Origin of the sequence: Flavobacterium hydatis (assembly GCF_000737695.1) — a bacterium.
In the GTDB taxonomy this organism is placed as follows: domain Bacteria; phylum Bacteroidota; class Bacteroidia; order Flavobacteriales; family Flavobacteriaceae; genus Flavobacterium; species Flavobacterium hydatis.
This window is the reverse complement of record NZ_JPRM01000001.1, coordinates 230687-288357: the sequence shown is the minus strand read 5'-3', so window position 1 is coordinate 288357 and position 57671 is coordinate 230687. Positions and strand designations below refer to the sequence as shown.

At 32.2% G+C, this 57671-nt stretch carries 58 protein-coding genes (2 of these 58 running past the window's edge); 24 read left to right on the top strand and 34 right to left on the bottom strand.

Annotation, left to right across the window (positions count from 1 at the left end; genetic code table 11):
- From IW20_RS01310 to IW20_RS01295, 4 genes are all read left to right on the top strand, one after another.
- Positions 1 to 730 carry the 3' portion of a LytR/AlgR family response regulator transcription factor gene (locus IW20_RS01310; protein ID WP_035617752.1) on the top strand. 86 nt of this gene lie to the left of the window's left edge, so only the last 730 of its 816 coding nucleotides appear in the window; its start codon lies off the left edge, out of view; the stop codon is at positions 728 to 730.
- Between the two features lie 175 nt (positions 731 to 905).
- On the top strand, positions 906 to 1145 hold the full coding sequence (locus tag IW20_RS01305; protein WP_035617750.1) for a hypothetical protein: 240 nt from the start codon (positions 906 to 908) through the stop codon (positions 1143 to 1145).
- A gap of 101 nt (positions 1146 to 1246) precedes the next feature.
- Complete coding sequence (locus IW20_RS01300) at positions 1247 to 3304, top strand: tetratricopeptide repeat-containing sensor histidine kinase (RefSeq protein ID WP_035617748.1); 2058 nt, start codon at positions 1247 to 1249, stop codon at positions 3302 to 3304.
- Positions 3294 to 3986: a response regulator gene (locus IW20_RS01295; protein WP_035617745.1), complete on the top strand. Its 693-nt coding sequence runs from the start codon at positions 3294 to 3296 to the stop codon at positions 3984 to 3986. The genes IW20_RS01300 and IW20_RS01295 overlap by 11 nt, the downstream gene beginning before the upstream one ends.
- A gap of 50 nt (positions 3987 to 4036) precedes the next feature.
- On the opposite strand, the gene thiL is transcribed toward IW20_RS01295, so the two are convergent.
- Positions 4037 to 5083, bottom strand: a complete 1047-nt coding sequence (gene thiL / locus IW20_RS01290; protein ID WP_035617743.1) for a thiamine-phosphate kinase — start codon at positions 5081 to 5083, stop codon at positions 4037 to 4039.
- Between the two features lie 294 nt (positions 5084 to 5377).
- Between thiL and IW20_RS01285 the strand changes: the two genes are divergently transcribed.
- Complete coding sequence (locus IW20_RS01285) at positions 5378 to 5857, top strand: DinB family protein (RefSeq protein WP_035617801.1); 480 nt, start codon at positions 5378 to 5380, stop codon at positions 5855 to 5857.
- Positions 5858 to 5941: 84 nt separating this feature from the next.
- Positions 5942 to 6442, top strand: coding sequence for a DinB family protein (locus tag IW20_RS01280; protein ID WP_035617741.1), 501 nt, complete (start codon positions 5942 to 5944; stop codon positions 6440 to 6442).
- A gap of 64 nt (positions 6443 to 6506) precedes the next feature.
- Here IW20_RS01280 and IW20_RS01275 read toward each other — a convergent pair whose 3' ends face one another.
- The 4 genes from IW20_RS01275 to IW20_RS01260 all read right to left on the bottom strand — a co-directional run bounded on the left by IW20_RS01275 (position 6507) and on the right by IW20_RS01260 (position 11182).
- Positions 6507 to 7466 carry a helix-turn-helix transcriptional regulator gene (locus IW20_RS01275; protein ID WP_035617739.1) on the bottom strand — a complete coding sequence of 320 codons (960 nt, stop codon included), beginning with the start codon at positions 7464 to 7466 and terminating at the stop codon, positions 6507 to 6509.
- A 262-nt stretch (positions 7467 to 7728) separates the two neighbouring features.
- On the bottom strand, positions 7729 to 8355 hold the full coding sequence (locus IW20_RS01270; RefSeq protein WP_035617799.1) for an outer membrane beta-barrel protein: 627 nt from the start codon (positions 8353 to 8355) through the stop codon (positions 7729 to 7731).
- A gap of 243 nt (positions 8356 to 8598) precedes the next feature.
- Positions 8599 to 10395 (bottom strand): translation elongation factor 4, encoded by a 1797-nt coding sequence (gene lepA, locus IW20_RS01265; protein WP_035617737.1) that lies wholly within the window; start codon positions 10393 to 10395, stop codon positions 8599 to 8601.
- Between the two features lie 250 nt (positions 10396 to 10645).
- The gene (locus tag IW20_RS01260; RefSeq protein ID WP_035617735.1) at positions 10646 to 11182 is read right to left on the bottom strand and encodes a CvpA family protein; all 537 of its coding nucleotides are present in this window, start codon (positions 11180 to 11182) and stop codon (positions 10646 to 10648) included.
- A gap of 324 nt (positions 11183 to 11506) precedes the next feature.
- Between IW20_RS01260 and IW20_RS01255 the strand changes: the two genes are divergently transcribed.
- From IW20_RS01255 to IW20_RS01240, 4 genes are all read left to right on the top strand, one after another.
- A complete protein-coding gene (locus IW20_RS01255; protein ID WP_035617732.1) occupies positions 11507 to 11863 on the top strand; it encodes a hypothetical protein in 357 nt (118 codons plus the stop codon).
- Positions 11864 to 12037: 174 nt separating this feature from the next.
- Positions 12038 to 12487 (top strand): hypothetical protein, encoded by a 450-nt coding sequence (locus tag IW20_RS01250; RefSeq protein ID WP_240478444.1) that lies wholly within the window; start codon positions 12038 to 12040, stop codon positions 12485 to 12487.
- A gap of 201 nt (positions 12488 to 12688) precedes the next feature.
- Complete coding sequence (locus tag IW20_RS01245) at positions 12689 to 13708, top strand: phenylalanine--tRNA ligase subunit alpha (protein WP_035617797.1); 1020 nt, start codon at positions 12689 to 12691, stop codon at positions 13706 to 13708.
- 80 nt (positions 13709 to 13788) lie between these two features.
- Entirely contained in the window at positions 13789 to 14196 is a 408-nt protein-coding gene (locus IW20_RS01240) for a hypothetical protein (protein WP_035617728.1), read from the top strand.
- A gap of 168 nt (positions 14197 to 14364) precedes the next feature.
- Here IW20_RS01240 and IW20_RS01235 read toward each other — a convergent pair whose 3' ends face one another.
- The 3 genes from IW20_RS01235 to IW20_RS01225 form a co-directional block, all read right to left on the bottom strand.
- Positions 14365 to 15360: an NAD(P)H-dependent glycerol-3-phosphate dehydrogenase gene (locus tag IW20_RS01235; RefSeq protein WP_035617726.1), complete on the bottom strand. Its 996-nt coding sequence runs from the start codon at positions 15358 to 15360 to the stop codon at positions 14365 to 14367.
- Between the two features lie 331 nt (positions 15361 to 15691).
- Positions 15692 to 16849, bottom strand: coding sequence for an iron-containing alcohol dehydrogenase (locus IW20_RS01230; RefSeq protein WP_035617724.1), 1158 nt, complete (start codon positions 16847 to 16849; stop codon positions 15692 to 15694).
- Between the two features lie 161 nt (positions 16850 to 17010).
- Positions 17011 to 17775 (bottom strand): type 1 glutamine amidotransferase domain-containing protein, encoded by a 765-nt coding sequence (locus IW20_RS01225; protein ID WP_035617722.1) that lies wholly within the window; start codon positions 17773 to 17775, stop codon positions 17011 to 17013.
- Positions 17776 to 17862: 87 nt separating this feature from the next.
- Between IW20_RS01225 and IW20_RS01220 the strand changes: the two genes are divergently transcribed.
- The 11 genes from IW20_RS01220 (at position 17863) to IW20_RS01170 (ending at position 26668) form a co-directional block, all read left to right on the top strand.
- The gene (locus tag IW20_RS01220; protein WP_035617721.1) at positions 17863 to 18759 is read left to right on the top strand and encodes a LysR family transcriptional regulator; all 897 of its coding nucleotides are present in this window, start codon (positions 17863 to 17865) and stop codon (positions 18757 to 18759) included.
- Between the two features lie 89 nt (positions 18760 to 18848).
- The gene (locus tag IW20_RS01215) at positions 18849 to 19541 is read left to right on the top strand and encodes an NUDIX hydrolase (protein WP_035617719.1); all 693 of its coding nucleotides are present in this window, start codon (positions 18849 to 18851) and stop codon (positions 19539 to 19541) included.
- Between the two features lie 73 nt (positions 19542 to 19614).
- Positions 19615 to 20442: a ribose-phosphate diphosphokinase gene (gene prs / locus IW20_RS01210; protein WP_035617717.1), complete on the top strand. Its 828-nt coding sequence runs from the start codon at positions 19615 to 19617 to the stop codon at positions 20440 to 20442.
- Positions 20439 to 21260 (top strand): TIGR02452 family protein, encoded by an 822-nt coding sequence (locus IW20_RS01205; RefSeq protein WP_035617715.1) that lies wholly within the window; start codon positions 20439 to 20441, stop codon positions 21258 to 21260. Before prs ends, IW20_RS01205 begins: the two co-directional genes overlap by 4 nt.
- Positions 21261 to 21263: 3 nt before the next feature.
- Positions 21264 to 21791: an NADAR family protein gene (locus IW20_RS01200; RefSeq protein ID WP_035617713.1), complete on the top strand. Its 528-nt coding sequence runs from the start codon at positions 21264 to 21266 to the stop codon at positions 21789 to 21791.
- Positions 21792 to 21798: 7 nt separating this feature from the next.
- Entirely contained in the window at positions 21799 to 22269 is a 471-nt protein-coding gene (locus tag IW20_RS01195) for a macro domain-containing protein (RefSeq protein WP_035617711.1), read from the top strand.
- 65 nt (positions 22270 to 22334) lie between these two features.
- The gene (locus IW20_RS01190; RefSeq protein WP_035617709.1) at positions 22335 to 22970 is read left to right on the top strand and encodes a DUF4291 domain-containing protein; all 636 of its coding nucleotides are present in this window, start codon (positions 22335 to 22337) and stop codon (positions 22968 to 22970) included.
- A 5-nt stretch (positions 22971 to 22975) separates the two neighbouring features.
- Positions 22976 to 23518: an RNA 2'-phosphotransferase gene (locus IW20_RS01185; RefSeq protein ID WP_035617706.1), complete on the top strand. Its 543-nt coding sequence runs from the start codon at positions 22976 to 22978 to the stop codon at positions 23516 to 23518.
- 2 nt (positions 23519 to 23520) lie between these two features.
- Complete coding sequence (locus IW20_RS01180; RefSeq protein WP_035617704.1) at positions 23521 to 24252, top strand: metallophosphoesterase family protein; 732 nt, start codon at positions 23521 to 23523, stop codon at positions 24250 to 24252.
- Positions 24253 to 24255: 3 nt separating this feature from the next.
- Entirely contained in the window at positions 24256 to 25194 is a 939-nt protein-coding gene (locus IW20_RS01175) for an ADP-ribosylglycohydrolase family protein (RefSeq protein WP_035617702.1), read from the top strand.
- A gap of 4 nt (positions 25195 to 25198) precedes the next feature.
- On the top strand, positions 25199 to 26668 hold the full coding sequence (locus tag IW20_RS01170) for a nicotinate phosphoribosyltransferase (RefSeq protein WP_035617699.1): 1470 nt from the start codon (positions 25199 to 25201) through the stop codon (positions 26666 to 26668).
- A 260-nt stretch (positions 26669 to 26928) separates the two neighbouring features.
- Here IW20_RS01170 and nadD read toward each other — a convergent pair whose 3' ends face one another.
- From nadD to IW20_RS01145, 5 genes are all read right to left on the bottom strand, one after another.
- A complete protein-coding gene (gene nadD / locus IW20_RS01165; RefSeq protein ID WP_035617697.1) occupies positions 26929 to 27510 on the bottom strand; it encodes a nicotinate (nicotinamide) nucleotide adenylyltransferase in 582 nt (193 codons plus the stop codon).
- Positions 27511 to 27619: 109 nt separating this feature from the next.
- Positions 27620 to 28042 (bottom strand): DoxX family protein, encoded by a 423-nt coding sequence (locus IW20_RS01160; protein ID WP_035617695.1) that lies wholly within the window; start codon positions 28040 to 28042, stop codon positions 27620 to 27622.
- Positions 28043 to 28105: 63 nt separating this feature from the next.
- Entirely contained in the window at positions 28106 to 28678 is a 573-nt protein-coding gene (gene gmk, locus IW20_RS01155) for a guanylate kinase (protein ID WP_035617693.1), read from the bottom strand.
- Positions 28679 to 28749: 71 nt separating this feature from the next.
- On the bottom strand, positions 28750 to 29610 hold the full coding sequence (locus IW20_RS01150; RefSeq protein ID WP_035617691.1) for a YicC/YloC family endoribonuclease: 861 nt from the start codon (positions 29608 to 29610) through the stop codon (positions 28750 to 28752).
- Positions 29611 to 29667: 57 nt separating this feature from the next.
- Entirely contained in the window at positions 29668 to 30021 is a 354-nt protein-coding gene (locus IW20_RS01145; RefSeq protein WP_035617689.1) for an arsenate reductase family protein, read from the bottom strand.
- 57 nt (positions 30022 to 30078) lie between these two features.
- Between IW20_RS01145 and IW20_RS01140 the strand changes: the two genes are divergently transcribed.
- Entirely contained in the window at positions 30079 to 30552 is a 474-nt protein-coding gene (locus IW20_RS01140; protein WP_240478443.1) for a DinB family protein, read from the top strand.
- Here the strand turns inward: IW20_RS01140 and IW20_RS01135 are convergent.
- The 15 genes from IW20_RS01135 to IW20_RS25210 form a co-directional block, all read right to left on the bottom strand.
- On the bottom strand, positions 30545 to 31054 hold the full coding sequence (locus IW20_RS01135) for a septal ring lytic transglycosylase RlpA family protein (protein ID WP_035617686.1): 510 nt from the start codon (positions 31052 to 31054) through the stop codon (positions 30545 to 30547). The two genes, IW20_RS01140 and IW20_RS01135, sit on opposite strands and share 8 nt — an antisense overlap.
- An 86-nt stretch (positions 31055 to 31140) precedes the next feature.
- Positions 31141 to 31563: a hypothetical protein gene (locus tag IW20_RS01130; protein ID WP_035617684.1), complete on the bottom strand. Its 423-nt coding sequence runs from the start codon at positions 31561 to 31563 to the stop codon at positions 31141 to 31143.
- A gap of 105 nt (positions 31564 to 31668) precedes the next feature.
- A complete protein-coding gene (locus IW20_RS01125; protein WP_035617682.1) occupies positions 31669 to 34485 on the bottom strand; it encodes a TonB-dependent receptor in 2817 nt (938 codons plus the stop codon).
- 320 nt (positions 34486 to 34805) lie between these two features.
- Positions 34806 to 36449: a glucose-6-phosphate isomerase gene (pgi, locus tag IW20_RS01120; RefSeq protein ID WP_035617680.1), complete on the bottom strand. Its 1644-nt coding sequence runs from the start codon at positions 36447 to 36449 to the stop codon at positions 34806 to 34808.
- A 115-nt stretch (positions 36450 to 36564) separates the two neighbouring features.
- A complete protein-coding gene (locus IW20_RS01115; protein ID WP_035617678.1) occupies positions 36565 to 36900 on the bottom strand; it encodes a hypothetical protein in 336 nt (111 codons plus the stop codon).
- 45 nt (positions 36901 to 36945) lie between these two features.
- Entirely contained in the window at positions 36946 to 37566 is a 621-nt protein-coding gene (locus IW20_RS01110; protein WP_035617676.1) for a hypothetical protein, read from the bottom strand.
- Between the two features lie 37 nt (positions 37567 to 37603).
- On the bottom strand, positions 37604 to 38797 hold the full coding sequence (locus IW20_RS01105) for a peptidoglycan DD-metalloendopeptidase family protein (RefSeq protein ID WP_394363649.1): 1194 nt from the start codon (positions 38795 to 38797) through the stop codon (positions 37604 to 37606).
- A 45-nt stretch (positions 38798 to 38842) separates the two neighbouring features.
- On the bottom strand, positions 38843 to 39784 hold the full coding sequence (locus IW20_RS01100; protein WP_035617674.1) for a tryptophan 2,3-dioxygenase family protein: 942 nt from the start codon (positions 39782 to 39784) through the stop codon (positions 38843 to 38845).
- Positions 39784 to 40551 (bottom strand): DUF3108 domain-containing protein, encoded by a 768-nt coding sequence (locus tag IW20_RS01095; RefSeq protein WP_035617672.1) that lies wholly within the window; start codon positions 40549 to 40551, stop codon positions 39784 to 39786. Before IW20_RS01095 ends, IW20_RS01100 begins: the two co-directional genes overlap by 1 nt.
- A gap of 293 nt (positions 40552 to 40844) precedes the next feature.
- On the bottom strand, positions 40845 to 42005 hold the full coding sequence (hppD, locus tag IW20_RS01090) for a 4-hydroxyphenylpyruvate dioxygenase (protein WP_035617669.1): 1161 nt from the start codon (positions 42003 to 42005) through the stop codon (positions 40845 to 40847).
- A 233-nt stretch (positions 42006 to 42238) separates the two neighbouring features.
- Positions 42239 to 43396, bottom strand: a complete 1158-nt coding sequence (locus tag IW20_RS01085) for a homogentisate 1,2-dioxygenase (RefSeq protein WP_035617667.1) — start codon at positions 43394 to 43396, stop codon at positions 42239 to 42241.
- A 256-nt stretch (positions 43397 to 43652) separates the two neighbouring features.
- A complete protein-coding gene (locus IW20_RS01080) occupies positions 43653 to 46022 on the bottom strand; it encodes a patatin-like phospholipase family protein (RefSeq protein ID WP_081912419.1) in 2370 nt (789 codons plus the stop codon).
- A 73-nt stretch (positions 46023 to 46095) separates the two neighbouring features.
- Positions 46096 to 46596, bottom strand: a complete 501-nt coding sequence (locus IW20_RS25215; RefSeq protein ID WP_051885484.1) for an XAC2610-related protein — start codon at positions 46594 to 46596, stop codon at positions 46096 to 46098.
- Between the two features lie 4 nt (positions 46597 to 46600).
- Positions 46601 to 48400 carry an excinuclease ABC subunit UvrC gene (uvrC, locus tag IW20_RS01070; RefSeq protein ID WP_035617665.1) on the bottom strand — a complete coding sequence of 600 codons (1800 nt, stop codon included), beginning with the start codon at positions 48398 to 48400 and terminating at the stop codon, positions 46601 to 46603.
- 107 nt (positions 48401 to 48507) lie between these two features.
- Positions 48508 to 49035, bottom strand: a complete 528-nt coding sequence (locus IW20_RS25210; protein ID WP_051885483.1) for a hypothetical protein — start codon at positions 49033 to 49035, stop codon at positions 48508 to 48510.
- A gap of 101 nt (positions 49036 to 49136) precedes the next feature.
- Between IW20_RS25210 and IW20_RS01060 the strand changes: the two genes are divergently transcribed.
- Complete coding sequence (locus tag IW20_RS01060) at positions 49137 to 50117, top strand: succinylglutamate desuccinylase/aspartoacylase family protein (RefSeq protein ID WP_035617662.1); 981 nt, start codon at positions 49137 to 49139, stop codon at positions 50115 to 50117.
- Complete coding sequence (locus IW20_RS01055; protein WP_035617660.1) at positions 50107 to 50673, top strand: 5-formyltetrahydrofolate cyclo-ligase; 567 nt, start codon at positions 50107 to 50109, stop codon at positions 50671 to 50673. The genes IW20_RS01060 and IW20_RS01055 overlap by 11 nt, the downstream gene beginning before the upstream one ends.
- Positions 50674 to 51387: 714 nt before the next feature.
- On the opposite strand, the gene IW20_RS01050 is transcribed toward IW20_RS01055, so the two are convergent.
- The 6 genes from IW20_RS01050 to IW20_RS01025 all read right to left on the bottom strand — a co-directional run.
- Entirely contained in the window at positions 51388 to 52137 is a 750-nt protein-coding gene (locus tag IW20_RS01050; RefSeq protein WP_035617657.1) for a tetratricopeptide repeat protein, read from the bottom strand.
- Positions 52138 to 52233: 96 nt separating this feature from the next.
- Complete coding sequence (locus IW20_RS01045) at positions 52234 to 53988, bottom strand: BatD family protein (protein WP_035617655.1); 1755 nt, start codon at positions 53986 to 53988, stop codon at positions 52234 to 52236.
- Between the two features lie 103 nt (positions 53989 to 54091).
- The gene (locus tag IW20_RS01040; protein ID WP_035617652.1) at positions 54092 to 54880 is read right to left on the bottom strand and encodes a tetratricopeptide repeat protein; all 789 of its coding nucleotides are present in this window, start codon (positions 54878 to 54880) and stop codon (positions 54092 to 54094) included.
- Between the two features lie 48 nt (positions 54881 to 54928).
- Entirely contained in the window at positions 54929 to 55963 is a 1035-nt protein-coding gene (locus IW20_RS01035; RefSeq protein ID WP_035617650.1) for a VWA domain-containing protein, read from the bottom strand.
- Positions 55964 to 56037: 74 nt separating this feature from the next.
- Positions 56038 to 57039 (bottom strand): vWA domain-containing protein, encoded by a 1002-nt coding sequence (locus tag IW20_RS01030; RefSeq protein WP_035617647.1) that lies wholly within the window; start codon positions 57037 to 57039, stop codon positions 56038 to 56040.
- Positions 57039 to 57671: the 3' portion of a hypothetical protein gene (locus IW20_RS01025; protein ID WP_035617645.1), read on the bottom strand. The gene runs 999 nt beyond the window's last position; the window shows 633 of its 1632 coding nt (coding positions 1000-1632); the start codon falls outside the window, past its right edge — the gene reads right to left on this strand; it ends in the stop codon at positions 57039 to 57041. The genes IW20_RS01030 and IW20_RS01025 overlap by 1 nt, the downstream gene beginning before the upstream one ends.

Genomic DNA, 57671 nt, shown 5'->3' with positions numbered 1-57671 from the left:
CATTTTCGTTGCTATTGCAAATACATATCAGCAAGGATTAAATTTAGTTTTAGAACATAATCCAAATATTATATTTCTCGAAATAGACCCAAATGATATTACGAGTAATCTTTCGCTATCGTTTATAAATGAGCTTTATCATTATTTGCGTATAGTTCCTAAAGTTATTATTACAACAACCAAAAAAGATTTTGCTTTTGATGCGATTAAGTTTGGCGTAATGGATTATTTGATAAAACCACTTAAACGAGCAGATTTACTCAAAACCATTTTAAAACTAGAGTGGCCAAGTCATGAAGTAAATTTAATTAGCAATCAAACCGTTCAGGATTTTAAAGCTTCACTCAAAGGAGATGCAATTGAGGTACAAAAAATAAATCAATCCTTAGTATTATGTGTTAAGTCGTATGGTGATTATCGTTACATTCAGGCTAGAGATATTACCTATATCCAAGCAGATAATAATTCGACCGATATTTATTTGAACACTGGAGAAATGATCACAGCTTTTAAAACATTAAAATATTTTGAAGCTATTTTATTACACCCTTTTATACGCATACATAACAGTTATATCATCAATAGAAATCATATTGCCAGGATACATACTGGAAACTCAGTGTGTTACATAAAAAACTCTACAAAAAAACTACCATTTTCTAAGACCTACAAAAGAAATGTAGAGATAATAATTGCCGAATTTGCTAATGGAAACTATATAGAAGTCTAGCAACTAAGTATTTACACGTATTTGGCCTACGTACACTACCATTTGGTAGCATTCCACCATATAAGCCTTTTTAGAGAGTTGAAAAGGGGATTACAGTACTAATTTTACACCATGATTTAGCAATAAGCGGTCATTAAAAACGTAAAAAAATACTAACAATAAAAATCCCCAGATCATGAAAAAGTCATTCACAACAATCGCATTATTTTCTTTAGTATTAGTAGCAACTTCTTTTACTACAACAGAAACAACAACAATTTCAACAGACACAGTACATAGTGCAATATTGCCTATCGACGGAGGTGGACAAAAAGTAGGTCAGGATAAGAAAGTAGACATTTATTCTGTAGGTACTAATTTAGGTGGATTTGGTTCTGATAGCCAATCAATTAGTAATAATAAGAAAATTGACTAAAATAAAATAGTTTAAATAAGAGTAAAAAGGCTGTCAAAAAAATGACAGCCTTTTTTTGTATCTATAGTTTTAGTATTTTTGATTAAAACCCAAAAAGACTATTGAAAAAAACCTACGCTATATTACTCTTATTATTTGTTGTTTTTTTTGGTTGTACCAAAAAAGACATAGAAGATAAAAACGAAACTTCCACTTTGGATAGTCTTTCTACTTATCTAAGATTAGCAAATGATGACAGTCTATCATTTAAGGATAAACAAGAGTATAATAAAAAAGCATTTTTTATCATTATAAACGAAAAAGATGATTCGCTTAATAAAGTAAATCTATTTAAGGTTGCCAATCGCTATTATAATATGAGTGATTGGGATGCGTACAAAGAAACCACAAAGTTAATATTAGAACGGTCAAGAAATAGCAATGATTCTGTTCATATGGCAAAAGCCTATACTTATTTAGGCGATTATTATAGTTCAAAATCAATTTCGGATAGTGCTTTTATGAATTATTATAAGGCTGAGAAAGTATATCTTCGAATTAATGATGAAAACAATCTTGCTAAAACTTTTTTAAGTAAAGCAAATCTTCAATACAATGAAGGTGATCTTTTTGAAAGTGAAATAACAGTTTTTAAAGTTCTAAGGATTTTAAAGCAGCAGAAGAATGTAAATGATTTATTTTATAACTCCTATAACCTTTTAGGTATATTATATAATGAACGAGAAGAATATAACAAAGCTTTAGAGTTTCATAATAAAGCATTATTGACAATTGATGATAAAACTGTTCCATCTGGACTTCAGCTAAGAGCTACTTCTTTAAACAATGTTGGATTTGTTTATCTAAAGATGCGTAATTATAAACAAGCAAAAGTTTATTTTCAAAAAGGATTGGATCAAAAGAGATTGTTTAAAGATAGTGCAACCTTATATGCAATGTTGCTAGATAATTTGGCATATTCTAAATTTAAGCTAAATGAAACTGAGGGAATGCCAGAACAATTTTATCAGGCTTTAAAAATTAGAGATAGTTTAAATTTGACATCTGGAATTATATTAAATAAAATTCATTTATCCGAATACTACGCTTACAAGAAAGATACCTTAAAAGCGATAGATTATTCAGAGCAGGCACTTAAGTTATCCAGAAGCTCTAATAAGCCAAGAAATACACTCGAAGTTCTTAAGCAAATTGCACTTGTAGATCCAGAAAAAGCATCGGCTTACTCTAAAGAATATATTCAGATAAACGAGAGAGTTCAAAAGGCAGAAAGAAAAATGGGAGAAAAATTTTCTCGAATTGAATACGAAACAAATGAAATAAAAGATGAAAATACGAGTTTAAATATCCAGAACAGAACATTGATGTATGTTTTTAGTATATGTACTTTATTAGCGCTCTTTTTTTATGTTTATATGACACAAAAGGCCAAAAATAGAGAACTACTTTTTAAACAACAGCAACAGGTTGCCAATGAGGATATATATAACCTAATGATTTCGCAACAAAACGTAATTGAGGGGATACGAATTAAAGAGAAAAAAAAGGTAGCTCAAGACTTGCACGACGGTGTTTTAGGAAGAATGTTTGGAGTTAGGATAAGTTTAGACAGTTTGGATAAAGTAGATGATCCGACAGCTGCTGTAAAACGCAAAAAATATTTATCAGATTTAAAAGAAATTGAGCAAGATATTCGCGAAATTTCGCATGATTTAAATAAAGAGAAATCGGAATTGATTAATAATTTTGTCGTAATTATCGATAAGTTGTTAGAAAACCAAAGAGCTACTTTTAAATCAAAATTAATATCGGCAATCGATTCAAGTATTAGATGGGATTTGGTGAGTAACTCGATTAAAATTAATCTGTATAGAATAATTCAGGAAGCATTGCAAAATTGTAATAAATATGCCCATGCCGAAACAATAAAAATAGAGCTTAAAAATGAGGTAAATCATTTATCGTTATTGATAAGTGATGATGGAGTAGGATTTAATGTAAATAGAACCAAAAAAGGGATAGGTTTGCAAAATATTTTCTATCGAGTAAAAGAATGCGATGGAACCGTAGATATAAAATCGAATAAAGCGGATGGAACAGTTATAACAATTAAAATTCCAATTGATCAAAAAATAAACCTTCAGCATAATGACAACTGATAAAACTCCAGTGGAAATAATCAAGAATAACATATTAATAGTAGATGATCATCCTTTTATAATCGAAGGGTATAAAAATGCGATTACGAGATATAACCCCAAAGAGTACGAATTTTTAATTACGCAAGCCAAAGATTGTAAATCGGGTTACGAGGTTATTATGGATCCTACAATAGCAAGTTTTGATATTGCATTTTTAGATATAAGTATGCCTGCTTATGAAGAAAAGGAAATATATTCGGGAGAAGATTTAGCAAAGCTAATTATGGAGCACATGCCAAATTGTAAAATAATTTTGCTAACGATGTACACTGAATTACTTAAAATAAAAACAATCATTAGAACAATAAATCCGAGAGGACTAATCATAAAAAATGATCTAACATTTGATGAATTGTTATTTGCATTTGATAAAGTGATGAAAAAAAGTACTTATTACAGTCAGTCGGTTATCGAAATGTTAGATAAATCACCTAAAGACTCCATAGAAATTGATCAGATTGATGAACAGATTCTTTTTCATTTATCCAAAGGAACTAAGACAGACGAAATGCCACATTACATTCCTATTTCTTTGAAGGCAACGATAAGAAGAATAGAAAATTTAAAAGGATTACTAAATGTAAAAGATGGTACAGATGATGATTTAGTACACGAAGCTAGAAACAAAGACCTTCTATAAAATAAAAAAGACATCTAATTAGATGTCTTTTTTTATGGATATATACGTCATTATTCGCTTAAAGCGTCCCATCCGCGGGCTTTTAAAGCGATTTTTGTATTAGCACGAGTTACTAAGTGAATCCCTTCACTTTCTTGCGTCATATGACCAATAATCGAGAAGTTTGGATTTGCTTTTATCTTTTCAAAATCTTCCATCGCAATAGTAAAAAGTAATTCGTAATCCTCACCACCATTAATAGCTACAGTTGTACTATCGATATTAAATTCTTCGCAAACACTTATAAATTGTGGATCTAATGGTAATTTATCTTCGTATAAGTTACAACCTACTTTTGATTGTTTACATAAATGAATAATCTCAGATGATAATCCGTCTGAAATATCAATCATAGATGTTGGTTTAATCTCTAAGGCATGTAATAAAGTACGAACATCTTTGCGAGCTTCAGGCTTTAATTGGCGTTCTATTAAATAAGTATAAGCATCTAAATCTGGTTGCGAATTAGGATTTACCTGAAAAACTTGTTTTTCTCTCTCTAAAACCTGTAATCCCATATAAGCAGCTCCAATGTCACCAGTTACAACCAATAAATCAGTTTGTTTGGCACCATTACGATATACAATTTCGTTTTCGTCTGCTTCACCAATAGCAGTAATGCTAATAATTAATCCTTTTTGAGATGAAGTAGTGTCACCACCAATAACGTCTACATTATATTCTTTGGCAGCATGAGTAATCCCTGCAAATAATTCTTCTAAAGCCTCTAAAGGAAAACGATTAGAAACAGCCACAGAAATAGTTATTTGTGTAGGTTTTGCATTCATGGCACAAATATCTGAAATATTTACCACTACAGCTTTGTATCCCAAATGCTTTAACGGCATATATGCCAAATCAAAATGGACACCTTCGATTAATAAATCGGTAGAAACAACAACTTTCTTGTCCTTAAAATCTAATACAGCAGCATCATCGCCAATACTTTTTAAAGTAGATTCTTGAGTAACATCAAAGTTTCGTGTTAAGTGCTCAATTAGACCAAATTCGCCTAGTTGTGCTATACTGGTACGTTGTGGGTTTTTATCTTCAATCATTTTGTTACGATACTAAATTTCTTAGGTGCAAAGGTACAAAGATGTAAAGGTTTTGACTAATTAAAAAGAAACCCATTTATAAGAGCGATTTGTTCAGGGTGAAATACACTCTGTTATTCTGTTTTTTATGTAAATGTAAAGCCCGTTTAAATAAATTAAATGTGTATTTTATTGAAATACAGTAGTTTGTTTTTGTTTTTTAAAATATTTTCGAAAAATAAAAATACTACTGACAAACTGTTGTCACCAACTCAATTTACTTTTGAAGTAATAAAAAATCAAACCTTTAAAATTATGAAAACACTAGCGGCACAAGTTATTACTCAAGAAGATTTATTAAAACATTGGCAAGGGCATCGTGCATTGACACGTCACGTAATTGAAGCGTTTCCTGAAAAAGATTTTTTTGAATTTTCTATCGGAGGGATGCGTACTTTTTCTCAATTAGCAGATGAACTTTTGGCTATTGCAGCACCAGCTCTAAAAAGTATTGTAAATCGAGATAGTCAACCTTATAAAGAAGGAGAAGAAAAATTGATTTTTAAAGCGCAATATCTTGAAAAATGGGATGAATCTACAAAAGAGATTAATCAATATTGGGAGAAACTAACGATTGAAGATTTTAATGAAAACTTTAATTTATTTGGGCAATATGAATTTCCGATTATTCAGAATATCTTATATTTTATAGATAATGAAGTACATCACAGAGGTCAAGGGTACGTTTATTTGCGTGCTTTGGGTATTGAACCGCCTTTTTTCTGGGAAAGATAATTAGAAGTAAATAATCCTTTCAATCATCAATCAAATTATATTTTCAAAATCAATTCTTATTCAGAAAAACTAAAACAAATTATCATGAGCTTAAAAAAAATAATGACAAATTATGCTGACTACAATTTATGGGTAAATAAAGAATTTGTTAATTGGCTTTCGGCAAAATCAGATGAGCTGCTTCATAAACAAGTGCCATCGAGTTATTCAAGCATTATTAAAACACTTAATCATATTTGGGCAACTGAAGAATATTGGTATTCGATAATAGCGGAGACTTCTGAATTTGATAAAAGAGAAAATAAAGAATTGATAACTAATGAAATATTGGAAGGATTAGTAAACAGATCGGCTCGTTTGTCTGAATACATTAAGTCATTATCAGAAGAAGAATTATCCAGGAAAATTAAAATTGAAAATCCTTGGTTTCAATGTGAACTACCGATATGCGATTATTTATTACAAGTTGTAAATCATGGTACATATCATCGAGGGCAGATAGTTACAATTGGTCGTGATATTGGTATTACAGATGCATCAAACACAGATTATAATTTTTATAATGTTGTTAAGACTCAGCAATAAGAATTGTTAATATTGGATATAAAAATTAAAACTCCTAAAATGAAATTTCATTTTAGGAGTTTTTTTATAAAAGCCTTTGTCTATTAATTTCCAGTAACTCTAAAGTTCGCTTTTTTAATCTTTCGGGTTCCAGGATTGTGGCATAATCACCAAACATTAAAAACCAACGCGGAAAACTACTTTCAATATCTCGACACATAAAAGTCATTTCAATATTCCCATCAATTTCTTTTTCGGAGATAAAACCATGATATTTTCGTTCATGCGATAAATATCTCGCTATCTTTTTATCAATCAAGATGCGTACTTTGATAGTTGGGATCGTTTCATTTTTATTCAGATAAGTTTCAAGAGAATCATGCTCTAATGTAAAATCTTCATCTGTTTTTTTTATGCAATGTACACGATCAGTTCTAAACTGTCTGTAATCCCTACGCAAATGGCAATAACCTATAACATACCAATTGTTGTGGTCATGAAAAATACCAACAGGCTCAATATTTCTTTCCGTAATTCCATCAGATGTAAAAGCTTGGTAAGAAAGGATAACTTGTTTTTTTTCGGCAATACTTTCAAAAAGTAATGCTAGCGTATTTGGAGATTTATCATTAAAAAGCTTTTCGGTAGATTGCATTAAAACACTCGATTCAATTGTAGAAACCCAATCTTTATCATCGCTCTTAAGTACAGCTTTTAATTTATACATTGCCGAAGCATAATGATTTCCTAAAGTTGTATCGGTAAATTTTTGCATGAGTTTTTCGGCAGCGATAAAACTACTAGCTTCTTCTCGAGTAAACATAACAGGAGGTAATCTATAACCATCCATTAAAGCATAACCTACACCAGCTTCACTATAAATAGGAACGCCAGATGCTTCGAGAGTACGAATGTCACGGTAAATTGTTCTTAAACTGACTTCGAAACGATTGGCTAATTCTTGCGCTTTTACAATCTTTTTGGATTGTAGCTGAATAAGAATTGCAACAATTCGGTCAAATCGTTTTGGGGATTCATCGAGCATTTTTCTTTTGAGTTTTTATAGATACAGAGGTTCAAAGATAAAGATTTAGAGTGTAAAGAAATAAAAAGGCTATCCCTAATTAGGACAGATTTATCGGTTAAAATATTATCCGCAATTTGAATTTGTAGAGGCGCACCGCAGTGAGTCTAACACAATCCATATAGTATTAAAATAAAACAACTATAAATGATTCGATACTATGTCAAAACAAAAAAGGCAACTTTTTAAGGTTGCCTTTCGTTTTGTAAATCTAGTTGCTTATTTAAAACTTGTATAATAATCCAAATTTAGGTTGTGCAAAAATGTTATTAAATAAGTTGATGTTTAAGTTAAAACTACTAGTTGTTGGTCTGTTTTCAGGATTTGCATTATTGTACGTTAAGATGTCAGCAAGAGCAAATGTAGCTGCCCATTTCTTGGTAAAGAAATAGTTTAGTCCTACTGTTATGTTCGCCTTAATTCCATTTGTTGTGTCTTCTACATTTAAAACTTCTGTTTTAACATGGCTATAACCTAATCCTGCTTCTCCATATACTTTAAGACGTCTGGAATCTAATTCTAAGAAATAGTATCTGGCAAATGCTCCAACACCAAATCCATTGTTTTTTCTTTCAGCGGGAGTTCCTTTACCTGTTGTAGATCCAGATACGTCCAAGTCTAGCCCGATAGCAATATTGTCGGCAATAAGATATCCGAATTGAGGGTTTATAGCATATGCGTCTGAGTTATCTTTTACAGTGCTAACCGAAACCCCACCTTCAATAAACATGCTTCCTTTTTCGAACCGTACTCCTTTGGCAGTACTAACTTCTTCTTCTACTTCTTTCTGTTGTGCGTTTGCAAAGCAAAATGTAAATAATGCTACAAGTGTTGTAATTTTTGTTTTCATAATCATTGCTTTTAAATTGTTTAAATAAAATCTGATTAATTCGTTATATGTAAAAATAAACAAAAACTTACAAATAAACAGTTAAGAAGGTGAGATTTTCTCCACAAACTAATAAACAATATGTTGATATGTAGTGGCTTAGTTAGGTTTTATAGGCATTGAGTGTTAAAAAAGATCATAAAAAAACCTGATAATTTTCATCATCAGGTTCTTTCTATATTCTAATTTTTTTTCTAAAAAAACTTAATCATTAAGTTTCAAAACGGCCATAAAAGCTTCTTGAGGAATCTCTACGTTTCCTACTTGTCTCATACGTTTTTTACCTTTTTTCTGTTTTTCAAGAAGTTTACGCTTACGCGAAATATCTCCACCATAACATTTTGCAGTAACATCTTTACGTAATGCTTTTATAGTTTCACGAGCAATAATTTTAGCTCCAATTGCAGCTTGAATCGGAATGTCAAATTGTTGTCTTGGGATTAGCTCACGTAGTTTTTCACACATTTTTTTACCAATATTGTATGCGTTATCTTCGTGAATTAATGCCGAAAGTGCATCTACAGATTGAGCGTTTAATAATACATCAAGACGAACTAGTTTAGAAGTGCGCATTCCGATTGGTGTATAATCAAAAGAAGCATAACCTTTAGAAACTGTTTTAAGACGATCATAAAAATCGAATACAATTTCGGCAAGAGGCATATCAAAATTTAATTCAACACGCTCAGTCGTTAAATATGTTTGGTTAGTAATTAAACCACGTTTTTCTATACATAAGCTCATTACGTTACCAACATAATCTGATTTGGTAATAATTGTAGCTTTAATGTAAGGTTCTTCAACTCTATCAAGTTTTGAAGGTTCTGGTAAATCAGACGGATTATTTACAATAAAAGCTGTTTGAGGATCTTTTTTAGTATAAGCAAAATACGAAACGTTAGGAACTGTTGTAATAACAGTCATGTCGAACTCACGCTCTAAACGTTCCTGGATAATTTCCATGTGAAGCATTCCTAAGAATCCGCAACGGAAACCAAAACCTAATGCTGCAGAACTCTCAGGAGTAAAAACCAAAGAAGCATCATTTAATTGTAATTTCTCCATCGAAGCTCTTAAGTCTTCATAGTCTTCCGTATCAACTGGGTAAATTCCAGCAAATACCATTGGTTTTACATCCTCAAAACCAGTAATCATATTTGTAGTTGGAGTTTTGGCATCGGTAACAGTATCACCAACTTTAACCTCTTTGGCTTCTTTAATACCAGAAATTAAATAACCAACATCTCCTGTAGAAACTACATTTTTAGGAACTTGATTTAGTTTTAGAGTTCCAATTTCGTCAGCATAATATTCATTGCCAGTAGCCATGAATTTAATTTTTTGACCTTTACGAATTTCTCCGTTTACAACTCTAAAGATAACTTCGATTCCACGAAATGGATTGTAATGAGAGTCAAAAATCAAAGCTTGTAAAGGTTCGTCTTTACTTCCTTTAGGAGCAGGAACTTTTTCGATAATAGCAGCTAGAATATTTTCGACACCAAAACCAGTTTTACCTGAGGCGTGTATAATATCTTCTAGTTTACAACCTAATAAATCGATGATATCATCACTAACTTCTTCAGGATTGGCACTTGGTAAATCAACTTTATTTAAAATTGGAATAATTTCTAAGTCATTTTCCAGAGCCAAATATAAATTTGAGATTGTTTGAGCTTGGATACTTTGAGCAGCATCAACAATTAAAAGCGCACCTTCGCAAGCCGCAATTGATCGAGAAACTTCGTATGAAAAGTCAACGTGTCCTGGAGTATCAATTAAATTAAGGATATATTCTTCTCCTTTATAAGTGTATTCCATCTGGATGGCGTGACTTTTTATGGTAATTCCACGTTCACGTTCCAAGTCCATATTATCAAGCAATTGCGCTTTTTCTTCACGGGCAGTAACAGTTTGTGTTGCGCCTAGTAAGCGGTCGGCAAGAGTACTTTTTCCGTGATCGATGTGTGCAATAATGCAAAAGTTACGTATATTTTTCATTTTCTTTTATATCAATTCTCTATACGAGTTTTAAGTATTTTTTTTGTGATTTTAGAGCATAGCAATGCTATACTGGCGCGTCATTAATCGGCAAAGATAATGCAAAGTTTTGGATTGTAGAATCTTGATGTATTATTGTTGAGTCTTTAAGAAATAAAAGATGGATTCGGCTATTTTTTATGCACTTGAATGCTTATTTTGAAATTAAAATCTAATAAACATAATGTGTTTTTTGGTGTAAAAATAACCGCTATTTATTAGCAGTAGAAGGCTCTTTTTCGCTTTCACTTTTCTTTAGCGTATCATACCAGTTTTCTATCGAAGGATAAATAAAACCGGCTATTTTTTGTATCGGATTATAAAATATCGATTTATCTAATGTTTCTTTTTTTGCAAAAGTATGATTGAAGTTTATTTTTTCGAAAAGGCTAAAAACAATACTCAAAATCAGAATCGTTTTTAGAATTCTAAAAAGACCTCCACCTAATTTATTAAGCCATCCCAATTGAGCAAAATCGGCAATTCCTGTTAAAAATTTAGCTAGTAAATATACCGCGATGACTACTAGAATAAAAGTCAGGATAAAAGCTGTAATCTGAATTGTATTTGGGTTCCATGAAACATGTTTCATGATAATTTCTTTCATTAAAGACGAAAATTTTATCGCAAGATATATCCCCAGCAATAAAGAGATAAAAGAAGCTACTTCTACAAAAAGCCCATTTTTAATACCTTGGTATAAACCGTAAGCCAATAAAACACCCAAAATCATATCGAAAAAACTCATATTCTTATTTTTGTTTAATAAAGGCGCAAATATAAAAGAATTATCTGTTTTTTAGGTTCAGAGATTCAGAGATGCAAAGGTTCGGAGGTCTTAAATGTTGATGTTTTTGATTTTTCGGAATCAATAAGTAAAAGTATTGTATTAAATGCCCTTTTCATAACGTTAAATCTAAGGATCTATACGTTTAATTTTTTAAGGCGTTTGGATTTGAAGTTCTTATCTTTGTGAAAATAATTTTAGAATTCAGATTAAAATATTCGGATTAAGAATCAGGATAATTACTAAAATCTTAGAATCTAAAATATCTAAAAATCCAAATTATTTATGTCAAGAGACACACAACTTAAAGAACGCTGGGAACAGCTTGTAAATATACTTTCCGATCAATTTTCACAAGGAGAAAACCTAGATTTAGATTCCATAATTTATTTAATAGGCGTACAGGAACTAGGAAAATTACACCGTGAATTTAAAAAAGACGAAAAATTAAACCTTATGCATATCGCTATTTGTAGGTTATTAGAACCTTATGGTTTTTATGAATTTGAGTTTTTTGATGAAGAAGGTTGGCCACATTATAAAGTAAAAGAAGAATTACCGCCATTAAAAGCGGGAGAACAATCGGTTTTAATGAAAGAAGCAATTGTGAATTATTTTTTAGAAAGAAAACTTATAGAGTAGTTTTATTAGTGTTCAGTCGCAGTCGCAGTTTTCAGCGTGTGCTAAACTGTAAACCGCGACAGAACACTGAACATTGCTACTGAAAACTAGAAAGGAATGTGTAGATATGCTATGGTTTCCTATAAACCGCACTTCGCTTGTTTTAATTGTCGTAAGACATTTAAAAGAAGATTGATGTACGATATAGAAAGAGGGGAGAAATCTGTTAAGGAAGCAAAGTGTCCAGAATGTGGAGAATTAATGGCTAATATGGGACTTGATTTTGAATCACCTAAAAAAGATGATGTAAAAAAATGGGAACATATTAAAAGTTTATATTCTGTTGGGGTTACATTTCATTCTTGTGGTTGTAGCGGACCGGGTTATATTCCTAATTCTAAAGATAAGATAATCGAATATTTTGAAAACTTAAGAGATACCTATCTTAAGAATATTGATTTTTGGCGTTCAAGAATAGAGCCAATTAATAAGGTAGAAAGAGAGAAAGATTATCAAAAAAATTGGTATGAATTAGGCAAAGTTTCATCTAAGTCTAAAAAAGAAATTATTAAAAATCAGGAAGGAATAACTTTTTGGCTTGAAAGAGTAAAAGAAATAGAAAGTAAAATTAGCCTGATAAGATAATTTTAAAACGCTCATTTATTGAGTATTATTAGAGTGAATTGTTTCTGAGATTTTATCGAATTGGCTTTTAAACAGAGCTTTATCTTGTGAGGTTTAAAATGTTGTTATGATAAAACTCTTGGGAGCAAAGGAAACTTTAAATTTTAAATATTAAACTTAAAACAAATTACTTAAATTTGTAATCTCAATTATGGAATGGAAATGATAGATAAGATAAAAGAATATATTGGGGAAGCTAACGCTTTTTCAACTGAAAATAAGGAAGAATTAGAAGCATTCCGTATTAAGTTTCTTGGAAAAAAAGGAGTTTTAAACGATTTTTTTGCTGAATTTAAAACTGTGCCAAATGACCAGAAAAAGGAATTTGGACAAGTTATAAATGCTTTAAAAACAGCAGCAGAAGACAAAGTAAAAACAATAGTTGAAGCTTTAGAAAGCAAAGAAGAAGTTAAAGGTATTTACGGAGATTTAACTCGTGCTGCCGAGCCAGTAATTATTGGTTCTCGTCATCCGATATCAATCGTGAAAAACCAAATTATAGATATTTTTGCAAACATTGGTTTTAACGTTTCCGAAGGTCCGGAAATCGAAGACGATTGGCATAATTTTACTGCATTAAACCTTCCAGAATATCATCCGGCACGTGATATGCAGGATACATTTTTTATACAAACAAATCCTGATGTGTTGTTGCGTACACAAACATCATCGGTTCAGGTGCGTTATATGGAAAACCATAAACCACCATTCCGTACTATTTCTCCAGGACGTGTTTTCCGTAACGAAGCTGTTTCGTCACGTTCACACTGTATCTTCCATCAGGTAGAAGGATTGTATATAGATAAAGATGTTTCGTTTGCTGATTTAAAACAAACCTTACTTTATTTTACTAAAGAAATGTTCGGAAAATCAAAAATTCGTTTACGTCCGTCATACTTCCCATTTACAGAACCTAGCGCCGAAATTGATATTTATTGGGGTTTAAAAACCGAAACTGATTACCGTATCACAAAAGGAACAGGTTGGTTAGAAATTGGAGGATGCGGAATGGTAGATCCAAACGTTCTGAAAAATTGTGATATAAACCCAGAAGAATATAATGGTTTTGCATTTGGTATGGGAGTAGAGCGTATCGCAATGTTGTTGTACCAAATTGGTGACATTCGTATGTTTTTTGAAAACGACGTTAGATTCTTAGAGCAATTTAAATCAAACATATAAATTTAAGTCCAAAATTTGTAAAGTCGAAAGTTTCAACACATGAAGCTTTCGACTTTATGACTTTATAACTTTTGATAACTATGAAAAAAGATATAATTATTCCAGAAGTAGAAAATGTATTTCTGGCAGTTGTTCAGGAATGGAGCGACGATTTTATGGAGAAAGTATGGTATGCTTATCTTGTAAATGATAGTGATTTTAATATTGATAGTGTAATGATAGTTTCAAAAGCTTTTGGAACAATTGATGGCGAAATGAAAAAAACGTCACTTTTGCGTCATGCTTTTGTTGAGGTTCCTGCAGTTTCAGTTGTAAAAATAGAAATGGTAGAAAAAAGCCTGTTGGTTTTAAACAATGAGTTTATGGTTACTTTTTTTATCGGAAACACATTATACGACAAGAAATTTATTTTTAAAGCACACTCAATCCATGAAGATTTTTATGAAGAAGTACCTATCTTATTTGTAGATGGTATTATGGTGAAATAGCAATTTTTAGTATTCAGTTTCAGTTTCAGTTGTAGTTTATAACAAAGAAATATAGAGTATCTACTACATTATAAAAAAAGAGGGTCATGACGAAATAAATTAGTCTTGACCCTCTTTTTTTTATAACTATTTACTGTTTTTACTGAAACTGTAAACTGCGACTAAAAACTAATCCAGTACGTCAGTTAATTTCTTAAAAACAGTTTTAGCATCTTTACCTTCGTATAAAATAGCATAAACGGCATCGATAATCGGTGTTTTCGCACCATAACCTTGGTTTAGTTTATACGCACTTTTGGTGGCATAATAACCTTCGGCAATCATACTCATTTCCATCATAGCACTTTTTACAGTATATCCTTTTCCAATCATATTTCCGAACATTCTGTTTCTCGAAAAAACTGAATATCCTGTAACTAATAAATCGCCTAGATAAGCAGAGTCATTAATGTTACGTTTCATTTTATGCACTTTCTTAATGAATTTCTTCATTTCGCGAATAGCATTACTCATTATTACCGATTGAAAATTATCGCCATAACCTAAACCATGAGCAATTCCGGCAGCAATAGCATAAATGTTTTTAAGCATTGCAGCATATTCAGTACCTATAATATCATCAGATATCTTGGCTTTTATGTAATTTCCAGATAAGTTTTTGGCAACAACACCCGCTTTAGAAGAATCTCCACATGCAATTGTTAAATAAGATAATCTCTCTAGAGCAACTTCTTCGGCATGACAAGGTCCAGTAATAACACCAATGTTGTAATACGGAATGTCATATTTTATATGGAAGTGTTCTCCCACAATTAAACTTGTTTCAGGAACAATACCTTTAATAGCCGAGAAAATAACTTTGTTATCTAACGGAACGGTTAATTTTTCTAATTCGGCATTTAAGAAAGCCGATGGAATAGCAAAAATAATATAATCAGCATATTCTACAGCTTCATTTATATTATTAGTAAGCTTTAATTTATTAGTATCAAACTCTACCGAACTCAAGTAATTCGGGTTGTGCTTGTATTTATTAATGTGTTCGATAGCAGCGTCATTACGCATGTACCACGAAATTTCCGAAAGATTTACACATAACATTTTTGCAATGGCAGTCGCCCAGCTTCCACCACCAATTACTGCAAATTTTAAATTTTCGCTCATTATAATTATTAATTTTTAACAAAAGTAGTAATATTATACGAATACTACGAAAAATTCATGCTAACAAACGCTTTTGGTATGAAAAACACATATCAAACTATATAGAAACGACTCCGTTTTTACTAGTTTAAATTCTAAATGAAAAAAAATAAATATTTTTTACAAAACATACAATAAGTTACTGATTCTTACGTTGTAATGGTTTATGAATTAGAATTTTAGTTAAATGAATTTACAAATTGAGTTAGTTAGTTTTGTTTTAGTATTGTGAAAAGGCGTCCTTAATAAGTTATAAGAACGCCTTTTCTATTTTATTTATGTTTCAAGAAACTTAATAACTCATTTCTACGATTGATTTTACTTTATCTAAAGTAACCAATTGATTTTCTCCTAAACCTTTCCAACCTCTTTCGTCAAAACGTTTTACGATAAAATCGGCTGTTTTATCATAGTCGTTTGTATATTGAGATAGTTTAGTATCCATTCCCATAGTATGGAAAAAAGCTACTGTTTGGTTAATCGCTTCTTTTGCTACTTCATCATCAGAACCCGTTAGGTTAAAAATGCGTCTTCCGTATTGAGCTAGTTTTCCTTTTTTAGTTTCAAACATTACACGATATAAACTAGGGCCAACAATTGCCAATGTTCTTGCGTGGTCAATACCGTATAAAGCAGTTAATTCATGACCAATCATATGTGTTGCCCAATCGCTTGGAACTCCTTTTTGTATTAATCCGTTTAATGCCATAGTACAACTCCACATAAAGTTTGAAGCTAGAGCATAATCAGTAGGATTTTCGACTACTTTTGGACCAACTTCTATTAATGTTTGCAAAATACCTTCGGCAATCCTATCTTGTAAATATCCTTCGTGAGGATAAGTTAAGTATTGTTCCATTACGTGTGTATAAGCATCTACAACACCATTTTGTAATTGTCTTTTTGGTAAAGAAGCAATAACAGTTGGATCGCAAATAGAGAATTTAGGAAATAAAGCGCTACCACCAAAAGCTAGTTTTTCCTGAGTAGCTTCAATAGTTATAACAGCACCCGAATTCATTTCGCTTCCCGTTGCAGGCAACGTTAAAACAGTTCCGAATGGTACTGCGTTTTCTTTAATCAACAAACGTTTTTGAAGAATATCAATCGGATTTCCTTCAAAATTAACTGCAGCAGAAATAAATTTCACACCATCTATTACAGATCCACCACCAACAGCTAGGATAAAATCGATTTTTTCGGCTTTAATAACTGCAACAGCTTTCATCAACGTTTCAAAATGCGGATTTGGTTCAATTCCGCCAAATTCTACAATATCAAAACCTTTTAAATTATTGATTACTTGTTCGTGAATTCCGTTTTTAAAGATGCTTCCACCTCCATAAGCCAATAATATTTTTGCTCCTTGAGGAACAAGATCTTTTAGTTTTTCTATTTGTCCTTTTCCGAAAACTAGATTTGTCGGATTGTATAATTCAAAGTTTAGCATTTTTTTAGAGTTTCTAAGATACTAAGTTGCTAAGGTTCTAAGTTTTTTTGATCCTAGCAACTTGATATCTTTATTATTAATATTTATTGTGGCACTAAGTTTTTAAGCTTTCTTAAAGATATTCAAATCTTAGCAATTTAGGAGCTTAGTGCCTTAGAATCTTATTTGTTTAATTTTTGTAATAATTTTTCAGCAACCAATTTTGATGATGCTGGGTTTTGTCCCGTAATTAATAATCCGTCTTCCACAGCGTATGGTTCCCAGTTTGGTCCTTTAGAGTAAATTGCACCATCTTTTTGTAAAGCATCTTCTAGCAAGAACGGAACAATTTTGGTTAATCCTACCGCTTCTTCTTCGGCATTAGAAAATCCAGTAACTTTTTTTCCTTTTACTAAAAATTCACCATTTACCTTAACGTCTTTAAGAACGCCCGGAGCGTGACAAACAAAACTTACAGGTTTATTTTGTGTGTAAAATGCTGTGATTAAAGCTGCAGAGTTTTTGTCTTCGGCTAAATCCCATAAAGGACCGTGACCACCAGGATAAAAAACAGCATCATAATCGGCAGGATTTACATCAGATAATTTAATGGTGTGTTTTAATTTTTCTAATAAAACTTTATCAGCATCAAATCGTTTAGTGTCTTCAGTTGCAGATGCAGGATCAGCACTTTTTGGGTCTATTGGCGGTTGCCCTCCAAGTGGAGTTGCTATGGTTATTTCAACCCCTTTATCTGCAAGAGCATAATAAGGCGCTGCAAGTTCTTCTGTCCAGAATCCGGTTTTTTCGCCAGTGTTACCCAACTTATCGTGGCTAGTAACAACAAATAATACTTTTTTCATATTTTTTTTATTTACTTTTTGCGCAGTAGTCGTAGCACAATTTATAGTTAATGCGATAATAACAAATAGAGCGATTTTCTTCATAATGTATTTTATTTGATACAAAATTAGAGCAATTAAGGTATTAGTAAAAATAAAATAAATTATGTTTGTGATAAATATATTTATATCATGGTTAATCTAGAATGGTACAGAACGTTTAAATCGGTATATAAAAATGGTAATTTTTCTTTGGCAGCCAAAGAGCTTTTTATTAGTCAACCAGCAGTTAGTCAGCAAATTTCAATGTTAGAAGCGCACGTGGGTTATAAGCTCTTTAACAGAAAATCAAAAGGAGTAGAACCAACAGATTATGCTAAGTTACTTAATAATCTGATTATAGACGCGCTTGACCGTCTCGAAAATGTCGAGAATGGCTTTCGTGCAAAAGCATCCGATGCCAATCGATTAATATCTGTGGGGATTTCTAAAAATCTATTTGCTCGATTGGGAAGTGTTTTAATACCCAAATTCGATTTTATTGATTTTAGTTTCCATGATAACGATACTCTTTTTGAATTAGTAGATGCCAAAAAACTTGATTTTGCAATTATTACCAAACAATTTGATACGTTTGATACGATACAGGAAATTGTAGGGAAGATTAAATTAGTTATGGTTTCGTCTCCACAACTTGATATAAATGATTTTAAGCTAAAGCTAAAAACTAAAAATTCCTCGGATATAGAACAATGGCTTAATGAGCAAAAATGGTATAGTCATGATGCAAGAATCCCGCATGTTAAATTGTTTTGGTTACATGTTTTTAATAAAAAAAGACCTTCGATGGTTGCCAATTATATTATTCCTAATGAAAGCGAAATGCTAAGGGTACTTTCTAAAAACAACGGAATTGGGATAACTTGGAATTGTAATGCAAAAGAATTGATTGAGGAAGGTAAACTACAGTTATTATGGGATAGTAAGGAAATGCCAAGTATTGATGTTTTCTTGTTGTCGGGAAAAAACAGTAACCTGAGTCCGATTTTTGAAACCATTGCAGGAGAGTTAAAACAGGTTTTAAAATGATTGTTCGGTTATGTTTATATTTGATAGAGGTTAAATCTTAATCAGTACAAATAGTATTTATATTTGTGTAAATTTTACGCATTAGAGTTATGATAGAAAATCAAAATATTAGAGTAGCTGTCGACGCGATTGTTTTTGGATACCAAAACAATCAATTATATGTGCTTTTAATTCAGCAAAAATTTGGTTCTACAGAATCGTATTGGGCTTTGCCGGGAGGATTAGTAAAAAATGATGAATCATTGCAAGAAGCAGTAAAAAGAGAGTTAAAAGAGGAAACCAATATTACGGTGAATCACTTTGAACAATTATTTACTTTCGGTGATGATGTTTTCAGGGATCCGAGAAACAGAGTTATTTCTGTAGCTTATTTTGCATTAGTAGATCCTTCGAAGCTAAAAGTTAAAGCCGATTCTGATGCAGATAATGCGCAATGGTTTAAAGTAGATGAGATTCCAGCTTTGGCTTTCGATCATAATTTTATTCTAAAAAAAGCTATCGAAAGATTAAAAGCTAAACTTACTTACGAACCAATCGGATTTGATTTGTTGCCAAAAGAGTTTCTGTTTTCTGAATTGGAGAATTTATATTGTACGATTTTGGAGAAAGAAATTGATAGAAGAAATTTCAGAAAAAAGATTTTAAGTTACGGGATTATTCAGGAAACAGATAATTTTTCTCCTAATAAAACGGGAAGACCTGCAAAATTATTTAAGTTTAATCAGCAGAAATACAATGACTTATTGAAAGAAGGGTTTCACTTCGAAATTAAGTTTGCGTAAATTTTACACAAAATAATTGTTCGTATAAATATTAAATGTATATTTGCGTATAATTAACGCAAAACCAAAAATTATGATACTTAATTTAGACCCAAATTTTAGACCTATTACAGGACAAAAAGAAATAGATTTTAAAAGTTTTACTTTTTCTGGAGGAGAACCACATATCAAAATCAATCCTGATTTTGATGTCAATCAAAAAATAACAATTACACATAGATTAAATTCATTCAACGATTTAGGATTGTTGTGCCTTACGGTTGATGCTTTAAGAAGAATGGATGTAAAAGTTATTGATTTGTTTATTCCGTATTTTCCAGCAGCAAGACAAGATCGTGTAATGATAAAAGGAGAACCATTATCTGTAAAAGTATATGCAGATATTATAAACGCCATGCAATTGAACAAAGTGTTTGTTTTTGATGCACATTCTGAAGTTACGCCAGCTTTGGTAAACAATTGCGAAGTAATCCCGAATCATACTTTTATAGCAACAGTTATTAAAATGATAGGAAACGATGTAAAATTGATTTCTCCTGATGGTGGTGCTTTGAAAAAAATCTACAAAGTTTCAGAATTTTTAGGAGGAGTAGATGTTGTTGAATGTAGCAAAAGTCGTGATGTAAAAACAGGAAGATTATCTGGCTTTAAAGTTTATGAAGAAGACTTAAAAGGAATGGATTGTCTTATTGTAGATGATATTTGCGATGGTGGAGGAACCTTTGTAGGATTAGCAGAAGAATTAAAAAAGAAAAACGCAGGGAAATTATATCTAGCTGTAAGCCACGGAATTTTCAATAAAGGCTTTGAAGTTTTAGATTGTTTCGATAAAATATTCACAACAAACTCTTTCAAAGATTTTGAAGGCGAAAGTGTTGAGGTGATAAAATTAGAATTATGAATAAAAATTATAGAGTAGAAATAGCAAATAAAACTTTAGAAATCATAAAGAATGGTTTTTATGAATATAAAGGAAAAAGGATTGTCATAGATAAAGAACTTGAAGAATCCATAGGAAATACGTTTACAATTTTGCCAAACGATTGGGAAGCAATCTTGAAAAACCCAATTGAAAATAAGTTTGAAACAGAGATTGTAACAAAAAATTGTTCAACAATTGAAGCAATTGTTCAAGAGGAAAACGGCAAAATTTGCGTCTTGAATTTTGCTTCTGCAAAAAATCCAGGCGGTGGATTTTTAGGAGGAGCTTCGGCTCAGGAAGAAAGTTTAGCTAGATCTTCAAATCTTTATGAAACACAAATCAAAGACAAAGTGATGTATGATTTTAATAGAAATCAGTCTTCATTTTTATATTCAGATTACATGATTTATAGTCCGAATGTCTTGTTTTGGAATGATGATAGCGGAAACTATTTTGAGAAACCATTAGTTGCAGACATAATCACATCGCCAGCGCCAAACAAAGGTGCGATGTTGCAACATAATAGAAAAGAAGAAATCGCAGAGATAGAAAAAGTTTTTAAAAAAAGAATAGAAAAAGTTTTGGCAATTGCTTTAAAGCAAAAAAGTGACACTATTATTTTGGGAGCTTGGGGGTGTGGCGTTTTTAGCAATGAAACCAAAGATGTAGCAAACTTGTTTAAAGAAGTTATTACAGAAAAATATGCAGGTGCTTTTAAAAAAATAGTTTTTGCAATATTTGATAATTCTGAAAAAAAATCAAATTTTAAGTGTTTTGAAGATATTTTTAAAAAATAAATCATGAAATACATTATAGAAAAACTAACATCAGAAAGTAATTTTTTATTTTTCTGGGGACATCAACCCAACAAAGATGGAAAAATTTCTAAAACTTGTTTTAGCCAGTGGTGGTTAAGTTCGTTTGTAGTTGATAAAGTTAATTACAAAACTGCTGAACATTGGATGATGGCAAAAAAAGCAGAACTGTTTGAGGATAGCGAAACTTTAGCAAAAATTCTCTTAGCTAATTCTCCTGCTGAAGCTAAAAAGTTAGGTAGAGAAGTTAAGAATTATAATGATGCTGTTTGGTTAGCTAATCGATATGAAATTGTGAAGCAGGGAAACTATCATAAATTCAGTCAAGACAAAAAATTAAAAGAATTTCTAATCAATACAAAGGAAAGAATTTTGGTAGAAGCGAGTCCTGTTGACCCAATCTGGGGGATAGGAATGGCAAGTGATCATAAGGACATTCTTAATCCTGAAAAATGGCAAGGACTTAACCTTTTAGGTTTTGCTTTGATGGAAGTTAGAGATGAATTAAAGTAATAGAATTATGAAAGAGATTAAATATATAAAAGGAGATGCTACTTCTCCTCAATCTGAAAATAATAAAATAATTGTTCATATATGTAACGATATTGGAGGTTGGGGAAAAGGATTTGTGATGGCTATTTCCAAAAGATGGAAAAAACCAGAAAATCAATATAGAGAATGGTTTAAATCAAAGGATGATTTCGAATTGGGTAAAGTTCAATTTGTTCAGGTTGAAGAAGATCTTTGGGTAGCAAATTTAATTGGTCAGCACAAAATTAATAAGGATGAGAATGGAAATGCTCCAATAAGATACGATGCTATCAAAGAAGGTTTAAAAGAAGTTGCTCTTTTTGCAAACAAAAATGAAGCTAGTATCCATATGCCAAGAATTGGTTGTGGCTTAGCTGGTGGAAAGTGGGAAGAGATTGAGCCTATTATCTTGGAAACACTTTCTGATAATAACATAGAAGTAACAGTATATGATTTTTAGATAAAATTAAAAATCAATCTGTTTCAATTAAAATAGCACAATGAAGATATTGTGTACAAAATAAAATGAAAATAGAATTAAAAAAATATGATGAGCAAATTACAGCATGGCCAAAAGCAGGCCATCACATTATGGCTCAATATGACGATGAAGAAATAATAGTTTATCAATCATACCGAAAAGAAATAGGAGATTTTGCAGTGAAAAATCAGTTTTTTGGAGGAGAATTTAGTCTTACCAGAATGACATGGATTAAACCTAATTTTCTGTGGATGATGTATAGAAATGGTTGGGGAACTAAAGAAGGACAAGAAGTGGTGCTGGCAATTCATCTTAAAATTTCAGCTTTCAATAAGTATTTGCAAAATGCAGTTTATTCGTCTTATGATACGTCACTCGGAATGAGTCGTGAAGAATGGCAAACAGAAGTGAAAACTTCATCTGTAAGATTGCAATGGGATCCGGATCATGATCCTTATGGAAATAAATTAGAGAGAAGAGCGATTCAGATTGGTTTAAGAGATGATTTTATAAAGTCGTTTGCAAAAGAAGATATAGTGCTAATCGAAGATATTTCAGGTTTTGTAAAAGAGCAATATTCATTTGTTCAGAATCAACAATTAGAGAATCTGATGGTTCCCGCTGAAAGACCTTTCCTTTTCAAGGATGAAGAACTGAATAAGAAATTAAAAATTTCATAAAAATTATGAATGAAAAAATAGCAAAAAGCATTAGCAAATTCCTGAGTTTAGTACTCAGACATTCGCCAGAAACCATAAATTTAAAATTAGATGAGAATGGTTGGGCTGATGTAGAAGAATTGATTGCAAAATGCTCGAAAAACGGAAATACATTAAATTCAGAACTTCTGGATTATGTAGTAGAAAATAATGATAAAAAAAGATTTGCTTTTAATGAAGATAAAACTAAAATAAGAGCAAGTCAGGGGCATTCAATTTCGGTTGAGTTAAACCTGAATGAAGCAGAACCTTCGGAGTTTTTGTATCACGGAACAGTTGGGAAGTTTATGGAAAGCATCAAAAAAGAAGGACTTCAGAAAATGAGCCGCCAACACGTACATCTTAGCCAGGATAGAGAAACTGCTATTAAGGTAGGTGGAAGAAGAGGAACTCCACAGATTTTAAGCGTTAGGAGTGGTGCGATGCACAGAGACGGATTTAAATTTTATTTGTCTGAAAATAATGTTTGGCTAACAGATGCCGTTCCTGCAAAATACATTGAATTTTAATCATGAAAAGGACTTTGGTAATTGGTGACATTCATGGCGGATTAAGAGCTTTAATTCAACTATTGGAGCGAACCAATATCAATGTAAATGATAGATTGGTTTTCTTAGGAGATTATGTTGATGGTTGGAGCGAATCTGCAGCAGTAATTGATTTTCTTATAGAATTGAATAAAACACATAGTTGTATATTTATTAAAGGAAATCATGATATTTGGTGTCAGGAATGGTTACAATCAGGAAAGCCAAATAATATTTGGTTACAACACGGAGGGACGGCGACAATAAAAAGTTATGAAGATTATACTTCTGATAAAATAACAGAGCATTTGTCCTTTTTTGAAAGCATGAAAGATTATTATATCGATGAGCAAAACCGCTTATTTATTCATGCTGGATTCTCCTCGATGCATGGTCCGGAAAAAGAACATTATTCGAGTAATTACTCTTGGGATAGAACATTGTGGGAAATGGCTTTGACAATGGATAAGCGAATAAAAAAAGATTCGCTTTTATATCCCAAAAGATTATTACTTTACGAAGAAATATACATAGGGCATACACCAACATTAAACTACAACATCGAAGATCCTATGCAAGGATGTAATGTTTGGAATATTGATACAGGAGCTGCTTTTCATGGAAAATTATCCTGTATAGATGTTGAAACAAAAACATTTTGGCAAAGTGATATAGTTCAGGAATTATATCCGAACGAAAAAGGAAGAAATAAATAGAAGATGGAAAGTAAAATAGAATCTGGATTATTTGGTTTGGCAATTGGTGATGCTTTAGGCGTTCCTGTTGAATTTTATTCAAGAGCTTCCCTAAAAGAAAATCCTGTTTCTGACATGATTGGTTATGGGACCCATTATCAACCTTTAGGAACTTGGAGCGATGATAGTTCTTTAGCTTTTTGTTTAGCCGAGAGTTTATGTAGCGGTTTTGATTTATCTGACATAGCTAGAAATTTTGTGAAATGGTATAGTACGGAATTATGGACACCACATGGACAAGTTTTTGATATTGGAATTGCGACAAGAAATGCAATTCATAATATAGCAAAAGGTCACGAAGCAGAATTCTGCGGAGGATTTGAAGAAAAAGACAATGGTAATGGTTCGTTGATGCGTATTTTACCATTAGTATTTTATCTAAAAGACAAAGAAGATATTGAAATTATTTATCAAAAGGTAAAAGCCGTTTCATCTATTACTCATGCACATTTCCGTTCTGTATTTGCTTGTTTTATCTATGTGATTTATTGTTTAGAAATTTTAAAAGGAAAAGAGAAAGTAGAAGCGTATAAAGAAATGCAGCATATTGTTTCTAAATTTCTAAGAGATAAAAAGTTTAATCCAATAGAAATTCAGTTGTTTGATAGAATTTTAAAGGATGATATCTCTAAATATTCAGAAGAGGAAATTCATTCATCAGGATATGTACTTCATAGCTTAGAAGCGAGTTTTTGGTGTTTTTTTAACTCCAATTCATATGAAGAAACAGTTTTAAAAGCAGTTAATTTAGGAGGAGATACAGATACCACAGCTGCAATTGCTGGAGGATTGGCAGGTATGTATTACGGAATAGAAAATATTCCAAAAAAATGGATTGAGAATTTGGTTAGAACCAATGATATAAAAGATTTAGCAGAACGATTATCAAAAAATATAAATTAATATTATGAACCCACTATTATTAACAGACGGTTATAAAGTTGACCACAGAAGACAATATCCAACAGGAACATCATTAGTATATTCTAACTGGACACCAAGAAAATCTAGAATTGAAGGAGTTGATGAGGTTGTGTTTTTCGGATTGCAATATTTTATCAAAAAGTATATTATTCAGGATTTCGATTTATACTTTTTTAAACAACCAAAAGAAGAAGTTGTAAAAAAATACGCTCGTAGAATCAATAATTATTTAGGCGAAAACCAAGTAGGGACAAAACATATTGAGGATTTACATGATTTAGGATATATTCCGATGGTTTTTAAAGCATTGCCAGAAGGAGCAAGCGTTCCTGTTCGTGTACCTATGTTTACGATGTATAATACAATGCCAGAGTTTTTTTGGTTAACAAATTATTTTGAAACATTACTTTCGGCAGTAGTTTGGTTGCCTTGTAACTCTGCAACAATTGCTAAACAGTATAGAGTTGTACTTGATAAATATGCACAAGAAACTTCGTCTGTTCCAGAGTTTGTAGATTGGCAAGGACATGATTTCTCTATGAGAGGAATGGGAGGGATAGAAGCGGCTGTAACATCTTCTGCAGGGCATTTATTAAGCTTTACAGGTTCTGATACTATTCCTGCAATTGATTTTCTAGAAGAATATTATAATGCCAATTCAGATGTTGAGTTAGTTGCTGGATCTGTAGCAGCAACCGAGCATTCTGTAATGTGTATGGGAACTACAGAAGGAGAATGTGAAACTTTTAAAAGATTAATTTGCGAAGTTTACCCTAAAGGAATTGTTTCTATCGTTTCTGACACTTGGGATTTATGGAAGGTGTTAACCGATTATTTACCTCGATTAAAAGAAGAAATTCTTTCTAGAGAAGGAAAAGTAGTAATCAGACCAGATAGTGGGGATCCAGTTGATATTATTTGTGGTAACCCTAATGGTAAAACAGAACAAGAAAAGAAAGGTGTTATTGAGTTAATCTGGGACGTTTTTGGAGGAACTACAAATAGCAAAGGATATAAAGAATTAGTGCCACAAATTGGGGGAATATATGGTGATAGTATTACTGTAGCGAGAGCAACTCAAATTTGCGAAAGATTAAAAGCCAAAGGTTTTGCATCTACAAATGTGGTTTTAGGGATTGGTTCATTTACGTATCAATACAATACCAGAGATACTTTTGGTTTTGCAATGAAAGCTACGTATGGTGAAGTAAACGGAGAAGGAAGAGCCATCTTTAAAGATCCAATTACGGATGATGGAACTAAAAAATCTGCTAAAGGATTAATGAAAATTGACTTAGTAGATGGTGTATATCAATTAACCGATAATGTTTCTTGGGAAGAAGAGGCCAAAGGAGAGTTAAAAGAAGTCTTTAGAGATGGTAAATTATTAATCGACCACTCCTTGTCAGAGATTAGAAACAACGTAAAAAAAGAAGAGCTTGCTATAAGCTAACTAATAAAGAAAAAGCCTAAATGAAATTAACATTTAGGCTTTTTTATATAATACAACGAGTTGTATACAATTGTTTTTAACGCATAGAAACATAGTTTTGTACTCTTAAAAATAGGCGTTTCACTTATTTTGAACACACAGAGTTAGCTATGCGAGAGAAATGTTTTTCTTTTTTGCTTTCTTTTTAACGACACATAAAATCTATGTTTCTATGTGTTAAATAAGATTTTGCGAATTATATATAAAACGAATTAATGTAATTATTTCTTGTAGAAATTATTATGATCGATATATTCCCAGACTTTCTCGGGTAATAGCGGTTGAATATTTTTTCCTTCCTTAATATTATTACGAATAAAAGTAGAAGATATTTCTACAATTGGTGCATCTATTAAATGAATTTTAGGATGATTTTTTAGTTCTAAATTCTCTACTTCAGATGAAATTCGAGGATAAACATAAATGTCATAATTCTCAAGAATTACTTCATAGTTTTTCCATTTATGAAGTGTTTTCAAGTTGTCTTCGCCCATAATCAACGAGAATTCATGATTAGGATATCTTTCTTGTAAATGAACTAATGTATTTACAGTATAATTAGGCTGAGAGAGTTTAAACTCAATATCCGAAGGTTTTAACTTATCAAAACTATCTGTAGCGAGATGTACCATTTGCAAACGATGATAATCATCTAGCAAAGTATCTTTCTTTTTAAGAGGGTTATGTGGTGTTACTACCATCCAAACCTGGTCTAAATCCGCATGTTCTGCCATGTGATTGGCAATAATAAGATGCCCAACATGTATGGGATTAAAGGTTCCGAAATAAAGACCAATTTTCATAAAAAAGGTAATTTGTTTGATAGAATAAATAGCAATTAACTACATCAATAATATGATGAGGTAGTTTCTTTTTTACTTTCTAATTGTTCTAAAATAATAGCTATTAAGCTTAAAAACGACTCTTTTTACCAATAAAGTTGTCTATTGAGAATTTACCGCTTCCTGTTACAAAAAGAAGTAAATAAAATAATAGGTACAAAATTGCCATTTCTTTAACATCGATTGGATCAGCTCCATGAACAACAAATACAGCAACTAACATTGTTACAATTAAAGGTATTGAAGCAAGTCTGGTTCCTAAACCTATCGCGATAAGAAATGAACATACAACTTCGGCAAAAACAGCAAGACCTAAAGAAAGCATGCTTCCTACTCCTAGAGGATCAGGAAATTGAATTTCGCCACCAGCTAAAAGTGTATTTAACTTTGGTAAACCATGAAAAATCATCAATGTTGCAATCGTTAATCGGATTATAAGAATAATAAAATCTACGTTAGTTTCGTTTCTTTTTACTTGAAATAATCTATTCATGATAGTACTGTTTTTTATTTTAAAATAATTTGGAGTTGTATGTTGCTTTTTTAGAGCGTGGTATTATTTATTAATAAATTCTTTTACCAATTGGTAAGCTTCTTCTTTAGCAGTGTCCAAATCGTAGTTTTTGATGATTTTATCAAATTGTGGAGCAGTTGCTAATTCTACAGATGCTTTTGCAATACGCATATTGATTTTGTCTTCACTTTCGGTCGAGCGTTTTTTCAAACGAATTTTTAGCTCATCAATACTTGGTGGTTTTACAAAAACTGCAAGAGTTTCTTCTGGGAATTTATGTTTAATACGTAATCCCCCTGAAACGTCAATATCAAAAATTACATTCTTGCCTAAAGCCCAAATACGTTCGATTTCGCTTTTTAAAGTCCCGTAAAAATTATCACGATATACTTCTTCCCATTCCAGGAAATCTTCTGCTTTAATGTGTTTTTTAAATTCTTCTAATGAAATAAAATAATAATCCGTTCCATGTACTTCCTCTCCACGAGGTTCACGCGAAGCTGCCGAAATAGAAAATTCTAAGTTTAAATCTTCTTTACTTAATAAATGTCTAACGATGGTTGTTTTTCCTGAACCGGAAGGTGCTGAGAATACGATTAATTTCCCTTTTTTCATTACTTATGCTTTTGGCTTCAAGCTTTATGCTTTAAGCTTTTATTTATGATATCTTTTCTGGTTTCTAGTTTTTACAAAACATTCAAAACCTGCTCTTTAATTTTTTCAAGTTCATCTTTCATCATCACAACCAATTTTTGCATTTGAGCATGATTAGATTTAGATCCCATTGTGTTGATTTCACGACCCATTTCTTGGGTTATAAAACCTAATTTTCGACCATTGGCTTCAGTGCCTTCGATAGTTTCAAGGAAATAATCAAGATGATTGGTTAAGCGTACTTTTTCTTCGGTAATATCTAATTTCTCTAAATAGTAGATAAGTTCTTGTTCAAAACGATTTTCATCAACGTTTACCTGAAGTTCAGAAATTGCAGTTTGCAAACGATCTTTAATAGCCTGAACACGTTCTGGGTCTAATGCCAAAGCATCTGTCATGTACTGACGGATATTACCTATTCGTAACTGAAATTCTTTTTCAAGAGATTCACCTTCGTCTTTTCTAAAAGTTAAGATGTTTTGTAAAGCCTCTTCAATTACAGTTTGAATTTGCTCCCAATCATTTTCATCTATTTCCTCACGTTCCGTTTTTAATGTGTCTGGCATACGAATAGCCATTTTCATTAATTCGGTTTCATCGGCATCTGGATAAACCTCTTTAAGTTGGTTGATATAAATTCTCACGATAGGAACATTTACTTTCGTAGATGTTTGTTCAGAAGTACTTTCGATAAAGATTGAAAAATCGACTTTACCTCTTTCTAATTTCAATGCAATCTGATTGCGTAAACCCAACTCCATTTCTCTGTAAAGTGAAGGCATTCTAACATTAAGGTCTAAACCTTTACTGTTTAACGATTTTACTTCTACAGTAATTTTTTTTGTTGGTAATTGCAAAGAAGCTTTGCCGAACCCTGTCATGGATTGTATCATATAATTGGATATAAAGGGGCAAAGATAATGAAATATTTGGTGTATTGTTGTTGAAGGTTATTTGGTTAAAACCTTCATTACCTGCAAGATATTTTGTTGTGAGTTGCCAATGTATATTTTTTCGTCAATAATAAAGACAGGACGGCTCAAGAAAGTATAATGTTCTAATATATATTTCTTGAAATCAGCCTCAGTCAAAGATTTGTTTTTTAAATCCATAGACTTATATAATTGAGCCTTTTTGCTAAATAAAGCTTCGTAACTACCAGAAAGTTGGTACATTTCTTCAAGCTCAGCTTCAGTAATTGGATTTTGCTTGATATCATGAAAAACCAAGTCATTATCTTTAGGTAATCCTTTTATTATTTTGCGACAAGTATCGCAAGAAGCGAGGTAGTATATTTTGTTCATATTATCAAAGTTTAGAGTACAAAGAAAATTCATTTAATATTTAAATTGTTTATTTTTATGAAAAAAAACAAAATCATGAATCAAACATTTGAAACAATTAGAATAAGCAGAAAGTTAACGGCTCAATTTTTAGATAATTATTCTTTAGCACAATTAAACAAAATTCCAGAAGGGTTTAGTAATAATATAATTTGGAATGTTGCACACATCATTGTTACACAACAGCTTCTAGTTTATAAATTATCTGGATTACCAATGATGGTTTCGGATGTATTACTCGAAAAATATAGAAAAGGTACCAAGCCTGAAGGAGATGTATCTCAAGCAGAATTGGAAGAAATTAAATCATTACTTTTTACAACCATTGATCAAACTGAAACAGATTATAATGCCAATGTATTTAAAACTTATAATGAGTTAACGACTAGTCTTGGTTTTGTCCTTAAAAATATTGAGGATGCATTACCATTTAATAACTATCATGAAGCGCTTCATGTTGGAATTATGATGAGTATCCGAAAATTTATTTAATTTTTTCTATTGTTTCGATAGTTACAGTCATTGCTCCAGCGCCTTTGTTTTTAGTGATGTCCATAAAAGCACGTTTTGATAAGTCAATTTCGCGTGTTCTTACAAATGGACCTCTATCTGTGATTTCTACAATTACAGATTTTCCGTTGGCTTCGTTTGTAACTTTTACTTTAGTACCAAAAGGTAATTTTTTGTGAGCAGCAGTATATTTGCTATTGTTAAAACGACTTCCGTTTGCAGTTTTTCGACCATTAAAACGATCTGAATAATAGGAAGCGTGAGCAGATTTTTTGTAGATTTTTAATTTGGAATTTTTATCTATAGTTATAGAATCTTTTTCTGTATTAGTAGGAGAGGCAACTGTTTTATTCTTTTGATTTTTTAAAGTATCCTGAATCACTTTAGAATCAGCTGGTTTGGTTTGACTGTTAATATATGAAAAACCACAGCTTAAAAAAGTGATAATTAGGATAGAAAGTATGATAGATGTTTTATTGCTCATAAATTTTATTTTTAAGATGGATATACTTACACAAATAATATGCCGAAATAAAAAAAAGCCCTGTAATTAGGGCTTTATTTGTGTTTTTAGAACCATAACTTCCATGGTAATCTACTTAGGATCAGTACCAATCCTAATCCGTAAAAAATTGCAAATGTTTTGAATTTTGACTCGCTAGAGACTAAGTTTTTATGTTTTGACCATCCGATAGTTATCAAAATGATAGCTATAATATTGATTAATGGGTGTTCTAATGATGTAAGTCTTAAATCTGCGTTAGACATTTGTCCGAAAGCAGCTTTTCCAAGAGGAGAAACGAAATAAAGGAATAATCCGATTAGTAATTGCGTATGAGTAGCGATTAATGTAAAAAGACCAATTTTACGGTCTGTTGGTGTAAAATCTTTTTTTGAGGTAAAACCGATAATCGCATTTATAACTGCAACTAATAGAAGGATTAAGACAATATAAGCCCATCCTGAGTGAAATTTTTGTATAAAATCGTACATAGAACTAAAGTTTTTTAAACAAATATAAGCAAAATTATGGCATAAAAAAACGGCATTAAGCTAAAAAGCCAATGCCGTTTTTGTGAATTTTATGTTGTGATTTTTTTAGAAATCGTAACGTAAAGTAAAGTTCCAAGTTCTTCCGAAACCAAAGAATACTTGGTTACCTGTAGCTATACCATCATATGTTTTTCCAGCTGAAGCATAAGTAGGTCCATTTTTTCCATTAACAAAATCGTCAGCAAAAAAGTTAGTTCTAGATTCTGCAATATAAACTTTGTCTAAAACGTTGTTTACGTTTAATCTAAAGTTCATTGATCTGTTTTTATCTTTACCTACAAGCATTTTGTATGAGAAACCAGCATCCATTATTCCGTAAGAAGGTAATTCTAAAGCTCCTTTGTTGTCTGGAGATGCAAAGTTAATAGGGCTTAATCCTGCATATAAATTATCATTGAAGTTGTAATTAGCATCAACAGTAACTCTTGGTAATACTTCATAAGCTGCTCCTAAAGAAGCTGTCATTTGTGCAGCATCACCTACTTTTACTTTGTCCATGTAAACTGGAACTCCTGAGAATCCTGGAACTGGAGTGTTGTCTGCTTGGAAGTAAGCATTAACAGTTGCATTTCCTTTGTATTCCCAAATTCCATAAGAGAACATAGCGTTAACTTTTAACTTATCTGTAATGTTTGAATTTGCTTCAAACTCAATTCCAGAGTGAACTTCATTTAATCCTAAATATTCTGTGTAAGTTGTGTTTCCAACAACTCCAGGAGAATCTGGAAGAGCATTACCTTTTAAGTATCTGTCATTCCAAGTCGTGTTGTAAACGTTTACAGTTGCATTAAAGAAACGAGAACGGAATCCGTATCCTGCTTCAAAACCAATAATCTTTTCGTTAGTAACGTTAGGGTTTACTGTAGATTTGTTATTAGGGTAAACTGAGTTAAAGAATGGTTGCTTAGAGTAGTAACCTGCATTTACATACACATTATTTTTCTCGTTAATGTTGTAGTTAGCACCACCTTTTACGTTACCACCTAAGATGTTTTTATAATCTGTAGAAGATAATGGATCAGAAGTTTTGTATAAGAAATCATCTTCTCTTTGGTATCCTTGTTGAGAGATTGCTCCTTGAACAAATGCAGTTAAGTTATCTTTAGAGTACTCAAGTTGAGTAAAAGCTCCGTACCATCTTACATTACCAGTACTGTTGAATGCAATTTTTTCGTAGTCTTTGTTTTCGAAAGGATTCCATTGAACTCTTGTATCGTAAGTTGTAGTAAGGTGTCTACCTTGTGGTTTTAAATCAGCAACAGTGTTGTCGAAGAATTCTCCACCACCTAATAAGTCATTAACTACAGTAAAGTGGTATCCTTTGTAAGTTCTAGCATCAACTCCAAAATCTAAAGTTAATGTATTGCTTAATTTTTTATTCAAGTTGATTACAGCACCATACCAGTCATGAGAGTTGATAGATGAAGTTTGAGAAATTCCAGATGTTGTGTTGTAAACGTAATTAGGTGCACTTCCTGTTCTACCTGTAGCTGAACTGTTTTGGAAAACACCGCCAACTTGTGTTCTTGTTTGGTCTGCTCCGTTAAAATTAACTTTACCTTGACCAGAGTTCCAAGCTTGGATTCTGTTATAATCTACCATACCGTTTGGTAATAAAAAGGCTTGGTTGTTGTAAGTCATTCCTCCAATACCACCTGTAGCACTTGCTCCAGCACCACGTCCCCATGAAGCATAAAGAACAGAAGAAAGTTTAGTAGTTTCGTTTATTTTGTAATCCCAGTTAATAGATGCAACTGGCTTGTGGTAGTAGTTTTTTCTGATGTTATATCTTTCACCATTCAAATATCCTGCATCAGCATTGTATCTTGTATATGGGTTGTCAATAGAACCGTATTTTTGGTAAGTTTCAATTGTAGAAACTGTATTTCTTTGGTTATGCCATTGTGGTGCACCAGTTACAGTAAATTGAAAATCGTGTTTGTTGTCTTTTGTAGCATATCCTAAAGCTACGAAGTAGTTAGTTCCTTCAAATTCAGTTCCGTTGATGTATCCATCTCCCATTGTTTGAGATAATAAAACAGAAGCAGAAAGTCCGTTATCTAATTTTCCAGTATTGTAAGATCCTTGTAATTTTAAGTAATTAGCATTACCAAATCCAGAAGAAAATGATCCACCTTGTTTAATGTCAGATGATTTTGTTACAATGTTTATTGTTCCCCCTACAGAAGAAACTGCAAGTTTAGAAGAACCTAAACCTCTTTGTACCTGCATTGCAGAAGTTACATCAGAAAGTCCAGCCCAGTTACTCCAGTAAACAGTTCCACCTTCCATGTCATTAATTGGCATACCATTAACCATTACGGCAATGTTCTTTTGGTCAAATCCACGAATGTTGATTCTAGAATCTCCGTATCCACCACCACCTTTTGTAGCGTAAACTGAAGGAGTATTTCTTAAAATCTCAGGAAATTCTTGAGTTCCTAATTTTGCTTGAATCTCAGTAGCTTTAATAGTAGAAACTGCAACAGGAGTTTTTCTGTCCTTAGCGATATCAACTACTGTACTTTTTACAACAATCTCACTTAATTCGTTAGAGTTTGATGTTAAAACGATAGTTCCTAAATTAACAGTTCCTCCTTTAGAAACAGAAAATTTAATTGTCTTAGAGTCGTAACCTAAGTAAGAAACAACTACTTCTCCAGAAGCTACTGAAGTTGTAATAGAAAATTTACCATCAAAGTCGCTTGATCCAGCGTCTGATGACCCTTTAACTACAGCGTTTGCTCCAGGTAAAGAATTAGAACCATCGGTAATTGTACCTGTGATTTTTCCTTGCGAAAATACGGTTGAAACCATCATGAACAATAGTCCCGTGAGTAACCAATTTTTCATTGTCTTCATTTGTTATTTAGTTAATTGTTTTTGGCAAAATTATAACAAATTAATCGGATTATGTTATCAAAACGTTAAGAAAATGTCGTTTTGCGTAATCTCTTGAGTATTAAAGTGATTTTGTTGATTTATAGTAAGAAAAATGGCATTTTTTTAAATTTTATGGATGGTTTTTTGTTAAAACATCAAAAAATAAAAACGCTAAAAAGCGAGTCTATGTTAATTTTAGATAAAGCGAATAACTTGAGGATTAGTATTATAAGAAAAAGCTTATTGATCTTTAAAATCAATAAGCTTTTTAGGGATTATTTACTATAAGTTACTAGTTCTTACTTATTCTTCAAAAAATGATTTAATAAGAAAGAGGTTGAACTATCATGATTTTTAACTGTTTTTGTATTGATTTCATCTAATATAGAATTTGCCAATTGTTTACCTAATTCTACTCCCCATTGGTCATAACTAAATATATTCCAGATAAGTCCCTGAACAAATATTTTATGCTCGTATAATGCAATTAATGAGCCTAAAGATTTAGGAGTTAGTTTTTGTATTAAAATAGTATTTGTCGGTTTGTTACCGGTAAATACTTTAAAAGGTAATAAGAATGCAGCTTTATCTGCAGCAAGCCCTTGTTTATCAAATTCAGCTTGAACCTGTGCTGCAGTTTTTCCGTGTAATAGAGCTTCAGTTTGTGCAAAGAAGTTTGACATCAATTTATTGTGATGATCTTCATTACCATATAATGGTTCAACGTATCCGATAAAATCTGTTGGGATTAATTTTGTTCCTTGGTGTATTAACTGGAAGAATGCGTGTTGCGAGTTTGTTCCAGGTTCTCCCCAAATAATAGTTCCTGTTTGGTAGTTAACAGGTTTTCCGTCACGACCAACGCTTTTTCCATTACTTTCCATTGTTGCTTGTTGCAAGTATGGGGCAAGTTTTTGTAAATATTGTGTGTAAGGAATTAATGCTTCACTTTCGGCTCCAAAGAAATTATTATACCAAACGCTTAATAAAGCTAGAATTACAGGAATGTTTTGGTCAAATTCTGCCGATTTAAAATGTTCGTCTGTTTCATTAGCGCCATCTAATAATTGATTGTAATTATCAAAACCAACCGCTAGGCTAATGCTTAAACCAACCGCACTCCATAAAGAGAAACGTCCGCCAACCCAATCCCACATCGGGAAAACATTGTCTGGGTTAATTCCAAATTCTGTTACTTTTTGAATGTTTGTTGAAACAGCTACAAAATGCTTTGCAATATCTTCTTGTGAAGCCGATTTTAAAAACCATTCTTTAATCGTTTCAGAATTTGATAATGTTTCCTGAGTTGTAAATGTTTTAGAAACAATCAGGAAAAGTGTTGTTTCAGGATTTAATTTTTTGATAACTTCATTTACGTGATCTCCATCTACATTAGAAACAAAATGTGTAGTTAAATGATTTTTGTAAAACTGTAAAGCTTCAACTGCCATAACAGGACCAAGGTCAGAACCTCCAATACCAATATTAACAATATCAGTAAAAGCTTTTCCTGTAAAACCTTTTCTTTCTCCAGAAATTACTTCGTGGCTAAATTTTTTGATTTTGTTTTTTACTTCGTAAACTTCAGGAATTACATTTTCTCCGTCTACTTTTATAACTGCAGATTCTGGCGCACGTAAAGCGGTATGTAAAACTGCTCTGTTTTCGGTTTGATTAATTATTTCTCCACTAAAATATTGAGATATAGCATCTTTTAATCCAATTGAATTTGCTAACTCTAATAAAAGAGAGATAGTCTCCTGACTTATATTGTTTTTAGAATAATCTAGTAAGAAGTCATTCCATTGTAAGTTGAATTTTTGAACACGAGTATTATCTTGTTGAAACAATTCTTGTATAGTGGTTTCGTGAATTGCGTTATAGTGGTTTTGTAGATTTTTCCACGCTTCAGTCCCGGTTGGGTTTGTTGTGTTTAAAGCCATTTTTTTGTCTTAATTGAAAATTTGGTTATTAAAACACAAAAATACTGAAATTAGTTTTTAATAGTGTAACGCTTCACGATTATATAACAATTAGTTACGAAAACGTTTTATGTAGTTATTCGTTTTTAATTTTTGTCGTTATTATAACTGCACCATCATTTTCTTTTTCATTATAAATGATGCGACTACTGTTTTTGTTTAAAAAGTTTAAACTTATGATGTCAGATTTTTTAAGAGGTAGTATTATAGTGTCTTGTTTTTTATTGTATTTAAAAGGAATTCCGTCAATTACAATTAAAGGAGATTTGTTAATTTGATTTTCTTCAAAGGCTTGGTTGACTAATTGTAAGACAAAATATTTATTTTCTTTTGTGTCATTTAAAACAAAGTTCTTCGGGGTAGAACATCCTAAAATTATTGTAGAAGAAAGTATTAGTAAAGTTCTTTTCATTAAATAATTATAGTTTAGTAAAATGGTGTTTCAGGGTTAGAGCTTTTACCAAATCTTCCACCAAGGTTTTTTATTTACCTCAATTGTTTTCTTGGTCATATTGATTTCTATTCTTTTGGGTGATTCTGTTTTAATTTTAGAATCATCAAAATACATTTCGCCAGTTTCATTCATTCCAATTGGAGTTTTTGTTCTTTCTTTCCAATCTTTAGTTTGTAGTTCTGGAATTAGCGGACTGTTTCTTTTGTTAAAGAATTTTTCTCTTGCTTTTTCTGTAATTTCTTCTTCTAGGTTTGAAGATGAGTTTTTAAAAAGCGTTAATGAGTTGTCTGGAATATTTAAAAGAAAAACTTGCGTTTTGTCATCGATTGTCTGAATGTCTAATACTTTAAAATAAGCAATAGTATCTAATAGAAAGTGACCAATCTTGGCTGAATCGGGATTGAATATAGATAAGTCTTTTGCGTGAGCACTTGCGATTAAATATCTGAAATTTCCAGAAAGTCCGCCACCTATAGAGCTCATATCGGTAAAACCCTTTTCTTGAATTATCTGTCCAACTTTATAGTTTGAAATTAAATCGTCGGGTAAATTTGTATCTCTATAAAATAGTTTTAAGCCAGAAAAAGTTTCATTGTAAATTGCTTTAAGGCGAACATTTTTCATCGTTTCTATTTTTTAAAGAATGTGGTTTCAGTAAAAATTATAAATTGCCAATACTATCCAGTTCTCTTTTCAGAGGTTCGATTTGTTTCATGAAACGTGTTTTTTCATTTCCAGTCAGAGATTCTCCAGTTGGTAAGTTAAGTCGAAGTGCATCAACTTGAACACCGTTTTTCCAGAAACGATAGCATACGTGAGGTCCGGTTGCAAGACCTGTGCTTCCTACTAATCCTATAGTTTGACCTTGAGTTACACGTTGTCCTCGTTTTACTAATATTCGGGACATGTGTAAGTATTGAGTAGAATAAGTACCGTTGTGTTTTACTTTTACAAAATTTCCGTTTCCAGCCGTATATCCTGTAGCTTCAACAACACCCGAAGCTGTGGTTGAAATTGGTGTTCCTGTTGGAGCTGCGTAATCAGTTCCTTTATGTGCTTTCCAGGTATGTTGTACTGGGTGAAATCTGTTTGCGGTAAATCTAGACGTAATTCGGCTAAATTTGATCGGTGTTTTTAAGAAGAAGTTTTTCAGTGTTTTTCCTTCATCATCATAATATTCGACTTTCCCTGAAGTTGTGTCTCTTTCAAACGGAAATGCATATATGATTTTGCCTTTATATTCAAAAAAAGCAGCTTCAAGTTCTTCAACACCGTCATAAGTTTTTCCATTTATAAAACGTTCTGTAAAAATTAATCCGTAGCGATCTCCTTTTTTAAGTTTGAAGAAATCGATAGACCATGAGAAGACTTTGGTGATTCTGCTTGCAAGAGCGGCTTCTACACTTTCGTTTCCTAAAGTTTCAGATAAAGAACTTTTTAAAACTCCTCCTATTATTTTTCGTTTAAGAGTAACTGGTTTTACTTTTTTGTGTGCTTTTGCAATGCTATCGCGTAAATCGACTACATAATAGCTTAATGCATCAGGCTGATATATAAAAACTTGTAAATCGTTTGTTTTGTTTTTAGATCTAAGAAGGGTGTATGGTTTATGGTATCTAATGGTTCTTACATTAAATGAATCCTTAATTTGTTCTACAATATTATAGACTTGTTTGTTTCCAATGTTTTGTCCTTGTATAATAGTTCCAAAAGTTTCACCTTTCTCTATAGTATCGTTAACTACATTGTAGTCAGCATAATTAAAGCCAAAATCAACTTTCTGTGCTTTTGGTTTGGTAATTTTAGTTTCAATTTTATCCGTCGTTTTATTACATGATATTATTAAAAATAACATTATTATAATTGCTGATACTTGTTTCAAACTCTTCACTTTTATTTATTATACTTCTTTTTCATTTCCCCAATTGGCTAATTCTTCTGCACTCCATAACTCTGGAAAAAATATCCTGCGTTGGTATTTTGGATGCATATATTTTTGCCAATCGCTTCCGCCTGTTGCTTCTCCATTTCCTTTTCCGCTTTCAAGAATGTATTTTCTAGCAGTGTTTAAATGTTGCATTACCCATGTAATATTTACAGTGTGGTCATAATGGCGCATAGCTTGAACTAATGCTGGGTTTTTTTGGTCTTCTTCTGGAAGTTGTTTGAATTTTTGCCAAATATTTTTGGTCTTGTATTCTTTCATTTGGTTTAGGAATTGAGACTTGTATTTTTTCTCAAATTCCTGAAGTAAATATGATTTTTGACCAGTTTGATAATCCTTCCCGGCTGCTTGCCAGTATAAATGTTCAAAACTAGTTTCTAGGTCGGTATTTGCATCAAATTTGTCTTTGTATCTGCGATCTGTTAAATTAATTACATCTGTTGATGAGAATTCAACCAATCGGTATTGCGCGCTCTGAAAACCACTTGCTGGAGTTAATGTATTTCTGAATTTCATATATTGCTCAACTTCCATACCATTTTCCATAATGCTGAAAGAGTTGGTTAGCATGTCGAAATAACGTGTAATTCTAGAAAGACGCTCGCTGAAAAAATCAGTCTGAATATTTTCTACTTCTGAAACTTGCTCAATCTCCCAAAGAATCATTTTAAAGATTAATTCGTTTACCTGATGGTACATAATAAATACCATTTCGTCAGGAAGAGTAGTTCTTTGTATTTGAAGGTTTAGGAGGGCGTCAGTTTGAATGTAGTCCCAATACGTAATAGGTTTAGACCAAAGCAGACCTTCTAATTGTACGTCAGTTTTTTGGTTAATAGCGTGGTATTTTTTATCAATTTCTTTTAAAATTGATTCTGAATTATCAGTGATATTCATTATTTTTTTACTTTAAATGGATTTTTTAATCCTTTGAATGCGTCCAAATCGGCTTTTATAGAGCCAACAGCAAGTTCTGCTTTTATTCGGACTGGTAATTTGTTTTCGTCGTCTGTTATCCAGAGTGTTACGCTTTCTTTTTCTTTAAAAACTCGCCCTGATTGTACCAATGGTTTAAAAATCATTGTCGGAACGGTTCCAAATTTAGTTGTAATATCCTCACGACCTACGAATTTTAACTTAAATTTTGTTGTTTCGTCGTCAAAAAACATGTCGATTGTTATAGATTCTCCCGATTTTAGTTTGTCGATATTAGGATGGTTCCTTAAATAGTAAAATGAGGAAATGATATCTTGTACGTTTTTACCAATAACGATTGTTTTTTCGGTTTTGTGTTTGTAGTCTTTTACAAGAACACGCCCATCTTGGTTAAAGAATCCTTCTTGATTTTTGGTGTAGCCGCCTTCGTCAATTTTTCGTACAAACTGATATGGATTTCCTGTTTCTTTATCAAAATAACTTTCATATAAATCATCTACTTTAAAGAAAAAACGAGACATGCCAGTTGTGTAACCTTTACCCACAGCGTGAAACACTTTCTTGTTGTTTACTGTAGCATCTTTTATTTCGAGTGTTGCGTATCCTGCGTTTATGATGCCATAATGTATTCTGAATTTGAACCATTCACCTACATCAAATGAGTCTTCTTTTTGAGTGTCGAAGCTAAGCGTAAGGATTACGAATATGGAGAGGATTAGTTTTTTCATAAGATTCTTTGACAATTTATTAAAATAAATGCAAATTCTATTCCAAATGTATTAAAACAAAAAAACTCAGTCAAGGAATGACTGAGTTTTTATGCTATTAACTAACCAAAAAACTATAAATTATGAAATTTATATCAATTTAGGAAGGAAACCACCCCCTCCTGTTTTGCGAGTGCAAAGATAGATACAAACTCATTAAAAATAATAGTAAAAAAGTGAGTTTAACATAACATTTGCAAAAAAAGCATCAGTTTAAAGAGGATTTTTTTACATAATGCATAAAAAATGCATTTTTACAGTGTTCCTCGCAATTCTTGCTCTCTTTCGATTGACTCAAAAAGTGCTTTAAAGTTCCCTGCGCCAAATCCTTTTGCTCCCATTCTTTGAATTATTTCGAAAAATAGGGTAGGACGGTCTTGAACTGGCTTCGTAAAGATTTGTAATAAATACCCATCTTCGTCTGCATCGACCATAATGGCTAATTTTTCAATTTCGTTGATATCTTCTTTCATCATACCCATATGAACACCTAATCTTTCAGGTATTGCTTGGTAATAAGTGTGAGGAGGAGCAGATAAAAACTCAACTCCACGCGCTTTTAGTTGAGATACAGTTTTTATAATATCATCGGTTGCGATAGCAATATGTTGGATTCCAGGTCCACCATAAAAATCTAAATATTCTTCTATTTGTGATTTTTTCTTTCCTTCGGCTGGTTCATTAATTGGGAATTTAATTCTTCCGTTTCCATTAGACATTACTTTACTCATCAACGCAGAATATTCTGTGGTGATTTGTTTGTCATCAAACGATAAGAAATTCACGAATCCCATAACGTCTTCGTAGAATTTTACCCATGTATTCATTTCGTTCCAACCAACATTTCCTACCATGTGATCAATATATTTTAATCCTGTTGGTTCTGGATTATAGTCAGATTTCCATTCTTTGTAACCTGGTAAGAAAACACCATTGTAGTTTTTTCTTTCTACAAAAATGTGAACTGTTTCTCCGTATGTGTAAATACCTGAGCGTACTACTTCTCCAAATTCGTCTTTTTCGACAGTTGGTTCCATAAAAGAACGTGCACCACGTTTCATAGTTTCTTCATAAGCACTTCTTGCATCTTCAACCCAAAGAGCAGCAACTTTTACACCATCACCATGTTTTTTAAGGTGTTCATGTATTGGTGAATCCTGTGTTAAAGGGGTTGTTAGAACAATTCTGATTTTGTCTTGTTTTAAAACATAAGATGCTTTGTCTCTTACTCCTGTCTCTAATCCTGCATAAGCTAATGATTGGTAACCAAAAGCAGTTTTATAATAATGTGCCGATTGTTTTGCATTTCCTACATAGAATTCTACATAATCTGTTCCTAATAAAGGAAGGAAATCTTGTGCTCCTTCAAAGATTTTTTCTAATCCGTATTCTACTGATTTTACTTCTTTACTCATTGTGTTTATTTGTTTAATCGGTTAATCGTTTAATTGATTTGAACCGAAGTGTTGTTTTAAGATTTGATTTTTTTTTTACCGCAAAGTGCGCAAAGTTTTTTATAAGCAAGGTTTTGTAAAAACACAAAGGACACAAAGCTTAGCGAACTTGTATTGATAAAACTTCATTAGAAAATCTTTGTGAACTTTGCGTAAAATCCTTTGCGGACTTTGCGGTTAGATCGATTTGTTAATTACTCACACCACGATTTGTAATATTGTCCATCATCAAGACCCATTGCTTCTTCCGTTACCATAAGCGGACGGAAAGTATCAACCATTACGGCTAATTCGTGGGTTTCTTTATGACCAATACTACGCTCCATTGCTCCTGGCGCAGGACCGTGTGGAATTCCTTTTGGGTGTAAAGTGATATGACCTTGCTCAATATTATTACGACTCATAAAATCGCCATCAACATAATATAGTACTTCGTCTGAATCTATATTGCTATGATTGTAAGGCGCTGGAATGGCTTTCGGGTGATAATCGTAAAGTCTTGGGCAGAATGAACAAACGACAAAAGTTGCCGTTTCGAAAGTTTGATGTACTGGTGGCGGTTGGTGTACACGCCCAGTTATAGGCTCGAAATTATGAATTGAGAATCCGTATGGGAAATTGTATCCGTCCCAACCCACAACGTCAAAAGGATGTGTGGCGTAAACCACTTCGTGAATCATGCCTTCTTTTTTAATTTTAATTAAAAAATCACCTTTTTCATCATGTGTTTCCAATTCGTTTGGTAAAATAAAATCACGCTCGCAAAATGGAGAATGTTCTAAATGCTGACCTGATTGGTTTTTATAACGTTTTGGGGTATAAAAAGGAGCGAATGATTCAACATAAAAAAGTCGGTTTTCTTCGGTCTCAAATTCTATTTGATAAATAATACCTCTTGGAATGATTAAGTAGTCGCCATATTCAAAAGGGATATTCCCAAGCATGGTTCTTAATTTACCTTTTCCTTTATGGATGAAAAGCATTTCATCGGCATCGGCATTTTTGTAGTAATATTTTCTAAGCGATTCTTTTGGAGCTGCAAGTCCTATAATACAGTCTTTGTTGACTAACATAGCTTTACGACTGTCCAGAAAATCATTTTCGGGTTTAAGCTCAAAACCTTTAAAAAGTAACGATTTTATGTTTTTTCCGATTGCAATTTTTGGTTCAACGGAATAAGAGTTTAAAATTTCTTTTACCTGTGTTGGTCTGTGAACATGATAAGACAATGATGAATGTCCGTGAAAACCTTCGGTTCCAAACAATTGTTCGTAATATAAACCTCCGTCAGGTTTTTCGAATTGGGTGTGTCTTTTTTGAGGAAAATCTCCAAGTTTATGATATAATGGCATGGCTTTTCTATTAGATAATTTTAAATTAGATAATTCGAAAAATTTGAATTGTGTGAACAGACAATTAGCTCAATATTGTATAATTGACTAATTATCTCAATTCGGTAGTTTTATTCAGGATTTCTCTTGATAAGGAATTGAAGATACTCTAATAAACCTGTCCATTTTGTTTTCATTATAACAAATGTCGTAATTTTTATGAATCAAAATTACATATTATATTATTTATAACATAAAATTTTTCTAAAAATCTAAACTAAAACACAAAACCTATTTTAAACCATGTGTAGCCTTTAGTATTTTCAGGCGACCAAGAGTATTTTATTTCTATTGGACCTATTATTGTTTCTAAACCATAACCTACCGCATAACCAGTATATTTAGGTACTGATACCCACTCGACGCCTTCGAAAATATTGTTTCCAAGATTTGCAAAGTTGGCTGCGAAGTTAATGTGATTTTTTTTGAATATCTCGTAATCAAAAGTTGCTTCGGCTTTTATAAGGCTGTTTCCTGCAGCACTTAAAAAGTCGTATCCGTAAAAATAATTAAAATTATCTAATTTGTAATAACCGTATCCTCCTAAAACATAATTGAAAAAGGGTACGCTGGTTTGACCTAATGTTAATCCTGCATTTGCCTTAAGTACAACAGTTGCTTTATTAAATACAGTTTTTGCAACCCCAATTTCGGCTTTTGCAGTAGAGAAAGGCTCGAAAACACCAGTATAATTTGAAGAAAATAAATAGGACTGTATATTCCCCGAGAAGCCCCATCCTCTTTTAGGAAAGTCTTTATTATCGAAGGTGTCGTAATTCATATATCCAAATAAACTAAAGTAACTACTCTTATCAATATTAGGGTCTACAGTTGTAAGTGTTTCGGAATTTACTTTTAAATATTTGTATTCGACTCCGCCACCTATTAGGAATTTTTGAACAAAAAGCGTTTGAAAATAAGCTTGATTGTTGAAATCAAGAAAATCAACATTAACTAAATTTGGATCTGAACTCTTAAGAAGCGGACTACTTAATTCGTGAGTTATATTTCGGTTAAATTGAGTTAGTCTTGATTTAAAACCAAAACTAATATTGAATCCGTTCTCAATATAATAGTCAAGATTGTATCTGAAATTATCTCCTAAAATAATATCTAAAGAGGTAATGTCATTTTTAAACAGTGTTTTTCTGTGAGTAAGATTTACTAAAATCGCACTTTTGTAAAGTCCATCATAGTGCAAACCGAATTTAAGATAGGTTTGTGTTGGATTTTCCTTTAAAGTTAAATTTAAATCATCACGGTCTCCATTTTTATCTAATGAATAAGAAATAGCACTAAAGTTTTGAGTCGCATTAATATTGTTAACTCCTTTTAATAGGTCGGTATAGGTTATTTTTGATCCAGGTTTAAATCTTAGTTTACTGGTAATATATTCGTCAGTGAAATTTTCCAGAAGATTGCAATTTATTTTATCTATTTGCAATGTGTCTGAAGCTACTTTTAATTCGGGTTTTTTATAATATCCTTGTTTTTCGACTAATGCTTTGATTTTTTCATACGTTGCAAAAGTTGCATCTTCTCCTCTGCGGATAATTTGTTCCCCTTTGTCAAATGAGATTACACCATATTCTTTAATATCTGGTTTGATATAAATATCTGTATTTTTTATTTTTCTCTTCATCTTATCGATAGATTGAAGATTGGTTATTTGTACTAAAATACGAGTGGCATCTTTCAGCTTTTTTCGGTCTAGTAAATCATCTTGTACATCGACTCCTATGATAATATCTGCGCCTAAATTCCGAACTTCTTTTATTGGGTAATTGTTTACAACTCCACCATCTACAAGGAGTTTGCCATCTATTTCTACAGGCGAGAATAGGGAAGGGAATGCTGCGCTGGCAATCATGGCTTGCGCCAAATTTCCTTTGTTAAGTAATACTTCTTCGCCAGTTTCTATATTGGTAGCGATACATAAAAACGGTGTAGGGAGCTGATTAAAATCGCGAATGTGTCTTACGTTTCGTGTAAGACTGCTCAATAAATTATAGTTGTACATTCCCTTGGAAAGTGCTTCGGGAATTCCAATTTTAAAATTGCTAAAAGGTAAAATTATTGCGTATAGTTCGTCGTTTCTTTTCTCGTAAAAGTTTTTGGATGATCTTGGGATATAGTCGTTTATTAAATCATCGAAATTAGTTTTCTTGAAAATTGAATCAATTTGTGATGCGTTGTAACCCGATGCATAAAGTCCGCCAATGATGGATCCCATACTGGTACCACCTATATAATCGATTTTTATTCCTGCTTCTTCCAGAACTTTTAATACTCCGATGTGGGCAAATCCTTTGGCACCACCACCACTTAATACCAAACCTATTTTGGGCCGATAATTCTCGTTTGGATCAATTTTTTTTATAGTGTCTTGTGCAAATGTGTTTTCTGAGAAACTAAAGGTTATTAAAATAACTATTGCTTTTATGCCCCAGATGGGAATGGAAAACTGCGAGTGAAGAAAAGCTATTTTTTCTTGTAGAAAAAGAGCGACCCAAGAAGCTCCTTTTTTTGCAATAGAAAAAAAGTTTTTTAATCGAGTATTTGTAATGGACAGCTGGATGAGGCTCATAGAAATAGCTGGTTTGTTTTGTAAAAGTCGGAAATATTATTGAACTTTATAGGTTGATTTTGTTTTAATAATATTATTTCTTTAATAATATTAGGTTTTTGTTTTTGTCGAATTTCCAAACATCAGTATGCCATCGTGCACCTCCTCGACAACTAGACTGTATTGTTTTTTTCTTTTTATTTATTTGTATATCGCAAAACTCATCGCATTCTGGACCAAAGTTTCTGGGCATTTTTAGTAGTGTAAATTGACTGTTTGTTGGGGCGTAAATAAAGAGTTGAAATATGGTGTAAACTCCCATTCCGTCGTCTAGATGATAGGTGGCAAAATCTTGATAACCATCAAAATTGTAATCCTCAATAGCAAAATGCATTTCTCTGCCTGTGATTGATGTTTCGATACTGTCTATAATTTGTGTTTTATCATTTTTAGATGTAGAGATTTCTAATTTTTCGAAATCATTAATCGCTTTAATTTTTATTTGTACGTTGTCCTTTTGACTAAATTCGATATTTTTTTGGCTGTAACTATGGTATGAAAATAATAGGATGATGTTTAAAATGATTATTTTCATGGGGTTATTCTGGATTGGCGTTATTGTAAAATGTTGTTATTTTTTTAGCTTTGGATGGGCCTACAACATCTGATATTTCTTTTTCGGATGCTAATTTTAATCGTTTTACACTTTTAAAATGTTGTATTAAGGTAAGCATCGTTTTTTCGCCTATTCCCGGAATACTTTCTATAGACGAATTTAGTGCAGCTTTGCTACGTTTGTCACGGTGAAATGTGATTCCGAATCTATGTGCTTCGTTTCGTAATTGTTGAATAATTTTTAAGGTCTCGGATCTTTTGTCCAGATATAAAGGAACTGAATCTCCGGGATAAAAGAGTTCTTCGAGGCGTTTGGCAATACCTATTATTGTGATTTTGCCGCGTAAACCAAGTTCGTCGATACTTTTTAAAGCTGCAGATAGTTGTCCTTTTCCTCCGTCAATAATTATTAATTGCGGCAATGGTTCATTTTCTTCTAATAATCTTTTATAACGGCGATATACTATTTCGGTCATAGATGCAAAATCGTCTGGTCCTTCGACAGTTTTTACATTAAAATGGCGATAATCTTTTTTGCTTGGTTTTCCATCTTTAAAAACCACGCAGGCAGCAACAGGATTGGTTCCTTGTATGTTGGAGTTATCAAAACATTCTATATGACGTGGCTCAACTGGCAGGCGTAAATCTTTTTGCATTTGTGCCATGATACGTTTGGTATGGCGGTCAGGATCTACGATTTGCAATTGCTTGAGTTGTTCTATTCGGTAAAACTTGGCGTTTCTAATCGATAAATCTAGAATTTGTTTTTTATCGCCCAGTTGCGGAACGGTTACTTTTATGTTTTCGCCCAAATCAACATCAAAAGGAACGATGATTTCTTTGGATAATAATTGGAAACGCTCTCGTAGTTCGATTATAGCGAGTTCTAGTAATTCGGCATCGGTTTCGTCTAATTTCTTTTTTATTTCTAAAGTATGTGAACGAATAATCGAACCATGGGAAATTTGAAGAAAATTGACATACGCTGAGCTTTCGTCAGAAACTATCGAGAATACATCAATATTGGTGATTTTAGGATTTATAATAGTCGATCGAGATTGATAATTCTCTAGAATTTCTATTTTTTCTTTTATTTTTTGTGCTTCTTCAAAACGTAAATCTTGTGCCAATTGGATCATATGACGCTTGAAATCTTTCATGCTTTCTTTGAAATTTCCTTTTAGGATTTCGCGTATTGCATCGATTTGTTTTTGGTATTCTTCAAGTGTTTCTAATCCTTCGCACGGACCTTTACAATTACCAATATGATACTCCAGGCATACTTTAAATTTACCACTATCGATATTTGATTTGCTTAAATCAAAATTGCACGTTCTAAGTGGGTAGAGTTCTTTGATAAGATCAAGGATTGTGTGTACGGTCTTGAAACTAGTATAAGGACCAAAATATTCTGAACCATCTTTGACCATTCTGCGTGTTGAAAAAATACGAGAAAAAGGTTCTTTTTTTATACAAATCCAAGGATAACTTTTATCATCACGTAACAATACATTGTAGCGTGGTTGTAGGGTTTTTATAAGATTGTTTTCTAATAAAAGCGCATCGGTTTCGCTAGGAACAACGATGTGTTTTATTGTTACAATTTTTTTTACCAAAACATTTGTTTTGGCATTATCATGAATTTTGTTGAAATAGGAAGAAACTCTTTTCTTTAAATTCTTGGCTTTGCCTACATATAATATTTTTCCATCTTTATCATAATATTGATATACACCAGGATTATCTGGTAAAGTCTGAATTTGGAGTTCGAGAGGAGTCTGCATACAACAAATTTAAACTTTTGAGTTTGAATTTTATAATTCTTTTGAGTTTCTTCCAAAAAAAGAGCCCGTTTTTTATAGAAAACGGGCTCTTTTTTTATTGCGAATTTTTATTTTATTGTAAAGTATTCGGTTTGTAGTAAATGCGTTCTTTCATCAAATGAGAAGTCTACATATTTTGCATCATCTTTTTTAATAGTAACTTCTAAACTGCTTCTTCCAATTTCTTTTTTATCAGCATCAAAAGCTTTTAAAATAAGTTTTCCTTTAAAATCATTTTTAGCAATTAAGTAAACAGTTACTTTTTTTTGTTTATCTGTATCTGCTCCGTATATTTTTTCGGCTTTACATTCCTCAAAATTTGTTTTAAAAGTTGGATCAGGAATCACTTTAGAAGTGTTGATGCTTTCGCTCATTCCTGAGTTTATCCCTTTTATAACATCTCCAATTCCTTTAGATGCACTTTTAGCTGCCTCTTTTCCTTGTTCTTGGAGTGCTTTTCCTGCGCCTTCTATTAGTTTAGATTTTACAGCAATTGCTTCGTTTCCGTCAGCTTCTGCTTCTTTCATTTTTTCTTCTTTACTCATGCAGGAAACCAGTAGGGTTAATGCGCCAAATAAAACTGCTAATTTTTTCATTTTAAATCTTTGGTGTGGGTTAGTTGATTAAGAATATAAGTGTTAAAGTCAAAGATATAAATTTAAAATATAATTTCTATATTTAGCTTTTATTATTGAATATGAGAAATAGTAAACCATTGGTGATTTTTGGTGAATCCATTTTACCAGGTGAAAGTAAAACTGTTAATGTCGAAATTGCCCGACTACACACTACAACCAAATTAAATATTCCTGTTATTGTAAGACGTTCGAAGATTGAAGGCCCTGTGGTACTTTTTTCTGCAGGAATTCATGGAGACGAGATTAATGGTGTCGAGATTGTACGCCAGATAATTAGCAAGAGAATTAATCGTCCGTTGCGAGGAACTATTATTTGTATTCCGGTTATAAATATGTATGGTTTTGTAAATAAAGCTCGTGAGTTTCCTGATGGTCGTGATTTAAACCGTGTTTTTCCCGGAAGTAAAAAAGGATCTTTGGCAAGCCGTTTTGCGTATCATATTGTTACGGATGTTTTGCCAATTGTAGATTATGCTGTCGATTTTCATGCTGGTGGAGCAAGCCGCTTTAATGCACCACAGATTAGACTTTCTGAGAATAATACTGATTTAAAGGTTTTGGCTGATGTATTTAATGCACCTTTTACGTTGTATTCTAAAAATATTTCGGGTTCGTTTAGGAGTATTAGCGAAAAATTAAAGGTGAAAATGCTACTTTTTGAAGGTGGAAAATCATTAGACATTAATCATGAAATTGCTAATATTGGTATTGATGGAGTTAAGCGTTTGCTAGCTTATTTAGGAATGCTTGATTCTAATCATGTTGTTGATCATCCTAAAGAACCATCTATTTATATCGAAAAATCAGTATGGCTGCGAGCTAAATGTTCGGGGTTATTACATGATTATAATACAATTGGTAAGTTTGTTAAAAAAGGAACTATTCTGGCAATTATTACTGATCCTTTTGGTAAGTTTGAACGAAAGGTAAAAGCTCCGCATGATGGTTATATTATTAATGCAAACCACTCGCCAATTGTGTACGAAGGGGACGCTATTTATCATATGTCCAAAAACAATTTAGACGAAGATGACAACTAAAAAGGAATTGCGCTTACAAAAAAAAGGATTGAGAAAACAGCTTACGGAAACTGATATTGACGAATTGAGTTTGGTTATTGCCAATAAAGTACTTTCATTACCAATTTGGGAGAAAACTTATTTTCATGTTTTCCTGCCGATTGTAGAGCATAAAGAAGTTAATACGGAGTTTATACTGCATTTATTAGCTGGAAAAGATAAAGAAGTTGTAATTTCTAAAAGTGATTTTGACACTCGAAATATGACTCATTTTTTGCTTACTGATAATACTAAAATAAAGAAGAACGAATATAATATTCCTGAACCTGTAGATGGTCTGGAAGTTCCTTCGAGTAAGATTGATGTTGTTTTTGTTCCTCTTTTAGCCTTTGATACTTTTGGAAATAGAGTAGGGTATGGTAAAGGATTCTACGATAAGTTTTTATCTGAATGTAAACCTGAAACGATTAAAATAGGTTTGTCTTTTTTTGAGGCTGAAACTGAAATTACGGATGTTTTTGAAGGTGATATAAAACTTGATTATTGTGTTACACCTGAAAAGGTTTATAAGTTTTAATTTATTGGTTTGGGGTTTTACCGTGAAGTTTATGTTTGGGGGTTTACTGCAAAGATTCGCAAAGAAATGGGATTTTGTTTATGTTGAATTAAGGTTCGCAAAGTTTCTTGGTTTGTTTTTTTTACCGCTAAGTTTATTTGGGTTTTTTGCCGCAAAGATTCGCAGAGAAATGGGATTTGGTTTGTGGTGAATTAAGGTTCGTAAAGTTTCTTGGTTTGAGGTTTTTACCGCAAAGTTTATGTTGGGTTTTTACCACAAAGATTCGCAAAGAAATGGGATTTTGTTTGTGGTGAATTAAGGTTCGCAAAGTTTCTTGTTTTGTGTTTTACCGCAAAGGATACAAAGGTTTACGCAAAGAACGCAAAGTTTTGAAATTTTCTAATCATACAACCTATAGCCCACGGTTTTAACCGTGGTATTTGAAAATACATTGCGTTTCAACGGTTGAAACCGTTGGCAATGTTATAATGTGTTATTTGTGTTTGTAATCTGTGTTGAGCCTTTGGTTTGATTTACATTTTTTACTCAATATTATTTGAAATTTTTACCGCAAAGATTCGCAGAGAAATGAGATTTTGTTTGTGTTGAATAAGGTTCGCAAAGTTTTTTAGTTTTTTTACCGGAAAGTAAATTATAGACAAAAAAATAAGACTCCTGAAGAGTCTTATTTTTGAAAATCTTATATTTTCTCGTTTTAACTGATGCGGTAAAAAACTATTTTACTTCTTTAACGGCTGAGGATTCTATCCAGCCTTCGGTTCCATCGGTTAATTCGATTTTTTTCCAGTTTTGTAATGACTCTTTTACATATACTTTTGCACCTTCATGAAGCGTTAAGATAGGAGAACCTGCTTTTTGAGGTTCGCTACGTACTTCGGCAATTTCGGCAAATACGATGGCAGGTCTTTCATTGTCAAAGTGACTTTTTTCTAAAAATCCTGCTGTTAAGCTTACAAGTAATGCAAGTAATATTAAAAACATCCCGATAAAATATACTCTTTTTGAGCGTGTAAGTTCTGAGAAATAATACCCAATGAAGCAAAGCAAGAATGCCGAAGCTATCCCAACAGAAATCCATGCCCAAGTATTGTAATGGTATATTCCGGTGAAGTTTCGGATAAGTTTTGCAAAACCAACTTTAGGAACTTCTTTTATTTCGTCAATTGTTAGTTTCTTAGCAAATTTTAAATTGTTTAAAGCCTCTGGATGATTAGGGTTTAATACCAAAGCTTTTTCATAATTGTATATCGCAGGAGCTACTTTATTTAGTTTGTAATAGCAATTTCCTAAATTATAATATAATTCAGCCGATTGTTTTTTATCAACTTTTATAACGTTTTCATACTCTTGTACTGCTTGTTCGTATTTTGATTCTTGGTATAAAGCATTCCCTTTATCAAAGCCGCTTTGAGCAAAGAAAATTTGGGATACTAGCAAGAATAGGTATAAAAGAATATTTTTCATTTTATTGATATGTAATAAGAGTTTCAACTTTTCGAATCTTAATTCAGCGTAAGCTAAATTTAATTTCTTAGCGAACTTGTGCGGTTAGAAACCATATTAAACAATTTGTTTTTCTAATTCTGAAATTATCAATACAGCTTTATCAAAATCTTGCTGAATAGAAGCGCTAGATGCTGGTGCATATCTTGCAAACTCACAGTTTTCGGTTAGGCTAATGAAATTCTGAACCGATTCTGGATTTGCTTTTCTAGACAATAAAAGCTCAGTGATATTGTCCTTGCTCATTTCTGAAGTTTCGATATGTAATTTAGCTTTCAGGAAATTATGCATTGCTTTTTCAAGCGCAATATAAAACGGCTCTTTGTTATTGATTTGTTTTTTAGCTTCAGATAAATATTTCTTAGCTAGTTTGTTGTTCATTTTAATTCTGTTTCCAGTAATATCACCATCTATTGCTTCTTTTTTCTTTTTAGCCAAAACAATAATTGGTAAAATCAGGAATGGTAAAAATAACAAGCTATAAAATAAATTAGAACCGTAAAAGTCATCGTTTGCAACAGGGATAAAATTGCTTTTTAGCTTAATATATTTAAACTGTTCTGTAGCCGATATTTTGTTTTTTGCTGTTGGGCTAGAAGCTACATTTGCATCTGATGGCGTTGGGCCATCAAGAACGTTCACCATTATTTCTGGAGAAGTAATTGTTTTATAACTTCCTGTATTTAAATCAAAATACGAGAACTGCATTGGTTTTATAGCGTAATTCCCTTTGTATTGTGGTATAATAGTATAAGTGTCTGAAATTTTTCCAGACATTCCGCTAAGTGCTGTGCTTACTTTTTCGTCATGTACAGGATCGTACATTTCTAATGCATTTGGCACAACTGGTTTTGGTAGGGTAAATAATTTCATATTTCCGCTACCAGCAGCACTAACAACTAGTTCCAGGCTTTCTCCGTTTTTCAACGTAGTTTTTGATGGTGTTACTTTAAAGTCAAAACGTCCTACAGCACCCGAAAATCCTTCTGGTTTGTTAGATTCAGGAAGTGCTTTTACATTGATAGTTTTAGCTCCAGCCGATACACGTTTGTTGCCGTCGGTAACGACAACCTGACCAAACATGTTTCTTCGGTTAGTAGGTAATTGTACATCAATATCTAATGATAAAGGTTCAATTACTAATTTACCTGATTTTTGTGGATATAATACCGTTTTTCTAAGTACTACGTAGCGATATTTCTCGCCTTTAAACATACCTTCTTCGGCAACAAGTTGCTTAATATCGATGTTCTGACTCCAGAAATCATTGTATTTTGGCTTGTCTAATTCTCTCCAATTTGAGATACCGATATTATAACTAAAATACAATTTGTAAACAACTGTAATTGGTTCGTTTATATACGGGTTTGTTTTAGATATATCGGCAACCAGATATAAATTATCATCGGCAGATATTTGTTGTGGATCATTTGGATCTCTTTCTTGCGCTACTGCAGCAGTAACATTTATTTTTATAGGAGATGTTTTGTAAACCTGACCATTATATTCTATTGCAGCTTGTCTTATAACAAGGCTTCCTTTTTGGTTTGGTAATAAGAAATAGGAGTACACTTTCTCGAAAGAACTTCTTCCGTTTACCCATGACTGACTTACTTGTTGACTTGGTCCAGCTACAATTCTAAAACCTTCAAATGAGGGCTGAACAAAGTTATCGCCATCAACATTCATAATGAAGTCAATTCGAAGTCTTTCGTTTAAACCAAGCGTAGTTTTGCTTACTCTGGCTTCAAATTGAACTTGAGCCATAAGCCCTTGGAAACTTAATAGTAATAGAATTAAATATCTTTTCATTACTTGTTTAATCGTTTTTTTTAAATCGTTTAACTGTTTAATCGTTTAACCATTAATTGTCTACCAAATAAACAAACTAACAGCTAAACGATTCAACTTTATTTTACCAGTCTTTTTCAGTTTTTCTAGGAGTACCTTTTACTTTTTGACCGTTTACTTTATCCTGTATTTTCTTTTCTTCGTTATTTACTGCATCAAGAAGATTTTGTAAACGTTCTTTAGAGATTCCGCCTGGTGTAGGTTTTGGTTCTCCTTTGTTATCCTCTTTCTTAGGGTCGCCTTTATCGTCTTTTCCGTCTTTTTTATCTTTATCAGGATCTCCCTTATCATCTTTTTTATCCTTGTCCTTATTATCTCCTTTGTCGTCTTTTTTGTCTTTTTTGTCTTTATTATTGTCCTTCTTGTCGTCTTTTTTATCCTTGTCCTTATCTTTATTCTTGTCTTTGTTTTTATCGTTTTTAGGAGGATTCTCTTTTAGCATTTTCTTTGCCAATGCATAGTTGTAACGTGTTTCTTCATCTGTTGGGTCATTACGTAATGCATTTTTATATGCTTCAACAGCTTGTCCATAATCTTTCTCTTTCATAAAAACATTACCAAGATTATGGAATGCTTTGTGTTTTTGAGATGGTGTTTTGGCATTCTTTATAGCTTTTGCGTAAGCGAATTTTGCTTCGCTGGCTTGGTTTTGCTTATAAATGGCATTTCCTAAGTTATAAGGCGCAACGGTACGATTTGGGAATTTAGATTGCGATATTCTATAATCAGCTTCGGCATCTACAAATTTATTCTGTTTATATTCTTCATTAGCTTTAGGCAACGCTTTGTCCTTTTCTTGAGCCGAAATAGCCAAAGAAAGCGTTAATAAAATATATAGAAGTAAATTTTTCATTCTAATTTTTTTGTTTTTTTGTTTCAAAAGATAACTGTGTTGAAACAATTATTTTGTTTCGTTAAATAAATTCAACTCTTTAATCCAATTTGTTTTTCTTTCTAATAAGAAAAGATCTATAAACAATAATGCAAAAGCAATACCAATAAACCATTGGAATTGAGATTGAAAATCCGCCATTTGCGTAGCTTCAAATTCTGTTTTCTGAATATTATCTAAAGCATTTTTTACATAATCCAAAACTTCTTTGGTATTACTGCCATAAACATAGCCACCTTTAGTCGCTTTTGCAATAGCTTTTAGCCCTTCTTGATTTAATTTTGTTATAACGACTTCATTGTTATTATCTCTCTGGAAACTCTCGACAACACCATTTCTTTTTAATGGGATTGTTGCTCCTTTTTCGGTTCCGATACCAATAGTAATGATTTTCATTCCTAGTTTATTGGCTTCTTCGGCAGCAGCTTCTGCACCTTCAGAGTGATCTTCTCCGTCTGAAATTAAAATCAGTAGTTTGCTTGTTTTGCTTTTTTCGTCAAAATAAGTTGCCGATAATTTTATGGCTTCGTCTAGTGATGTTCCTTGTGATGAAACCATATCCGGGCTCATACTTTGCAAAAACATTTTGGCAACGCTATAATCTGTTGTAATTGGTAAAACTGGAAAAGCACTACCTGCATAGGCTACAATACCAATACGGTCATTTCCTAATTGATTGATAATTTGCGAAACGAGTTGCTTACTTTTTTCTAAACGACTAGGAGCAACATCTTCGGCAAGCATACTTTTAGAAACGTCTACTGCAAATACAATATCAATTCCTTCACGTTTTACAGTTTCCATTTTTGTTCCAATTTTAGGATTAACTAAACCTAAAATTAATGCTGCTAAAGCTAAAAGGATAACTCCTAATTTTAAAAATGGTTTAAAAACAGAATGCTCAGGAGTTAGTTTTTTTACTAAATCCAAATCTCCAAATTCGCGTTGTTTTTTTCTTTTCCAATACATATTGAAAAGGAAAATGCACACCAGAATTGGAAGCAATATAAGAAGGTATAAATATTTTTTTTCGTCTAATTCCATTTTTTAATTCTAGTTTCCAGTTTTTAGTTTCAGTTTTCGGTTATTTACTTTGTCTGAAACGGAATACTGAAATATTAAATAAAGCTTCTGTAAACAGTATTTCGTAATCCAATTTCTAATAATAGCAATAAACCAGCTAATATCACAAAAGGTCTGTATTTTTCGTCGTAATCATAGAATTTTAATTCTTCGATTTCGGTTGTTTCCAGTTTATTAATCTCATTATAAATAGAAGCTAATTTTTCATTACTTGTAGCTCTAAAATACTTTCCGCCAGTTTTGTTGGCAATGGTTTTCATCATTTGCTCATCAATTTCTACTTTCATCATTCTAAACAAAAATTGACCATTTGGAGCAATTGCATAAGGAAACTCTGCCATTCCGTTTGTTCCTATACCAATTGTATATACTTTAATACCGTATTGTTTTGCGATGTCTGCTGCAGTATCAGGCTCAATAAATCCAGCGTTATTAACACCATCGGTCATTAATATAATAACTTTACTTTTGGCTTTACTGTCTTTAAGTCTGTTTACGGCAGTTGCCAATCCCATTCCTATTCCAGTTCCGTCTACCAGAACATTGTCGTATTTTATACTTTTAATAGCCTCAAGGATAATTGCTTTATCACTTGTTACAGGTGTTTTTGTATAAGCTTCAGATGCGTATAAAACAAGTCCAATTCTGTCGTTAGGTCTTTCGTTAACAAAGTCAGCTGCTAATTTTTTAAGCGCTTGCATACGATCTGGTTTTAAATCTCGTGCAAGCATACTTCCAGAAACGTCTATTGCCATTACAATATCAATTCCTTTTGTTGTTTTTGTTTTATTACTTACATCTACCGTTCTAGGTCTTGCTAGTGCAATTATCAAAGAGCTTAAAGCTAAAATTCTAAATACACCTAGAAATGGTTTTAGCTTTGCTAATAATGATTCAGAAGATTTAAAACCTTGCAGTGAACTCATTTTTAATGTTGCCGATTGCTGATTTCTTTTCCAGAATAACCAAGCAATTGCAATGGGAATCAAAAGAAACAACCAGAAAAACTCAGGGTTTAAAAAAGTTATTTTATCCATTAATTAGTTGCTTTTTTTAGTTCTACAGAGTTTAATATGCGGTCTGCAATATCATTGGCATACGTATCTCCTTCTTCGTGAAAAATCATTATTTGTTGTAATCCGCCTTCTTGGCTAAATAAAAGAATCTCGTAATACATTTTGGTACTCGATTTAGTGCCTTCATCTATACTAGAGAAAGTTCCGTAACCTTTTACTCCGCGTATTCCTTCTTTGGTTTCGAAATCTTCTTGTTTTACAATCATATTTCGTGCTCCTTGTGCTTCGATGGTTTTTATGGTAACTTCTAGAGATTTTGATAAATCAATTTGAGTTTCTTCTTTATATTTTAAAGTAGAAATCATCAATGAGAAATTGTCAACCAAGCTTCCGTATCCAAAAGATTGCATCTCTTTAATTAAGGCCAATCCTTCTTTTGGTAGCGTTTTGGTTAAATCCATTCTTTTTAAAACTTTTGGAGTTTCAATCAAAATACCAGGATTTCCGTATTCGCTTTTTACCCATTCTCCTTCTAGTAATTCTTTAGATGGATGCCCAATAATATTATCTTTTACATAAGTAAAACCTTTGGTCGCGATAAAATAACTAGTAACAAGAATAATTAAAAACAATACAGTTGCTACTGATAAAGC

Excerpts from the sequence above, each read along its gene's own strand:
- IW20_RS01305 (WP_035617750.1), top strand. The coding sequence starts at position 906 with ATGAAAAAGTCATTCACAACAATCGCATTATTTTCTTTAGTATTAGTA.
- IW20_RS01295 (WP_035617745.1), top strand. The coding sequence starts at position 3,294 with ATGACAACTGATAAAACTCCAGTGGAAATAATCAAGAATAACATATTA.
- thiL (WP_035617743.1), bottom strand. The coding sequence starts at position 5,083 with ATGATTGAAGATAAAAACCCACAACGTACCAGTATAGCACAACTAGGC.
- IW20_RS01285 (WP_035617801.1), top strand. The coding sequence starts at position 5,378 with ATGAAAACACTAGCGGCACAAGTTATTACTCAAGAAGATTTATTAAAA.
- IW20_RS01280 (WP_035617741.1), top strand. The coding sequence starts at position 5,942 with ATGAGCTTAAAAAAAATAATGACAAATTATGCTGACTACAATTTATGG.
- IW20_RS01275 (WP_035617739.1), bottom strand. The coding sequence starts at position 7,466 with ATGCTCGATGAATCCCCAAAACGATTTGACCGAATTGTTGCAATTCTT.
- IW20_RS01270 (WP_035617799.1), bottom strand. The coding sequence starts at position 8,355 with ATGAAAACAAAAATTACAACACTTGTAGCATTATTTACATTTTGCTTT.
- lepA (WP_035617737.1), bottom strand. The coding sequence starts at position 10,395 with ATGAAAAATATACGTAACTTTTGCATTATTGCACACATCGATCACGGA.
- IW20_RS01260 (WP_035617735.1), bottom strand. The coding sequence starts at position 11,182 with ATGAGTTTTTTCGATATGATTTTGGGTGTTTTATTGGCTTACGGTTTA.
- IW20_RS01255 (WP_035617732.1), top strand. The coding sequence starts at position 11,507 with ATGTCAAGAGACACACAACTTAAAGAACGCTGGGAACAGCTTGTAAAT.
- IW20_RS01250 (WP_240478444.1), top strand. The coding sequence starts at position 12,038 with ATGTACGATATAGAAAGAGGGGAGAAATCTGTTAAGGAAGCAAAGTGT.
- IW20_RS01245 (WP_035617797.1), top strand. The coding sequence starts at position 12,689 with ATGATAGATAAGATAAAAGAATATATTGGGGAAGCTAACGCTTTTTCA.
- IW20_RS01240 (WP_035617728.1), top strand. The coding sequence starts at position 13,789 with ATGAAAAAAGATATAATTATTCCAGAAGTAGAAAATGTATTTCTGGCA.
- IW20_RS01235 (WP_035617726.1), bottom strand. The coding sequence starts at position 15,360 with ATGAGCGAAAATTTAAAATTTGCAGTAATTGGTGGTGGAAGCTGGGCG.
- IW20_RS01230 (WP_035617724.1), bottom strand. The coding sequence starts at position 16,849 with ATGCTAAACTTTGAATTATACAATCCGACAAATCTAGTTTTCGGAAAA.
- IW20_RS01225 (WP_035617722.1), bottom strand. The coding sequence starts at position 17,775 with ATGAAGAAAATCGCTCTATTTGTTATTATCGCATTAACTATAAATTGT.
- IW20_RS01220 (WP_035617721.1), top strand. The coding sequence starts at position 17,863 with ATGGTTAATCTAGAATGGTACAGAACGTTTAAATCGGTATATAAAAAT.
- IW20_RS01215 (WP_035617719.1), top strand. The coding sequence starts at position 18,849 with ATGATAGAAAATCAAAATATTAGAGTAGCTGTCGACGCGATTGTTTTT.
- prs (WP_035617717.1), top strand. The coding sequence starts at position 19,615 with ATGATACTTAATTTAGACCCAAATTTTAGACCTATTACAGGACAAAAA.
- IW20_RS01205 (WP_035617715.1), top strand. The coding sequence starts at position 20,439 with ATGAATAAAAATTATAGAGTAGAAATAGCAAATAAAACTTTAGAAATC.
- IW20_RS01200 (WP_035617713.1), top strand. The coding sequence starts at position 21,264 with ATGAAATACATTATAGAAAAACTAACATCAGAAAGTAATTTTTTATTT.
- IW20_RS01195 (WP_035617711.1), top strand. The coding sequence starts at position 21,799 with ATGAAAGAGATTAAATATATAAAAGGAGATGCTACTTCTCCTCAATCT.
- IW20_RS01190 (WP_035617709.1), top strand. The coding sequence starts at position 22,335 with ATGAAAATAGAATTAAAAAAATATGATGAGCAAATTACAGCATGGCCA.
- IW20_RS01185 (WP_035617706.1), top strand. The coding sequence starts at position 22,976 with ATGAATGAAAAAATAGCAAAAAGCATTAGCAAATTCCTGAGTTTAGTA.
- IW20_RS01180 (WP_035617704.1), top strand. The coding sequence starts at position 23,521 with ATGAAAAGGACTTTGGTAATTGGTGACATTCATGGCGGATTAAGAGCT.
- IW20_RS01175 (WP_035617702.1), top strand. The coding sequence starts at position 24,256 with ATGGAAAGTAAAATAGAATCTGGATTATTTGGTTTGGCAATTGGTGAT.
- IW20_RS01170 (WP_035617699.1), top strand. The coding sequence starts at position 25,199 with ATGAACCCACTATTATTAACAGACGGTTATAAAGTTGACCACAGAAGA.
- nadD (WP_035617697.1), bottom strand. The coding sequence starts at position 27,510 with ATGAAAATTGGTCTTTATTTCGGAACCTTTAATCCCATACATGTTGGG.
- IW20_RS01160 (WP_035617695.1), bottom strand. The coding sequence starts at position 28,042 with ATGAATAGATTATTTCAAGTAAAAAGAAACGAAACTAACGTAGATTTT.
- gmk (WP_035617693.1), bottom strand. The coding sequence starts at position 28,678 with ATGAAAAAAGGGAAATTAATCGTATTCTCAGCACCTTCCGGTTCAGGA.
- IW20_RS01150 (WP_035617691.1), bottom strand. The coding sequence starts at position 29,610 with ATGATACAATCCATGACAGGGTTCGGCAAAGCTTCTTTGCAATTACCA.
- IW20_RS01145 (WP_035617689.1), bottom strand. The coding sequence starts at position 30,021 with ATGAACAAAATATACTACCTCGCTTCTTGCGATACTTGTCGCAAAATA.
- IW20_RS01140 (WP_240478443.1), top strand. The coding sequence starts at position 30,079 with ATGAAAAAAAACAAAATCATGAATCAAACATTTGAAACAATTAGAATA.
- IW20_RS01135 (WP_035617686.1), bottom strand. The coding sequence starts at position 31,054 with ATGAGCAATAAAACATCTATCATACTTTCTATCCTAATTATCACTTTT.
- IW20_RS01130 (WP_035617684.1), bottom strand. The coding sequence starts at position 31,563 with ATGTACGATTTTATACAAAAATTTCACTCAGGATGGGCTTATATTGTC.
- IW20_RS01125 (WP_035617682.1), bottom strand. The coding sequence starts at position 34,485 with ATGAAGACAATGAAAAATTGGTTACTCACGGGACTATTGTTCATGATG.
- pgi (WP_035617680.1), bottom strand. The coding sequence starts at position 36,449 with ATGGCTTTAAACACAACAAACCCAACCGGGACTGAAGCGTGGAAAAAT.
- IW20_RS01115 (WP_035617678.1), bottom strand. The coding sequence starts at position 36,900 with ATGAAAAGAACTTTACTAATACTTTCTTCTACAATAATTTTAGGATGT.
- IW20_RS01110 (WP_035617676.1), bottom strand. The coding sequence starts at position 37,566 with ATGAAAAATGTTCGCCTTAAAGCAATTTACAATGAAACTTTTTCTGGC.
- IW20_RS01105 (WP_394363649.1), bottom strand. The coding sequence starts at position 38,797 with ATGTTATTTTTAATAATATCATGTAATAAAACGACGGATAAAATTGAA.
- IW20_RS01100 (WP_035617674.1), bottom strand. The coding sequence starts at position 39,784 with ATGAATATCACTGATAATTCAGAATCAATTTTAAAAGAAATTGATAAA.
- IW20_RS01095 (WP_035617672.1), bottom strand. The coding sequence starts at position 40,551 with ATGAAAAAACTAATCCTCTCCATATTCGTAATCCTTACGCTTAGCTTC.
- hppD (WP_035617669.1), bottom strand. The coding sequence starts at position 42,005 with ATGAGTAAAGAAGTAAAATCAGTAGAATACGGATTAGAAAAAATCTTT.
- IW20_RS01085 (WP_035617667.1), bottom strand. The coding sequence starts at position 43,396 with ATGCCATTATATCATAAACTTGGAGATTTTCCTCAAAAAAGACACACC.
- IW20_RS01080 (WP_081912419.1), bottom strand. The coding sequence starts at position 46,022 with ATGAGCCTCATCCAGCTGTCCATTACAAATACTCGATTAAAAAACTTT.
- IW20_RS25215 (WP_051885484.1), bottom strand. The coding sequence starts at position 46,596 with ATGAAAATAATCATTTTAAACATCATCCTATTATTTTCATACCATAGT.
- uvrC (WP_035617665.1), bottom strand. The coding sequence starts at position 48,400 with ATGCAGACTCCTCTCGAACTCCAAATTCAGACTTTACCAGATAATCCT.
- IW20_RS25210 (WP_051885483.1), bottom strand. The coding sequence starts at position 49,035 with ATGAAAAAATTAGCAGTTTTATTTGGCGCATTAACCCTACTGGTTTCC.
- IW20_RS01060 (WP_035617662.1), top strand. The coding sequence starts at position 49,137 with ATGAGAAATAGTAAACCATTGGTGATTTTTGGTGAATCCATTTTACCA.
- IW20_RS01055 (WP_035617660.1), top strand. The coding sequence starts at position 50,107 with ATGACAACTAAAAAGGAATTGCGCTTACAAAAAAAAGGATTGAGAAAA.
- IW20_RS01050 (WP_035617657.1), bottom strand. The coding sequence starts at position 52,137 with ATGAAAAATATTCTTTTATACCTATTCTTGCTAGTATCCCAAATTTTC.
- IW20_RS01045 (WP_035617655.1), bottom strand. The coding sequence starts at position 53,988 with ATGAAAAGATATTTAATTCTATTACTATTAAGTTTCCAAGGGCTTATG.
- IW20_RS01040 (WP_035617652.1), bottom strand. The coding sequence starts at position 54,880 with ATGAAAAATTTACTTCTATATATTTTATTAACGCTTTCTTTGGCTATT.
- IW20_RS01035 (WP_035617650.1), bottom strand. The coding sequence starts at position 55,963 with ATGGAATTAGACGAAAAAAAATATTTATACCTTCTTATATTGCTTCCA.
- IW20_RS01030 (WP_035617647.1), bottom strand. The coding sequence starts at position 57,039 with ATGGATAAAATAACTTTTTTAAACCCTGAGTTTTTCTGGTTGTTTCTT.